We start from the raw sequence: 54,813 nt of genomic DNA, 5'->3' as shown, positions 1-54,813 counted from the left end.
GATGGCCCGTGCGCGATCCCGCGCGCGCTCCATCCACAGGTTGAGCGTATCCAAAGGTTCCATCGGCGAAAGGGTACCCGATGCGGAATGCTCGCAGGATAGCCATACTGGTGGCCACACGACGAGGAGAAGCGGGCACGATGGGCGAGATTCTGGTGCTGTACTACAGCCGGGGCGGTTCGGTGGCACGGCTGGCGCGCCAGATCGCGCGGGGCATCGGCGAAGTGCCGGGCATGACCGCGCGCCTGCGCACGGTGCCGCCGGTGGCTGCGGTGACCCAGACCGCGCAGCCGCCGGTACCCGACGATGGCGCCCCCTACGTGAGCGTGCAGGACCTGGTCGAATGCCAGGGCCTGCTGCTCGGCAGCCCCACCCGCTTCGGCAACATGGCGGCCCCGGTGAAGCACTTCCTCGACGGGCTGGGCGCCGAATGGGTCAACGGCACCCTCTCCGGCAAGCCGGCCGGCGTGTTCACCTCCACCGCCTCGATGCATGGCGGGCAGGAATCGACTCTGCTGTCGATGCAGGTGCCACTGCTGCACCATGGCTGCGTGATCGTCGGCATCCCGTTCACCGAGCCGGCGCTGAGCCACACCACCAGTGGCGGCACGCCCTATGGCGCCAGCCACGTCGCCGGTGCCGCCGACGACCCGCAGCCGACCGACGACGAGGCGGTGTTGGCGCGCGCGCTGGGCCACCGGGTGGCCGACATCGCGCAGCGGCTGGCCCGATGAGCGCCGCGCCGCGCACGGTCCTGCTGCTGGCCCTGATGGGGCTGGCCGCGCTGTTCGCCGGCTGGTTCATCAATGACAAGCACTGGCTGGCCACCCAGCTGGTGTTCACCGCGCCGCCACTGGCACTGGCCATCGCACTGCGCCTGGGCTGGCGCAAGGCCGGTTTCTGGGCCTCGGTGCTGGCCCTGGGCTGGTTCAGCCACGGCGTGATGAGCGCCTGGAGCCACCCGGAGACGCGCTGGCTGGCGCTGATCGAGATCGCGCTGGCCCTGCTGGTGGTCTTCAGCACCAGCCTGCCAGGGCTGCGCGCCCGCTTCGGCAAGCGACGCTGACGCTGCGCCCGCCGGGCCGTATCATCTGTGTTCCTGGCCCCGCGCCGCTGTACCTGTCCTGGTTTCGCGCATGCACATGATGGAAGAGCTCCTGGTCGTCACCACCGGTGGCACGATCGACAAGATCTACTTCGACGACAAGTCGGACTACCAGATCGGCGACCCCCAGATCGGCATGATCCTGCGCGAGCTGGGCGTGACGTTCCGCTTCAACGTGATTCCGATCCTGCGCAAGGATTCGCTGCATATCAACGATGAAGACCGCGAACTGATCCGCGCCACCATCGCCGCGCAGCCGACCCGGCACGTGCTGGTGACCCACGGCACCGATTCGATGGTGCAGACCGGCAAGGTGCTGGCGACGATCCCGGACAAGACCATCGTGATGACCGGCGCGCTGAGCCCGGCGCGTTTCCGCGGTTCGGATGCGGAGTTCAACATCGGCTGCGCGATCGGTGCGGTGCAGTCGTTGCCGACCGGCGTGTACATCGCGATGAACGGGCGGATTTTCGACCCGCAGCACGTGCGCAAGAACGTGGCCGCGAACCGCTTCGAATCGGTTTGAGGAACGGCGTGCCGACCAGGGTCGGCACCCACCACGACGCGGCGGCACGCACCACCGCGCGGCCCCATGCAAAAACGCCCCGGCCTAAGCCGGGGCGTGCCCATGGAGAGGGGCTTGGGCTCAGTACTGGGCGTTGAGGGTCAGGCCCGAGAAGGTGCTGTACGCCTTCACCCGCACATACCAGGTGCCGGCGGCGGGGCTGTTGACGGTGCAGGTTTCAGCATTGCCGCTCAGGTACGGACGGCAGGTGTACACCGTGTCGGTCGGGGCACTGCCCTGGCGCAGATACAGGTCGGCGTCACCGCTGCCGCCACTGATCGCCACGCGCAGCTGGGTGCTGCCGGCCGGAACGTTCACGGTGTAACTCAGCGAAGCGCCGCTGGCAGCGCCCAGGCCGGTCACCGGAACGTTGTTCTGCAGCACGTTGCCACCCGGGTTCGGGCCGCCGCCGTTGATCGCTGCAGCGACCGCCGCGTCGGCGTCGATGATGCCGGCGCCGCAGCCACCCGAGCAGGCGCCCGGCAGCGGGCGTGCGGTGCTCTTGATGATGCTCTCCACCTGCGCCGGGCTCAGCGGGCTTGGGGCTACGGATTGCATCAGCGCGACCACGCCGGCCACATGCGGTGCTGCCATCGAGGTGCCGTTGTACGAAGCGTAGCTGGCACTGCCCGGGGTGGTGGTGCCGCTGTTGAGGGTGGACAGGATGCCCTGGCCCGGTGCCGAGATATCGATGCCGTTGCCATAGTTGGAGAAGCTGGCACGCGCACCGGCCGAGGTGGTGGCCGCCACTGCGATCACGTTCGGGCAGTTGGCCGGCACCGACGAGGACACGTTGGTGTTGCTGTTGCCAGCGGCGACCACCACGGTGGTGCCACGGCCGACAGCGCCATTGATCGCGTTCTGGTAGGTGGTCGAGCAGCTGCCACCGCCGCCCAGCGAGAGGTTGATGACCTCGGCCGGATTGGCATTGGCCGGCACGCCGCTGACGCTGCCGCCGGAGGCCCACACAATCGCGTCGGCGATGTCAGAGGTGTAACCGCCGCATTTGCCGAGCACGCGCACCGGCACGACCTTGGCGTTGAATGCGGTACCTGCCACGCCGGTGCTGTTGTTGGTCACCGCCGCCACCGTACCGGCCACGTGGGTACCGTGCCAGCTGGAGTTCGAGCCCGGGTAGCCCGCCTGGCACTCGTTGTCGCCGTACCAGTCGCCCTCATCGTTCGGGTTGTTGTCGCGGCCGTTGCCGTCGCGCGCCATCGCCGCGTCGCTGATGAAGTCGTAGCCCGGCAGGATGTTGGCATTGAGGTCGGCATGGTTGGTGATGCCGGTGTCGATCACCGCCACGACCACACCGGTGCCGGTGGCCTTGTCCCAGGCCGGCCGGATGTTGATGCCGGCATTGGAGGTGCCGAAGCCCCATTGCTCGCTGAAGCGGGTGTCGTTCGGGGTCAGCGTGGCACGCATGATCTGGTCGACTTCAACGTATTCCACGTTCGGGTCGGCGGCCAACTTGCGCATCAGCTGCTCGGATTCGGCCTGGTCGAGCGGACGATCGGTCTTGACCAGGGTCGGGCCGACGGCCAGCTTGCGGACCTGCTGCAGGCCCAGCGCGCGGCCCTGGCTGCTGGCCAGGCCGGCGGCGGCACTTTTCAGTGAAGAGGCCAGTGCGGTGGTGTTGGCCACCGGCGCGCTGCCGTCGCGGTACTTCACGATGAAGCGCTGGTGGGTCGGCGCGGACTGCAGGCCGCTGAGCTGGACATCACCGGCCAGCGCAGGCGTGGCCAGCAGCAGCGATGACAGAACGGACGCACCAAGGACCACCCACACTCGACGCACACGCGGTTGCGTTACCTGGGACATCGTATTTCCCTTTCTTGTGGTGTGAATGCCGGAATCGGCAGAAGCACCGGCCCGAACCCTGGGCTGGCTTGCATTGGCGAGGTTCGAAGTCCGGCGAGCCAGCGGATCCCCCTTCCGATCCGCCGTGCAGATGACGCTAATGACCAAAACCGGACACCACAAGATTTTCAGCGTCTTTTCAGCAAGATGAAATGTTCGTTCTGAGACTTCCCGGGTCGAGGGTTTGTGAAGGTGAAGGAACTTTCTCGTGCCCTGCACAGACCTGACTGGGTCGTCACGTGTCCCGGAATGACTTTGCCGACATCGGCGTCCGCTGTTTCGGGGCCAGATCCTTTTCCCATGGAAAAGGGATCTGACCCCCAGGCCCATAACGCAGAAAGCCCGTCACAGGGACGGGCTTTCCAGAGGCGCAGTCGAGCATGGCTCGACGCTACGGTTCGGCGTGGGTGATCAGCCCAGCTTGACCAGCCAGTTGTGGCGGTCCGGCAGGCGGCCGTACTGGATGTCGGTCAGTTCCTTGCGCAGCGACATGGTCACTTCGCCGGCCGGGGCATTGATGTCCCCCACCGAGAAGCCCTCGCCCTTCAGCTGGCCGATCGGGGTGACCACCGCCGCGGTGCCGCAGGCGAACACTTCGGCGATCTCGCCGGAGGCAACGCCGTCCTTCCACTCGTCGATGCTGACCTTGCGCTCTTCGACCTTCATGCCGCGGTCGCGGGCCAGCTGCAGGATGCTCTCGCGGGTAATGCCCTCAAGGATGCTGCCCGAGAGCTGCGGGGTGACCAGCGTGCCGTCCTTGTAGACCAGGAACACGTTCATGCCGCCCAGTTCTTCCAGGTACTTGCCTTCCACCGGGTCGAGGAACAACACCTGCGAGCAGCCCTGTGCCTGCGCCTTCTGCTGCGGCAGCAGCGAAGCCGCGTAGTTGCCGCCGCACTTGGCGGCGCCGGTGCCGCCCTTGGCTGCACGCGCGTATTCGGTGGACAGCCAGATCGACACCGGGGCGACGCCCTTGGCGAAGTACGGGCCAGCCGGGCTGGCGATGACGTAGTAGCCGGCCTTGTGCGCGCCACGCACGCCGAGGAAGGCTTCGTCGCCGATCATGAACGGACGGAAGTACAGGCTCGACTCATCGGCCGACGGCACCCAGGCGCTGTCGACGGCGATCAGCTGCTTCAGCGATTCGACGAAGATCTCCACCGGCAGTTCCGGCAGCGCCAGGCGCTGCGCCGAACGCTGCAGGCGACGGCCGTTGGCATCCGGGCGGAAGGTCCAGATCGAACCGTCGGCATGGCGATAGGCCTTGATGCCTTCGAAGATTTCCTGGCCGTAATGCAGCACGGCTGCAGCCGGGTCCAGCTGCAGCGGGCCGTAGGCGCGCACGTTGGCGTTGTGCCAGCCGGTGTCCTTGTCCCAGCGCACTTCCACCATGTGGTCGGTGAAGTGCAGGCCGAAGCCCGGCTTCTCCAGGATCTGGGCGCGCTCTTCAGCGCTGCGCGGGTGGTCCGAACGGGTGACGGCGAAGCTGGGAATGGACTGGGACACCGGAGATTTCCTGTTCTGGTTGCGGGTAATGCCGGGCCCGCGTCACTGCGGGCCGTGGGTCAAAGCATGCCGGTCTCGAGCCGGGCCGCCTCGGACATCATGTGCTGGTTCCACGGCGGGTCGAATACCAGGTCGACGTCGGCCTCGGCCACCGTCGGGATCATTTCGAGCTTGCTGCGCACGTCGTCGACCAGGATCTCGCCCATGCCGCAGCCCGGTGCGGTCAGGGTCATCTTCACGTCGATCTCGCGCTTGCCTTCGTCCAGGTGCTTGATCTCGACTTCGTAGACCAGGCCCAGTTCGACGATGTTCACCGGAATTTCCGGGTCGAAGCAGGTGCGCAGCTGCTGCCATACCAGCTGTTCCACCTGTTCATCGGTGGCATCGGCGGGCAGTTCCAGCGGTGCCGGCGCCTCCTTGCCGATGGCGTCGCCGTCCTTGCCGGCGATGCGGAACAGGTTGCCCTCGACAAACACCGAATAACTGCCGCCCAGTGCCTGGGTGATGTACCCATAGCTGCCGGCAGGCAGGGTCACGGTGTCGCCCTGCGGGACCATCACGGCCTCGCAATCGCGTTCGAAGTGGACAGGTTCGCTGCTACGGGAATACATGGGGACCGATATGGGGCCGTGGCCGGGGCCACGCAAGACGGCATTCTAGCCCAGCCGCCCTGCGGCCGCCGGTGCACTGCGGCAAACCACAGTATCCTGTGGGTGATCTTCAGGGAGCTTCGATGTCCTCCAATGCCGCGCGTGCCAGGACCGTGACCTGGCTCTGGCCCCTCATGCTGTTGCTGGGTCTGGTTGTTGCTCCCCTTGCCTGGATGGTGCTGGCGCTGATGACCGGCCGGCAGGTCGGCTGGATGGCGGTACTGACCGCCCTGGAACTGGTGTTCATGCTGCGCATGGGTACGCTGGGCCCGGGCCGGTTGCGCATCGCGCTGGTCGTGCTGGGCACCCTGCTGGTGGCCGCCGTGGCCAACTGGGCCATCGCCAGCGCCTGGATGGGCGGCTCGATCGGGCTGGATCTGTGGGACGCCACGATGCGGATGGGCCCGCACCTGGCCTGGACCCTGATCACCCTCGCCAATGGCGCGATCGAGTGGCTGTGGCTGGCCCTGGGCGTGGCCGTGGGCGCCTGGCTGGCGCGCTGACCGCGCAGATTCACGCCACGCGTGGATGAGGGTAGCGCCGGGCCATGCCCGGCGAGCGCAGCGGTCCGCACGAAACGCCGCCGGGCATGGCCCGGCGCTACCGGTACGGCCTCAATGCCCGCCGTCGAGCGCCTTCAGTTCGCTCACCAGCGAGGCTGCCGCTTCCGCACCGTCGCCGTACAGCATGCGGGTGTTGTCGGCGTAGAACAGCGCATTCTCGATGCCGGCGAAGCCGGTGCCCTTGCCGCGCTTGATCACCACCACGTTGCGCGCGTTGACCACGTCCAGCACGGGCATGCCGTAGATCGGGCTGGCCGGGTCGGTGCGTGCCACCGGATTGACCACGTCGTTGGCACCGATCACCAGCACCACGTCGGTGTTGGCGAACTCCGGGTTGATGTCGTCCATGTCGGCGATCAGGTCGTAGGGCACGCCCGCTTCGGCCAGCAGCACGTTCATGTGCCCGGGCATGCGTCCGGCCACCGGGTGGATCGCGAACTTCACCTTCACCCCGCGCTGGCCCAGCCGCTGCGCCAGCTCCCATATCTTGTGCTGCGCCTGCGCCACCGCCATGCCGTATCCAGGCACGATCACCACGCGTTCGGCGTAGGCCATCATCGCCGCGACATCCGACGCTTCAATCGGCTTCTGCGCACCCGTGATCGCCTGCGCTTCCCCGCCGGCACCGCCGCCGAAGTTGGAGAACAACACGTTGCGGATCGGCCGGTTCATCGCCTTGGCCATCAGCCGGGTCAGCAGGATGCCCGCCGCGCCGACCATCATGCCGGCGATGATCAATGCCTCGTTGCCCAGCACGTAGCCTTCGAACGACACCGCCAGGCCGGTGAAGGCGTTGTACAGCGAGATCACCACCGGCATGTCGGCGCCGCCGATCGGCAGCGTCATCAGCACGCCCAGTGCCAGCGCCAGCACGAAGAAGGCGACGATCGCCCAGGTGTGGAGCGTGCTCGCGGCGATGATCGCCAGCACCACCACCGCCAGTGCCACCAGCAGGTTCATCACCTGCTGGCCGGGCCAGGTCACGCGCTTGTCCAGGCGCCCATCCAGCTTGGCCCAGGCGATCACCGAGCCGGACAGCGACACCGCACCGATGGCCGCGCCGACCACCGCCAGCAGCAGCACCATGCCCGACGGCTGCCGTGCGGCCAGGTCGGCCAGCGCCTGCGTGCTCCAGTGACTGGTATCGCGGTTGGCCAGGAAGGCGTAGCGCAGCAGTTCCACTGCACCGATGGCCGCCGCCGAGCCACCGCCCATGCCGTTGTACAGCGCCACCATCTGCGGCATGTCGGTGATGGCAACCTTGCCGGCCGACCACCAGGCCAGGCCGGCGCCGAGCAGCAGCGCCACCAGGATCAGCGGCACGTTGTGCAGTTCGGGGAGCAAGAAGGTCGCCACCGTGGCCAGCAGCATGCCCAGCCCGGCCCAGCGGATGCCGCTGCGCGCGGTCAGCGGCGAGGCCATGCGCTGCAGGCCCAGAAGGAACAGCGTGGCGGCAGCGAGGTAACTGGCCTTGACCAGCCAATCGAGCAGTTCGACGGTGCTGATGTTCAAGCCTGCGGCTCCTTCGGTTCGTCCTGGCCCCCCTTGGGCGCGCTCGGCTTGAACATTTCCAGCATGCGCGCGGTGACCACGTAGCCACCGGCGGCGTTGCCGGCACCGAGCACCACGGCGAGGAAGCCCAGGGCTTTCTCCAGCGGCGTCTGCGCATGCCCCAGCACCACCATCGCGCCGATCAGCACGATGCCGTGGATGAAGTTGGAGCCCGACATCAGCGGGGTATGCAGGATCACCGGCACCCGCGAAATGATCACGTGGCCGGCGATGGCCGCCAGCATGAAGATGTACAGCGCCACGAACCCGTCACTCACTGGCAACGCTCCTGCTCTGTCTTCGTCGTCCCATCATAACCATGGGCTGAACCCCGCGTGCACCCGGCGTCAACCGAAGCGGCGCTCACGCGTTGTCGATGGTGACCCCGAGCGAGGAACCGTACCCTGTGCTGGTGAGCAGCCCCGTCCCCCCGAGCGCCGAGACCGATGCCCCGCCGGCATCGCTGGAGGCGTTCCTGGCCAGCGTCGGCCCGCGTGCGTTCCGCTTCGCCGAGGCCGGCCTGCGCCAGCGCGAAGACGCCATGGACGCAGTGCAGGACGCACTGCTGCGCATGCTGGACTACGCCGACAAGCCGGCGGCCGAATGGGCGCCGCTGTTCTGGAGCATCCTGCGCCGGCGCGTGATCGACGCACAGCGCCGGCGCCGCTTCCGCCTGCCGTTCTGGCGCGACAACCAGGACGCCGACGGGGGCGAGATCGACTAGGCCGATCCCGGCCCGGACCCGGCGCAGGCGCACGAACAGCGCCAGCAGTACCAGCAGCTGGTGGACGCGTTGCGCCGCCTGCCCGCCCGCCAGCGCGAAGCCTTCACCCTTCGCGTGCTGCAGGACCTGGACGGGGCCACCACCGCCCGCGCCATGGGCTGCAGCGAAGGCGCGGTAAAAACCCATCTGGCACGCGCCCGCCAGGCGCTGCAGGATTACCTGGAGATCCACCCGTGAACCGCTCCCTGCCTTCCGATGACACCCTGCGCAGCCTGCACGCACAGTCGCTGCACGCGCTGTCGCCGGCAACGCTGGCCCGGCTGCGCCAGGCTCGCCACGGCGCCACGGCCACCCATCGCGGGCGCTGGCGCTGGTGGCTGGCCAGTGCCTGTTCGCTGGTGGTGGCACTGGGTATCGGCCTGCAGTTCAGCGGCCATGGCACGCTGACGGGCCCTGCGCCGGCACCTGTGCTTGCCTCGGTGGAAGACAACAGCGCGCTCTACGACGAAAATCCCGACCTGTACCTGTGGCTGGGCGATACCGACCTGGCGATGGAGTGAACCATGCCCCGATTCAATCACCTGCCGCTGCTGCTGACCCTGTCGCTGCTGCCGGCCCTCCCGGCACTGGCGCAGAGCGCCGCGCCCTCCCCTGCCGCACGCCCCGCGCCGGCCGCGCCGCTGCCGGCCTGGGAACAGTTGAGTGAAGCACAGCGGGAATCCCTGCTGGCACCGCTGCGCGACCGCTGGAACAGCGCCGATGCCGGCCAGCGCCAGCGCATGCTCTCGCATGGCCAGCGCTGGCAGTCGATGAGCCCTGAGGAACGCGACAAGGCCCGACGTGGCCTGCGCCGCTTCGAGCACATGAGCCCGGAACAGCGTGAGCAGGCCCGGGCCCTGTTCGGCCAGATGCGGGATCTGCCGCCCGCGCAGCGCGACGCACTGCGCGAGCGCTGGTCGCAGATGACGCCGCAACAACGCAAGGACTGGGTGCGCGAGAACCCGCCGCCGGCGAAGCCGCGGTAACGCCTCCGCTTCGGTAGCGCCGGGCCATGCCCGGCGGATTTCCGCATACCGCTGCGCTCGCCGGGCATGGCCCGGCGCTACCGACTCACGCCTGCCAGCGCGTCTTCGCCAGCAGCTCGTCGTCCCAGTCGAAACCGAGCTGGCCTTCGCGCACGAACAGCGCGACGAAGTTGAGCAGGTTGCGCGCATACATCTCGCTGGCCTGCGTTGCACCGCGGCTGGCCAGGCCCAGCGGGCCATCGATGGTCACGCCCTGATGCTCGATGCACTGCCCCGGCTGGGTCAGTGCGCAGTTGCCGCCGCTCTCCGCCGCCAGATCCACGATCACGCTGCCGGTGGCCATGCCTTCCACCATTGCGGCAGTCACGATCGTCGGCGCCGGTCGCCCCGGAACCGCAGCGGTGCAGATCACCACATCCACACCACGCAGGTGGTCGGCCAGGCGGCGCTGCTGCTCGGCACGCTCTTCATCGGTCAACGCGCGCGCGTAACCGCCCTCGCCCGCCGCGCTCACCCCGAGGTCGAGAAAGCGCGCGCCCAGCGACTGGATCTGCTCGCGGGTTTCCGGGCGCACGTCGAAGCCTTCCACCTGCGCACCAAGACGCCGGGCAGTGGCAATGGCCTGCAGGCCCGCCACGCCCGCACCGATCACCAGCACCTTGGCCGGTCGCACGGTGCCGGCAGCAGTGGTCAGCATCGGGAAGAAACGGGGCGCGCGTTCGGCCGCGATCAGCGCCGCCTTGTAGCCGGCCATGCCGGCCTGCGAACTGAGCACGTCCATCGCCTGCGCGCGGGTGGTGCGCGGCAGCTGCTGCAGCGGGAACAGCTGCAGGCGGTCGCCAGCGGCCAATGCCGCAAGCGCCGGATCACTGGCCGGGGCCAGCAGGCCAACCACGCTGGCAGCGGGCTTGAGCTGCTCCAGGACCAACGCCGGCGGCGCCTGCACGCACAGCAGGATATCGATCTCGCCCCAACGGCCCGCGTCGAACACACGTGCGCCGGCATCGTCATAGGCCGCATCGGTGAAGCCTGCGGCCAAGCCGGCGCCGGCCTCGTACCAGACGGTAATGCCGAGGGCACCGAGCTTGCGCGCGGTTTCCGGCGTCAACGCCACGCGCCGTTCGCCCGGCGCGGTCTCCTTGATCCCCAGCAACGCCACGGCCATGCAGGTCCCCGCTGATCGGTGAGTTTTCCCGATCCTAGCAGGCAGCCACCGCTCAGTGCAGGGTGGCGCTGCCTGGGTCCAGCCGATCGATCACGCCCTGCATCGCGCTGTCGAAGGCGCCATCGTCGACGTGGGCGCGCAGCCGGCCCAGCCGCACCATCACCGCCAGTTCCTCCGGCGAGGCCACGCAGAAGCGCACGCCGCGGCGGTTGACGAACAGCAGGCGCGAGGAGATCGGGCTGACCCAGGACAGCTTGCCGGCCTGCACCTTGCCGTCCTTGTCGACGAAGTCCAGCCAGTTGCCGATTTCCATGCGGCGGAAGCGGTCGGCGTCGGCGTTGTCGAAATCGTCGGCGTCGATCTGCCCGCCCAGCTCGACCGCGGGCGATTCAGCCACCGGCGGCGCCGGCAAGGCAACCTGCGGCAGTTCCGGCAGCGCGCGCTGCAGTTCCGGGCGCGATTCAGCAATGCCCTGCAGGGTGTCATGCAAGGCGTCGATGGCACCGGTGGCGGCATCGCCGTGCACGCCGACACTGGCAAATACCTTGGCCAGCACCGGCTGCCAGGCCTGCAGCCACGGCTTGCCGACGATCTGGCGGCGGGCCTCGGCCACTTCCTCCAGCAGGCCGTCAGCCAGGCTCAGTGCCTCGGCCACCGACGCGCCCTCCTCGCCCTCGCGCAGCAGCGCCAGGGTCAGGTGGTGCTGCCACGGCTGGCGCAGGAACTCGGCGATGGCCGGCGGCAGGGTGGCATCGCCGATGCGGCGGTCCAGTTCGGCACCGGCACGGCTGCGGGCCATTTCCAGCTTTTCCTGGCCGCGCTGCGTTTCGGCGGCGCGACGCTCGGCGATTTCCACGCGGCGGCGATGCTGCACGAGGAACTCGCGGAATTCTTCTTCCAGGGTCAGGAAGATCGCCAGGTTCTCGTTGAACTCGGCCACCAGCCGTTCGATGATCTCCTCGACCTTGGCCATCAGCATGCGCTCGGCCTGGCTTTCGCCGGTATTGCCTTCGCAGGCTTCGGCCAGCGAGTTGAGCAGCTTGCGTGCCGGGTGGGTCTTCTGCACGAACATGCGGCGGTCGAGCATCGCCACCTTGACGAAGGGCACCACCAGGCGGCCGATCAACTCGCGTGAGCGGCCTTCCAGCTCGCGTTCGTCCAGCATCACGTCGAACAGCATGCCGACCAGATCAATCGCATCCTCGTCCTGCGGGTCCAGCCGGGTCTGGCCGGGATCGACGCCAAGCCGGGTGGCGCTGGACAGCACTTCACTCTTCAATCGCTGCGCCAACGATTCGCCGTCCTCGCCGATGGCCGCACGCAGCGTCGCACTGGGCGTGGCCTGCAGCAGCGACAGCACCGACATCATCTCGCGCTGGCTCAACGGGCGGTGCTGGCCAACCGCGACCTGCGCGGCCGAGGTGGCGTCCTCGCGAACATGGCGGGTCTGCTGCAGCAGCTCATGCAGGGCCTCCAGCAACATCCCCTGCTGGCCGGCATACGCCTCGCCGCTGCCGGCATCCTCGCCCCCGAGGTGCTGCTGCATGTGGCCACGGCGCTCGGACCAGCGCGCGGCGAACCGCTGCGCCCAGGCCGGCGCGGCCTGTTCATCATCGCTGAATTCGGATTCGAAGCCCGCCGCGTGGCGCGGCTCGACCAGATCGTCCGCCCCCGGCGCCATGCGCGGGTCGGGCGCGGCCGACAGCGGACGCCGCGGCGCCCCCATCTGCGACATCACGCCAGCGGCGGCAAGCTGCTCGTCCAGCTTCTCGTAGATGCGGCCCACCGGCGCGCGCAGGTCGCGTTCGCACAGCTTGATCAGCACCAGGTGCACTTCCGGCGCCAGCTCGCAGCCGGCAAAGGCCTCATGGATGGCCACACCCAGGTGCTCGGGGCTGACCGGATTGTGGTCGGCATCCAGCTCGGCGCCGCCGATCAAGCGGCCCAGGCGCCGGTCCAGCCGCGCCAGCACCGGCTTGAAGTCGCGCAGCAGCACGGTGGCGAAATTGCGCACCGCCAGCCTCGACTCCAGTACATGTTCAGCCAGCAGGCTCAGGCCATCCTCGGCCGGTCCGGACAGGGTGGCTTCGGCCGACAGCGGCTCGCCACTGGCCAGTGCATCCCAGGCCCGCTGCAGGTGGCCGGCAAAGGCGGCGGCGATGTCCTCACGGCGGCGGCGCAGCTCGCGCATCGCATCCAGGAACAGCAGCTGCGACGAGCCTGCATTGCCGGCCCGGTCGAACAGTGCATCGTCGAAACGCGCCAGTGCGGCCCCGAAAGCCTGGCACAGCGCCGGCAGGACCATGTCCCGGGCACGCTGAAGCTGGACCGGGTCACGGCCCGGCGATCCCATCGGTGTGGGCGCGCTCATCATTCGGGAAGGCTCCCCACCTTCTCTGATACGACAGACAGCATGGACATCGCGACGACCGGCACACCCCATGTACCGGTACGTCGATGGTAGGCCGGCCAGCCCGTCACGGACAGTGAAACAGTCCTCACTTCAAACCTCATGACCGGCGGCCCGGCAAGATAGATATCGTAAGCCGTGCGAGGCCCACGAGGCGAGAGGAAGCGGTCGTCCCATTCCCGCCAGTGGCATGATGTTCATCACAGTTTGATATTCAGGGGCGAGACGCGACACAGACGGCGTCATTGACCACCCCGACTATAATCAAACACCCGTGATGACCGGTTCAGATTCCATGCCCGACCCCGCTGCCCTGCTTGCCCTGGATGCCCGCCGCTCGGTGCCCTCGCGGCAACTGGGCGAGCCCGGACCGGATCCGGCCACCCTGCAGCGCATGCTGGCCTCGGCCGTGCGCGTGCCCGACCACGGCAAGCGCGTACCGTTCCGCTTCCTGAAGATCGCCGGCGATGCACGTCACACTCTGGGCGACTTCCTGGCCGAGCGCAGCCGCCAGCGCGACCCGCATGCCGGTGAGGCGGTATTCGAAAAGGACCGCCAGCGTTTCAGCCATGCGCCGCTGGTGATCGTGGTGGTGGCCAGTCCGCGTCCGGACCCGAAAGTGCCCGAACAGGAACAGCTGATGACCGCCGGCTGCGTCTGCTTCGCCCTGCTGCAGGCCGCGCAGGCGCTGGGCTTCGGTGCGCAGTGGCTGACCGCATGGATGGCCTTCGACCCGGCCGTGCAGGCCTATCTGGGGCTGTCCGAGGGCGAAGGCATCGCCGGTTTCATCCATATCGGCACGCCGAAGGCCGCCGTCCCCGAACGCGAGCGCCCCGATCCGGCGGCCCTGCTGCGTGACTGGACGCCGCCAGCATGAGCCTGCCGGCAGCGCCGCCCTCGCTGTACCTGGTCGACGCCAGCATCTACGTGTTCCGCGCCTGGCACTCGCTGCCGGACCAGTTCCAGGACGCGCAGGGCTGGCCGACCAACGCGGTGCACGGCTTCGCCCGCTTCCTGCTGGACCTGCTCGAGCGCGAGCGCCCGCGGCACATCGCCATCGCCTTCGACGAAGCACTGGACAGTGGCTTCCGCCACCGCCTGTATCCGGCCTACAAGGCCAACCGCGACCCGGCGCCGGAGGCGCTCAAGCGCCAGTTCGTGCACTGCAAGGCGCTGTGCGCGGCGTTGGGCCTTGCAGTGCTGGCCCACCACGAATACGAGGCCGATGACCTGATCGGCAGCGCGCTGCACGTCCACCGTGGCAGCCACCGCGGGGTGATCATTTCCGCCGACAAGGACCTCTCGCAGCTGCTGCTGGATCACGACGAGCAGTGGGACTACGCACGCAACCAGCGCTGGGACGTGGCCGGGGTGAAGGCACGGCACGGCGTGCACGCTCACCAGATTGCCGACTACCTGGCACTGTGCGGCGATGCGGTGGACAACATTCCCGGCGTCAGTGGTGTCGGCAGCAAGTCCGCCGCCGTGCTGCTGGCCCATTTCGGCAGCATGGATGCGCTGTACGAACGCCTGGACGAAGTGCCGTTCCTGCGCCTGCGCGGTGCCGCGCAGATGGCCGTGCGCCTGCGCGAACAGCGCGAGCACGCCCTGCTCTGGCGCCAGCTGACCACCATCGCGCTGGACGCACCTCTGGAAGGCAGCCAGCCCGGCCTGCTGCGCCAGGCGGCCGACCCGGAGCTGCTCGGTGGCCTGTGCCAGGCCCTGCGCTTCGGCCCGATGACCCGCCGTCGGCTGTTCGATGCCGCCGGCGTACCCGACATTCTTCCCACCCACAGCGAGCCCGCATGAGCCAGCGCAACACCGAAGCCCCGCGTGTCGTCTATGAAGGCAAGTACCAGCGCATGCTGGTGCGAGGCACCTGGGAGTACAGCGAACGCACCCATGCCGGCGGCCTGGCAGCGATCATCATCGCCGTCACCCCCGAGGACAAGGTGCTGTTCGTCGAGCAGTTCCGCGTGCCGCTGCAGGCCCCCACCATCGAGATGCCGGCCGGCCTGGTCGGCGACATCCACGCCGGCGAATCGATCGAAGTCTCGGCCGTACGCGAACTGGAAGAAGAAACCGGCTGGACCGCCGACCACGCCGAAGTGCTGATGATCGGCCCCACTTCCTCCGGCGCGAGCAGCGAGAAGATCGCCTTCGTGCGCGCTACCGGCCTGCGCCGGATCGGCGAAGGTGGCGGCGATGACAGCGAGGACATCACCGTGCACGAGATTCCGCGCAGTGAGGCTGCGGCCTGGCTGGTGCAGAAGATGGGCGAAGGCTACGAGCTGGACGCCAAGCTCTGGGCCGGGCTGTGGATGATCGAGCATCACCTGGACGGACGCCCGCGTGGCTGACGCCGACCTGCATGCGCTGCCGGCGCTGCTGGGCGCCGATGATCCGGCAATCTACGCGATCCACCGGGCGCAGGGCGCGTCGCCGTACCTGCTGCTGGCCGACCATGCCGGCCAGCAGGTGCCGCGTGCGCTGACCGGGCTCGGCCTGGCCCAGGCCGAACTTGACCGCCATATCGGCTGGGACATCGGCATTGCCGGCACCACCCGCGCACTGGCCGAACGGCTGGACGCCTGGGCGATCGAACAGACCTATTCGCGCCTGCTGATCGACTGCAACCGTCCGCTGGCCTCGCCGACGCTGATTCCGGAAGTGAGCGACCACACCGTGGTGCCGGGCAATGCCGGGTTGTCGGCGGCGCAGCGGCAGCAGCGTATCGATGCGATCCATGCGCCCTACCATGCGCGCATCGACGCCGAGCTTGATGCACGCCGTGATGCCGGCCGCCCCACGCTGCTGGTGATGATGCACAGCTTCACCCCGGCGATGAACGGCGCGCAGCGGCCGTGGCATGCTGGCGTGCTGTACCACCAGGACACGCGCTTTGCCCATGCCCTGCTGCAGGCACTACGCGACGAAGGCGACCTGGTGGTGGGTGACAACGAACCGTATTCGGTCAGCAGCACCAGCGACTACGCGGTGCCGGTGCATGGCGAAGGCCGTGGGCTGGTGCACGTGGAACTGGAAATCCGCCAGGACCTGATTGCCGATGTGGCCGGGCAGCAGGCCTGGGCGGAGCGGCTGGCGCGGATCTTCAACGCGTTGCAGCCGCAGTTGCTGGCGTTTGGTTGAACGTCATCCACCCGACCGAAGCTCGGTAGCGCCGGGCCACGCCCGGCGAGCCGCATCGCGGCGGCGCAACGGAATGCCGCCGGGCATGGCCCGGCGCTACCGCAGCGTAGGCGCGTCCATCCACGGGAACGGCTTGAAGCCCTGCACCTGCAGCGTCGCGCCGATGTCGGCGAAGTCATCCTTGATCGCCTGCGCGCGGCGACGATCCAGCGCTTCACCCAGCACCAGCGGCAACGCGCGGCAGCGCGTCAACGCCTCGCCCACCGGAATCTCCAGCAGGCGCGCCACGCACTGGGCTGCGGCTTTGATCTGCCCCTGCGGGCACGCTCCCAGCGTCAGATCGAAGGACGCGAAGATGCCTGTGCCCACACCCGCCTCGCGCGCAGCCACCTGTTCCGCAGCTTCCGCTTCGCCCAGGGCCTCGTCGATACCCTCGACCTGCTGGAACGCGTCGTACTCGGCGTAGTATGCCAGCGCCTGTGCGTAGTCCCGCAGCGACGACAGCGGGCGTTGCCGCTTCTGCACGTCGAGCACATCCGCAAACGTCGCAGGTTCCAGAAACGTGCCCAGGCCCAGCGCGCGCGCTTCAGCCGGGACCTCGCTGTCCTCATCGAAGGCGGCATCCTCATCGGGTGGCAACCAGAAGCGCGCCTGCAGCAGATCGCCCTCGGTGGCGTGCACCCAACCGAAGGAACCGTACACCTCATCATCATCGTTGCAGGCGGCGAAGGCATGCAGGGTCTGTTGCAGGTCCAGCAGTTCGATCATGCGTCGGTGCTCAGGCAGGCGGTCGCTGCCGAGTCTACCGGGGCCGGGCGCAGGCCCAGCGCGATCACCACGCCGAGCGCGGCGAACAGCGCGGCGCCGTACTGTGCATTGACCATGCCCTGCAGGGCATCGGGGCTGGTTGCCGCCTGCGTGCCGCGCCCGGCGTTGGCGATCATCACCAGTACCGCCAATCCCAAGGCGCCGCCGATCTGCTGGGCGGTGGCCGCCATGCCGGACGCAACACCTTGCTGCGGTCCCGGCACGCCCTGCCCGGCCACGATCCACATCGCCGTCCAGCTCATGCCCTGGCCGATGCTGAGCACGACGATGCCCGGCAGCAGCGGCCAGTAGCCGGCGCCATGCGGCATTGCCAGCGCCACCGCGGCGATGCCGATGGCACCGGCGGCGAAGCCCCAGGCCAGCACCTGCCGTGGCGAACGGCGCCGCAGCATGCGTTCGGCAATACGGATGCCGAAGGTGCACACCAGCGTCGGCAGCAGGAACGCCATGCCAGCCTGCAGCGGGCTCCAGCCATAGCCATCCTGGAAGTACAGCGCCAGGAAGTAGTACTGCACGCCGTAGCTGCTCATGAAGGCGAAGGTCAGGCCCAGTGCCGCGCGCAGGCCGGGCAGGCGCAACAGCGAAAACTGCATCAGCGGGTCACGGCTGCGCTTCTCGATCTGCACGAACACGGTCAGCAGTACTGCTGAAAGCAGCAGGCAGATGAGCGTGGCCGGCGCCGTCCAGCCCCACTCCGGCCCTTGCACCAGGGTGGTGACCAGCAGGCTGCCGCCAGCGGTGACGGTGAGGCAGCCGGCCAGGTCGAAGGAGCGCCCCTGCACCCGTGGGCCATCGGCCGGCAACCACGCACCGGCAGCGACCGCACATGCGGTGGCCAGCGGCACGATTACCGCCAGCACCGCCGGCCAGCCGAACGCCTGGGTCAGCACGCCACCGAGCAGCGTGCCCAGCGCCAGGCCCACCGCGCTGGCCATGCTCCAGATCGCCAGCGCGCGGTTGCGCACCGGACCTTCGCTGTACAGCGTGTTGATCAGCGCCAGCGTGGCCGGGAACAGCAACGCCGCACCGACGCCCTGCGCGGCGCGCGCGATGACCAGCAGGGTGGCATTCGGTGACAGCGCGCCGAGCAGCGAAGCCAGCGCGAACAGCAGCATGCCAAGCCGGTAGAAGCGGCGGCGGCCGATCAGGTCGGCGGCGCGCCCGCCCAGCAGCAGGCTGCCGCCAAAGGCCACGGTGTAGGCACTGACCACCCACTGCAGCTGCTGCGCGCTGATCTGCAGCGCGCGGCCCATGTCGTGCAGGGCGACGAAGATGATGGTGGCGTCCAGGGCGATGATCAGCTGGGCAGTGGCCAGCAGGGTCAGCGCCCAGCGCGGGTGCTTGAGGGAAGGCATCGGTGGGTTGGAGCGAGGGGGGGGAACGCAGTCTCATTGATGCGACCGCATCAATAAACCCCTCCGCCTCCATATCTGTCATGATTTTCCGCATGAATGGAGCCTCGATGGACCTCAATGCGGTGCGCATGCTGGTGCAGGTGGCTGAGGCGCGCAGCTTCACGGTGGCTGCCGGCCAGCTCGGCCTGAGCCAATCCGGGCTGTCCCGCGCGATCGGCCGGTTGGAGGCGACGCTGGGGGTGAAGCTGCTGCAGCGGAACACCCGCAACGTGGCGCTGACCCCGGATGGCCGCCAGTTCGTGGAACAGGTGGCACCCCTGCTGGCCGGCCTGGACGATGCCGAGCGGCAACTGGCCGACCGCCCATGCACGCCTTCGGGCACGTTGAAGATCAGCGCGCCGTCGATGTTTGGCCGCAAGGTGCTGGTGCCAATGCTGGCGCCGTTGCTGCAACAGCATCCGCAGTTGCAGGTGGAAGCGGTGCTCAGCGACCGCCTGGTCGATCTGGTTGAAGAAGGTTTCGATGCCGCGCTGCGCACCGGCGTTATCGCCGACCAGCGCATCGTCGCGCGGCCCTTGCGGCCGCTGCGCTGGGTGACGGTGGCCAGCCCCGCCTATCTGGCCCGCTGTGGCGCACCGGGCGATGTAGCCGCGCTGCAGGATCACGCCTGCCTGGCGGTGCGCAACCTGCGCAGTGGCCGGCTGGTGGACTGGCAGTTCCTGCAGGACGGGCAACTGCGTGAGGTCACGCCACCGACGCGGATGGTGTTCGACAGCGGCGATCCGCTGGTGGAAGCGGCCATCGCCGGTATCGGCATCGTGCAGGTGATGGATTTCGCGGTGGCCGATGCGTTGGCCGACGGCCGCCTGCGGCGCGTGCTGCAGCCCTTCGAGGGCCGCAGCCGCGAACTGTCGTTGATCTACCCGCCGTCGCGCCAGCATTCGCCGAAGCTTCAGGTGCTGGCCGACGCGTTGCTGGCCGGGGACTGGTAGCGCCGGCCGCTGGCCGGCGTCTGCGCGATCCAACGCTTTCCCGGTTGCCGGCCAGCGGCCGGCACTACCGATCAGGCAAAGCTATCGGTGGCGCGTACCAGCGCATCCACGTTCTCGGCTTCGAACGCCGAATGGCCCGAAGCCGGGGTGATTTCCAGCTTTGCCTTCGGCCACACCTTGGTCAGGTCCCAGGCATTGGCCAGCGGGCAGACCACGTCGTAGCGGCCGTGCACGATCACGCCGGGAATATCGGCGATGCGGTGCGCGTCGCGCAGCAACTGGTCTTCCACCTCGAAGAAGCCGCCGTTGACGAAGTAGTGGTTCTCGATGCGGGCGAACGCCAGTGCGAAATGCGGATCTTCGTGACTGTTGATGAAGTCATCATCAACATGCAGGAAGCTGGTCGCGCCTTCCCACACCGCCCACGCCTTGGCCGCTTCCAGGCGGGTGGTTTCGTCGTCGCTGGTCAGGCGGCGGTGGAAGGCCGAGATCAGGTCATGACGCTCCACCGACGGGATCGGCTTCAGGTAGTGCTCCCACGCGTCCGGGAACAGGCGGTTGGCGCCTTCCTGGTAGAACCATTCCAGCTCCCAGCGACGCAGCATGAAGATGCCGCGCAGGACCAGTTCGGTCACGCGCTGCGGGTGGGTTTCGGCATAGGCCAGCGCCAGGGTCGAACCCCAGCTGCCGCCGAACACCTGCCAGCGATCGACCTTGAGGTGTTCGCGCAGCTTCTCGATATCGGCAACGAGGTCCCAGGTGGTGTTGTCCACCAGGTCCGCGTGCGGGGTCGAACGGCCGGCACCGCGCTGGTCGAACAGGATGATCCGGTACTTCGACGGGTCGTGGAACTGGCGCATCTTGTCGCTGCAGCCGCCGCCCGGGCCACCGTGCAGCATCACCACCGGCTTGCCGTCCGGGTTGCCGCACTGTTCGAAGTACAGCGTGTGGCGGTCGTCGACCTTCAGGGTGCCGACGTCGTAGGGGGTGATGGCGGGGTACAGCGTACGCATGCTTGCAGCTCCAGGGTGATGCCCTGCCGGGGCAGGAGAACCCCATTCTAGGCCGGACGCCGGCCCAGGGTGATGCGGTCGCGGTGCTCCAGGTCCTGCACGGTCTGCACCTCGGCAAAACCCGCCGCGTCGAACAACGCGCGGATCGCCTCGCCCTGGTCCCAACCGTGCTCGATCAGCAGCCAACCATCGGGCAGCAGGTGGGCCTGGCCACCGTCGACGATGCGGCGGATGTCATCCAGGCCATCCACGCCGGAGGCCAGCGCGGTGGCCGGTTCAAAACGCAGGTCGCCCTGTTCCAGATGCGGGTCGTCGCTGGCGATGTACGGCGGGTTGCTTGCTATCAGGTCGAAACGCGCGCCCTGCAGCGGCGCATACCAGTCGTGCCCGCCCTCGGCGAAGCGCACGTTGCGCAGCTCATGGCGCGCGGCGTTACGCTTGGCCACGGCCAGCGCGCCCGGGCTGGCATCGGTGGCCAGCACCTGCGCCTGCGGCCGCTCGCTGGCCAGCGCCAGCGCGATCGCGCCGCTGCCGGTGCCGAGGTCGGCCACCTGCAGGTCGCGATTGGCCGGCAGGCGCTCGAGCGCCAGTTCCACCAGCAGCTCGGTTTCCGGGCGCGGAATCAGCGTGGCCGGGTCGACCTCCAGGTCCAGCGTCCAGAAACCGCGGCGGCCGGTCAGGTAGGCCACCGGCTCACCGGCCACGCGGCGGGCCAGCAGTGCTTCGAAGGTGGCCTGATCGGTGGACGGCAGCGGGTCGGTGGCGTGCGCGAACAACCAGCTGCGCGGGCGCTCCAGTACGTGCAACAGCAGCAGTTCGGCCTCGTGGCGGGCGTCGATGCCGCCCAGGCGGGCGCTGGCCTCGGCCACGATCTGGCGCAGGGTGGGTTCGGGTTGGAAAGACATCCCTCAATTGTAGAGCCGAGCCGATGCTCGGCTACTTCTGGAACAGCCGAGCGTAAGGCTCTGCTCTACAGGTCCACAGCCGAGCATCGGCTCGGCTTACAGATCCACCGTCGAGCATGGCTCGACGCTACAAAAAGCTGGAATCCGTTCAGGTTTCGCCAGAGGACATAAGGAGGGGCTATCAGCCCTCTCCACACATCCCGGGCGATTTTCCTTGTCACACAAGCAGTTGCAGGATGGGAGCGGCATGGTTCAGTGCTGGCTCATGGCACTTTGATAGACTCCATCTATCAAATAGATGCAATCAATGGATTGTTCTTATCGCGAGCGAATCGGTAACCTAGCTCCTGTCGATTCACCCACTCCCCTTCACCAGAGGAAAAACGATGTCCCTGATCAACACCCAGATCCAGCCGTTCGAAGCCAACGCTTACCACAATGGCGAGTTCATCAAGGTTTCCGACGCCAGCCTGAAGGGCCAGTGGTCCGTCCTGATCTTCATGCCGGCCGCCTTCACCTTCAACTGCCCGACCGAGATCGAGGACGCGGCTGACCATTACGCCGAGTTCAAGAAGGCCGGCGCCGAGGTCTACATCGTCACCACCGATACCCACTTCTCGCACAAGGTGTGGCACGAAACCTCGCCGGCCGTCGGCAAGGCCCAGTTCCCGCTGGTCGGCGACCCGACCCACCAGCTGACCAATGCCTTCGGCGTGCACATTCCGGAAGAAGGCCTGGCCCTGCGCGGCACCTTCATCATCAACCCGGAAGGCGTGATCAAGACCCTGGAGATCCACTCCAACGAGATCGCCCGTGACGTCTCCGAGACCCTGCGCAAGCTGAAGGCTGCCCAGTTCACCGCCGCCAACCCGAACCAGGTCTGCCCGGCCAAGTGGAAGGAAGGCGAGAAGACCCTGACCCCGTCGCTGGACCTGGTCGGCAAGATCTAAAGCAGTACCGGCCTGCCGTGGCCCCACGCCACCGCGCGCCTTTCATCCCCGTGCCGGTCCCCCCGCCGGCGTGGGGGTGAACCCAAGACAGCCAACGCGCGCCAGCCTTGGCCAGCCAGCCCCTTCCACGGTCGCTGTCTTGGGTTCACCCCTACCCCCTGCTGGTCCGCTACCTTCTACAGCGGTGCCACGCCCCCTGTTTGCCTGAAGCCAGGAGATGACCCGATGTTGGACGCCAACCTGCAGTCGCAGCTGAAGACCTATCTGGAGCGCGTGACCCGCCCGATCCAGATCACCGCGCACGCCGACGACGGCGCCAAGTCGCAGGAAATGCTGGAACTGCTGCAGACCCTGGAAAGCCTGTCGGACAAGATCTCGCTGCAGGTGCTGCGTGACGGCCAGGGCCGAGTGCCCTCGTTCGACCTGGGCACGCCGGGCCAGGATATCCACCTGACCTTCGCCGGCCTGCCGATGGGCCACGAGTTCACCTCGCTGGTGCTGGCCCTGCTGCAGGTGGGCGGCCACCCGTCCAAGGCCACCGCCGAGCTGATCGAGCAGGTGCAGAACCTGGAAGGCGAGTACCGGTTCGAAACCTACTTCTCGCTGTCCTGCCAGAACTGCCCGGACGTGGTGCAGGCGCTGAACCTGGCGGCGGTGCTCAACCCGCGCATCCAGCACGTGGCCATCGACGGTGCCCTGTTCCAGGACGAAGTCGAGAAGCGCGAGATCATGTCGGTGCCGACCGTTTACCTCAACGGTGAAGTGTTCGACCAGGGCCGCATGACCCTCGAGCAGATCGTGGCCAAGCTGGACACCAACGCCAGCAAGCGCGATGCCGAGAAGATCGCCGCCAAGGACGCCTTCGACGTGCTGGTGGTGGGCGGTGGCCCGGCTGGTGCGGCAGCAGCGATCTACGCCGCACGCAAGGGCATCCGCACCGGCATCGCCGCCGAGCGTTTCGGTGGCCAGGTGCTGGACACCATGGCGATCGAGAACTTCATTTCGGTGAAGGAGACCGAAGGCCCGAAGCTGGCCACGGCGCTGGAACAGCACGTGCGCGAGTACGAGGTGGACATCATGAACCTGCAGCGCGCCAGTGCGCTGGTGCCGGCCGGCGAAGACGGCCTGGTGCAGGTGCAGCTGGAAAACGGCGCGGTGCTGAAGTCGCGTTCGGTGATCCTGTCCACCGGCGCGCGCTGGCGGCAGATGAACGTGCCGGGCGAGGACCAGTACCGCAACAAGGGCGTGGCCTACTGCCCGCATTGCGATGGCCCGCTGTTCAAGGGCAAGCGCGTGGCGGTGATCGGCGGCGGCAACTCCGGCGTGGAAGCGGCCATCGACCTGGCCGGCATCGTGTCGCATGTGACCCTGCTGGAATTCGATTCCAGCCTGCGCGCCGATGAAGTACTGCAGAAGAAGCTGCGCAGCCTGGCCAACGTCACCGTGCTGACCAGCGCGCAGACCACCGAGGTGCTGGGCGACGGCAGCCGTGTCACCGGCCTGGTCTACAAGGACCGCGTCGGCGGCGACGCCCACCGCGTCGAGCTGGAAGGCATCTTCGTGCAGATCGGCCTGCTGCCCAACACCGAGTGGCTGAAGGACACCGTGGCGCTGTCGCCGCGTGGCGAGGTCGTCATCGACGACCGCGGCCAGACCAACCTGCCGGGTGTGTTCGCTGCTGGCGATTGCACGACGGTACCCTACAAGCAGATCATCATCGCCATGGGCGCCGGTTCGACCGCCGCACTGAGCGCGTTCGACCACCTGATCCGCTCGTCGGTGAGCAGCAGCAGCGGTGCCGTTGCTGAAGCTGCCTGATCCACCGTTCCCAGATCACCGGGAACATTGTCTGCCTGTCGGGTAACCACGCCGTCAGCCGGTCCGTTACCCCTGGGGTGTAAGGATGAACCTACGTGATCTGAAGTACCTGGTAGCCCTGGCCGACCACAAGCATTTCGGCCGGGCTGCCGCCTCCTGCTTCGTCAGCCAGCCCACGCTGTCCACGCAGATCCGCAAGCTGGAAGAAGAGCTGGGCCTGCCGCTGGTGGAACGCGCACCGCGCAAGGTGATGCTGACCCCGGCCGGCCAGGAGGCTGCCGCGCGGGCGCGGGTGATCGTGTCCGAAGTGGAACAGCTGAAGGAAGCGGCGCGACGCAGCCGCGACCCGGAAGCCGGTACGGTGCGCCTGGGGATCTTCCCGACCCTGGGCCCGTACCTGCTGCCGCATGTGATCCCGCGCATCCGCGATCGCTTCCCGGAGCTGGAACTGCTGCTGGTCGAGGAAAAGAGCGATGTGCTGCTCGACCGCCTGCGCGAAGGCAAACTCGATGCTGCGCTGCTGGCCCTGCCGGTGATCGACGACCAGCTGCACGCCGAATTCCTGTTCGAGGAGCCGTTCCTGCTGGCTGTTTCCGGGCGCCACCCGCTGGCCCGTCGCGAACACCTGGACGTGCAGGAACTGGCCACGCAGAAGCTGCTGCTGCTGGAAGACGGGCATTGCCTGCGCGACCAGGCACTGGAAGTCTGCCGCCTGTTCGGTGCCAACGAGAAGTCCGAGTTCCGCGCCACCAGCCTGGAGACGCTGCGGCAGATGGTTGCCGCCGACGTCGGCATCACTCTGCTGCCGAGCCTGTCGGTGCAACCGCCGGTCCCGCGCTCGAACAACATCCGCCTGCTCGATTTCACCGGCGAAGGCCGTCCCAGCCGCCGCATCGCCATGATCTGGCGCCGCAGCTCGGCCATGAACGACTTCCTGATGGAGCTGGCCGACCAGTTCAAGCGCCTGCCGCAGGCGCTGTTCACCCTGGAGGCGGTCAACACCGCCGGCGACACTGCCGCCCTGCCCGGCCCCGCGCTGAACGGCTGAGCCCCCGCAGTACCGGCCTGGAATCGGCAGGAGTCGATTCCGGCCGCATTTGTCCCCACAATACAGACAGGCGGCGCCAGCAGGTGCCGCCTTTTGCATGGCTTTCAACCAAGGAGCTTCACCATGAGTACCGCCAGCGGCCTGCCGCCGTCGATCACCGTTTCCACCTTCGACATGGACCGCCTGGACGCCATGCTCGAATCCCCTGCGCTGAGCCAGACGCCTGCCGCGCTCGCGCTTGCTGAAGAACTCAACCGTGCCACCGTGCTGGCACCGGACCAGATTCCCGAAGGCATCGTCATGATGCATTCGCGCGTGGAGTGCGAAGATGAAGTCTCGGGCGAGAAGCACGTCCTGACCCTGGTCTTCCCCCGCGAAGCCAACGTCGATGAAGGCAAGGTGTCCGTGCTGGCCCCGGTCGGCAGTGCCCTGCTCGGCCTTTCGATCGGCCAGAGCATCGACTGGAATGCGCCCGGCGGCCGCAAGCTGCGCCTGCGCGTGACCGCGGTCCACAACGACCGCCCCTGATTACCGCTGCGCACCGCGCGCGATTCGATCCCCCTGCACCAGGAGCCGTAATGAGTACCCCGTCCAAACTGTCCCAGCTGCGCGAACTGTCCGTGGTCGTTGCCGATACCGGTGACTACGACGCCATCAAGCGCCTGCAGCCGGTGGACTGCACCACCAACCCGACCCTGGTGAAGAAGGCGCTGGACCTGCCGGTCTACGCCGAGCTGATCGAACGCGAACTGGCCTGGGGCCGCCAGCAGAGTGGCGATCGCGAAGCCGTGGTGCATGCCGTGGCCGACCGCCTGACCATCGGCGTCGGCGCGCTGCTGAGCACGCTGGTGCCGGGCCGCGTGTCCACCGAAGTGGATGCCGACCAGGCTTACGACACCGCCGCCACCGTGGCCAAGGCCCGCCAGTTCATCCAGATGTACGCTGATGCAGGCGTGCCGCGCGAGAAGATCCTGATCAAGATCGCCGCGACCTGGGAAGGCGTGGAAGCCGCGCGCATCCTGCAGGCCGAGGGTATCGACTGCAACCTGACCCTGATCTTCAACCCGACCCAGGCGCTGGCCTGCAGCGAAGCCGGCGCGTTCCTGATCTCGCCGTTCGTCGGCCGCATCCTCGATTGGTACGTGGCCAACGGCCAGACCCCGGCCAGCATCGACGAAGACCCGGGCGTGAAGTTCGTGCGTGGCGTGTATGCCGAATTCAAGCGTCGCGGTTCGTCGACGGTGGTGATGGGTGCCTCGTTCCGTTCGACCGCGCAGATCGAAGCGCTGGCCGGCTGCGACCGCCTGACGATTTCGCCGGACCTGCTGGAGAAGCTGGACGCCGACCACGGCGCGCTGCCGCGCAAGCTGGTGGCCGGTGCCGCCGACGGCGTGGCGGTGACCCCGATCGATGCAGCGAAGTTCGCGGCGGATCTGGCGGCCGATCCGATGGCCACCGAGAAGCTGGCGACCGGTATCGAGGCGTTTGCCAAGGATCTGGAAGCGCTGCGTCAGCGGATCCGCGAGGCACTGTGAGGGTTCCGGCCAACGGCTGAGCCCCTCGTGGCGGGTCGCGCAAGGCAGATCGTGGGATTGGCAGGGCGGGTGGGCCATGCAGGGGACGCTGCAAGTACGTCCATGTAAGCTCGGTCGCCGCATCCATGCGGCTCACGCCCCTGCACGACCCACCCGCCCTGCCTTCGACAGTTTCCTGCGGCGGTCCGCCACGGAAGAAAGAAAAGAAGAGCAAAAGCGGGTCGCGCGCTACGCGTGCTCACAAACAAAAAGGACGCGGCGAAGGCCGCGTCCTTTTTGTTTTCCATCAGTTCGTCAGTAACCCAATGCTGTTGCCCACCGTCACCGGGAAACTGTCGAAGGCGGGACGGGTGCAGATGGCGGGACCGTCCACGGCATGGATGCCGTGGCCGAGCCCCCAGGGATGGGTTCACGGCGTGTCCCGCCATCTGTACCCCTCCCGCCAAACCCACAGCAACCCAGAGCCGCTTTGGCTTTGGCTTTGGCCGTTGCTTTCAGCTTCTGCCCGCCGCAGGCGGACCACCGCGCGTCAGCGCGGCACCTCCACATCCAACCCGATCGGGCAGCTCACGCCGGTGCCGCCGATACCGCAGTAACCGTTCGGGTTCTTCGCCAGGTACTGCTGGTGGTAATCCTCGGCGTAGTAATACTCAGGCGCCGGATACACGATCTCCGTGGTGATCGGGCCGTAACCGGCGGCGTCCAGCTGCGCCTGGTAGGCCTCGCGGCTGGCCAGCGCTGCCTTGTACTGCGCCTCGTCGGTGGCGTGGATCGCCGAGCGGTACTGGGTGCCGGTGTCGTTGCCCTGGCGCATGCCCTGGGTCGGGTCGTGGCTCTCCCAGAACAGCTGAAGCAGCCGCTCCAGGCTCACCACCGCCGGGTCGAACACCACCTGCACCACTTCGGTGTGGCCGGTCAGGCCCGAGCAGACCTCTTCATAGGTCGGGTTCGGGGTAATGCCGCCGGCATAGCCGACCGAGGTGCTGTACACGCCCGGTTCGGTCCAGAACTTGCGCTCGGCGCCCCAGAAGCAGCCCAGCGCGAAACGGATCTGCTGCAGGCCGGCGAAACGGTCCTTCAGCGGATGGCTGTTCACGAAGTGCTGGTTGCTGTGCAGCGGCAGCGGTTGGTCACGCCCCGGCAGTGCTTCTTCCGGGCGCGGCAGGCGCTGCTTGAAGGCGCCGATGCCGAGGATGCCCTCGCCAATTCCCAACATGATGCGCTCCTACGCCGGAAGTCCGGCTATGTCGTCTGCATCTGAAATGGGGGCGTCCGGCGCGTGGCCCAAGTCCAGCGCCGCCACGATGTCCTCGGCCTGCGGCCGCGCCGCGTCGGGGATGCCCACCCGCAGCACGCCGAACAGCGGCAGCTCACCCATGCCACCCAGCAGCGACTCGCCGAACACGAAGGCCGGGATGCCGGCATCTTCCAGCGCGTGCTTGACCAGGTGGGCGTCGAACAGGTTGTCGGCCTTGTACACGATGTGCATGCGGCGGCTCCGTGGGACAGGGTTCCAGCATACGCCCGGGGGCTGAATGGTGGTGGTGACGGCGCATGACCATTCCCACGGCCAGCCCTACCGGGCAGCCCTGCCCCGTACGCGCTAGACTGTTGGTCTTTCTGCCTTTCTTTTTCGCCGACTCATGTCCGAGCACACCCCCGCCAGCCCCGAGACCCCCGCCGACAGCCACGAAAAGCGCGATTTCATCCGCCAGATCGTGCGCGAGGACCTGGCCAGCGGAAAGCACCAGGCGATCAAGACCCGCTTCCCGCCGGAGCCGAACGGCTACCTGCACATCGGCCACGCCAAGTCGATCTGCCTGAACTTCGGCATCGCCGGTGAGTTCAGCGGCGTCTGCAACCTGCGCTTCGACGACACCAACCCGGCCAAGGAAGATCCGGAATACGTGGCCGCGATCCAGGACGACGTGCGCTGGCTGGGCTTCAGCTGGAACGAACTGCGCCACGCCTCGGACTACTTCCAGACCTATTACCTGGCCGCCGAGAAGCTGATCGAACAGGGCAAGGCCTATGTCTGCGACCTGTCGGCCGAGGAAGTGCGCGCCTACCGCGGCACCCTGACCGAACCGGGCCGTCCGTCGCCGTGGCGCGACCGCAGCGTCGAGGAGAACCTCGACCTGTTCCGCCGCATGCGTGCCGGTGAATTCCCGGATGGCGCGCGTACCCTGCGCGCCAAGATCGACATGGCCAGCGGCAACATCAACCTGCGCGATCCGGCGCTGTACCGCATCAAGCACGTCGAGCACCAGAACACCGGCAACGCGTGGCCGATCTACCCGATGTACGACTTCGCTCACGCACTGGGTGATTCGATCGAGGGCATCACCCACTCGCTGTGCACGCTGGAGTTCGAAGACCACCGCCCGCTGTACGACTGGTGCGTGGACAACGTCGATTTCGCCCATGACGATGCGCTGACCCAGCCGCTGGTCGACGCCGGCCTGCCGCGCGAAGCGGCCAAGCCGCGCCAGATCGAGTTCTCGCGCCTGAACATCAACTACACGGTGATGAGCAAGCGCAAGCTGATGGCGCTGGTCACCGAGCAGCTGGTGGACGGCTGGGAAGACCCGCGCATGCCGACCCTGCAGGGCCTGCGTCGTCGTGGCTATACCCCGGCCGCGATGCGCCTGTTCGCCGAGCGCGTGGGCATCAGCAAGCAGAATTCGCTGATCGACTTCAGCGTGCTGGAAGGCGCGCTGCGCGAAGACCTGGACAGCGCAGCACCGCGCCGCATGGCGGTGGTCGATCCGGTCAAGCTGGTGCTGACCAACCTGCCGGAAGGCCACGAAGAACAGCTGACCTTCAGCAACCACCCGAAGGACGAGAGCTTCGGCAACCGCCAGGTGCCGTTCGCACGTGAAGTGTGGATCGACCGTGAGGACTTCGCCGAAGTGCCGCCGAAGGGCTGGAAGCGCCTGGTCCCGGGTGGCGAAGTGCGCCTGCGCGGTGCCGGTATCATCCGCTGCGATGAAGTGATCAAGGATGCCGACGGCACCATCACCGAGCTGCGCGGCTGGCTGGATCCGGAATCGCGTCCGGGCATGGAAGGCGCCAACCGCAAGGTCAAGGGCACCATCCACTGGGTCAGCGCCGTGCACGGCGTACCGGCCGAGATCCGCCTGTACGACCGCCTGTTCTCGGTGCCGAACCCGGACGACGAATCGGAAGGCAAGACCTACCGCGATTACCTCAACCCGGAATCGCGCCGCACCGTCACCGGCTATGTCGAGCCGGCCGCGGCCAGCGCCGCGCCGGAGCAGTCGTTCCAGTTCGAGCGTACCGGCTACTTCGTCGCCGACCGCCGCGACCACACCGAGGCCAAGCCGGTGTTCAACCGCAGCGTGACCCTGCGCGACACCTGGTCGGCCTGAGGACCTGCGCGGGCGCCGGGAAGGCGCCCGCACGAACCCGACGATGATCACCGCCCTGTCCGCCCTGCTCTGGTTCATCTCGCAGCATCCGCTGCTGACGTTCTTTTCGGCGATGGTGCTGGCCGGGCTGGTCTCGTGGTGGCGGCGCTTTCCGGGCTACGCCATCGTGGTGTTCCCGCTGGCGATGCTCAACATCTTCCTCGGCCACTTTCTCAACGCCGCCTTCCTCAACGTGGTGGGCGAGCGCGGTGAAGCGGTGATCGTGAAGTCCGAGCGGACCAGCTCGACGATGAACGAGCAGTACATCTGGCGCTACGAAGCGGTACTGCGCACTGCCGAAGGCCGCGATGTGGAAGTGGTGTTCCACACCAACACCGCCTCACTGTGGCCGCTGGAGAATGCCATCCGCATCCCGGCGCCCGACCAGCCATTCGTGGTGAAGTACACGCCGGGTTTCCCGCGCAACTTCGTCATCCTCACCAACGAATCCCCGCACGGCATCGCCCAGGCCCGTGCCACTGCGCGCGAGCGCGTGGAGGTGGCGGCACGCAAGCTGCACTTCAGCCCGGGCAATGCCGGTTTCCGCGCGGACTATCGCCGCGAGCTGGAAACCTGGCTGCGCGACCACGGCAACGATCCGCAGCAGCAGCCCGACGCGCTGCGATATCGCGCCGAACTCGACGCGCTCGACCGCTAGATCCCCAGGCCCTGCCTGGATGTTTCACCCCATCCACCCACAGGCCTGACATGACCACGACCTCCGCCGCCCTCCTCCCGCTGCTGCAGCAGGTCCTGCAGGACGCCGGCATCGCCAGTCGCGTCGACGGCGGCGCGCTGCTGCTGGACAGCGGCCTGCGCCTGACCCCGCATGCAATGGCCGCACACGCGCGCGACAACGGTGGCTGGCAGACCTCCACCGTCATCGAAAGCCAGCATCCGCAGTTGTTCGCCGATGGCCTGTTCGAGTACCAGCACGCAAATGGTGCCGATGAGCAGGCATCGCTGTTGTCCGGCTTCCAGGCCTGGGCCCGAGTGGACCTGGTGACCCTGCAGACCGCGATCGGCGCCCAAGACGCACAGGGCCTGCCGATGATGGGCCTGACCTATCCGGCCGGTGACAATGGCGAGGAACACCAGCGCACCGTGGTGCTGGGGCCGTTGGCGCACTACCGTGCACAGGAAGTGGATGCCTCCACCTGCAGCGAAGACGATCATGGTTCCTGCCCCTGCTGCCTGTTCACCCGCAGCATGGACGCCTTCGACGAGCTGCTGAAAGCCCGCCAGTTCCTGGCCATCCGCCTGTTCGCCTCGCGCGATGCCGATGGCCTGTGCGAGGCCGATTGCCGGGTCAATGGCCACGACTTTGCCGCCGCCCTGCCCCTGCTGCGCGCCTACGCGGCCAGCTGGCCGCAGGCCGGGCTGGAATTCCGCAAGCAGTACGTGGTGATCCGCACCGGCTCGCCGGGCTGACCCGCCGCCACATCCGATACAGGCCGGTGCAGCTACACTGCGCGCCGGTTTCCCAAGCAACCGCACTTTCTTCCATCCCACACGAGGCCCCCCCGCGATGCTGTACGCGCAAGTCCACCTGACCCTTCCCGCCTGGATCCACGACCAGATCGACCTGGATCGTCGATATCCGGGCGATGAGGCCAAGGTCGCGCTGGCGATCGAGCTGTCGCGGCTGAACGTCGAACACGCCAGTGGCGGCCCGTTCGGTGCCGTGGTGTTCGGCCCGGATGACAAGGTCATCGCCGCCGGCGTGAACCGGGTGATGCCGCATGCGACCTCGCTGGCGCATGCCGAGAACATGGCCTACATGCTGGCCCAGCAGCGCCTGCAGACCCCGCGCCTGAACGCGGTGCTGTCGCCTGTCACCCTGGCCACCAGCTCGCAGCCGTGCTGCCAGTGCTACGGCGCCACCGTATGGGCCGGCATCGACCGCCTGCTGATCGGCGCCAACTCGGCCGACGTCGAGGAACTGACCCCGTTCGACGAAGGCCCGCTGCCGGCCGACTGGGTGGGCGAACTCAACAAGCGCGGCATCGAAGTCGTGCAGGGCTTGAACCGCGACGCTGCGCGCAGCGTGCTGCGTGCCTATGGGGAAAGCGATGGCGCCCGTTACTGAAACCGGCATCGGCCTGCTGTGCCTGTGCCGGCAGGGCTTCGAGCCCGAGCTGGCCGGCGAGCTGCAGTTCCGCGCCGGTGAAGCCGGTTTCGCCGGCTACGCGCGCACCCAGCGCAATGACGGCTACGTGCTGTTCATGTGCGACGAGGCGGCTGCGCTGGCACCGCGCCTGCGCTGGCGCGAGCTGATCTTCGCGCGGCAGAAGCTGGTGGTGCTGGCCGAGCTGCCGCAGTTGGACGCGAACGATCGCATCACCCCGATGCTGGAGGTGCTGGCCGATGCGCCGCGCTTCGGTGACCTGTGGGTGGAGCACCCCGATTCGGACGCCGGCAAGCCGCTGTCCGGGTTGGCCCGTGCCTTCGGCAATGCACTGCGCCCGGCGCTGCGCAAGGCCGGCAAGCTGACCGACAAGCCCAATACGCGCCTGCCGCGCCTGCACGTGGTGTTCGTCGACGGTACCCACGCCTTCGTCTGCGTGGCCGACCCGGCCGACAGCGCGCCGTGGGCACTGGGCATCCCGCGCCTGAAGCTGCTGCCCGAAGCGCCTTCGCGTTCGGCGCTGAAGCTGGACGAAGCGCTGCTGACCCTGCTGACGCCGGAAGAGCGCGAAGCGCTGGCCAAGCCCGGCATGCGCGCAGCCGACCTGGGCGCCGCACCGGGCGGCTGGACCTGGGTGCTGACCCGCCAGCACATGCACGTACTGAGCATCGACAACGGTCCGCTGCGCCAGCACGTGCTGGACACCGGCCTGGTCGAGCACCTGCGCGCCGATGGCTTCCATTGGCATCCGGAGCAGCCGCTGGACTGGATGGTCTGCGACATGGTCGAGCAGCCGCGGCGCGTGGCCGAGCGCATGGCCACCTGGTTCCGCGAAGGCTGGTGCCGGCACGCGATCTTCAATCTGAAGCTGCCGATGAAGAAGCGCTGGGACGAAACCCGCTTGTGCCTGGACCTGTTCCAGGACCAGGCCGGCAAGCCGCTGGTGGTGCGCGCCAAGCAGCTGTATCACGATCGGGAAGAAATCACGGTGCTGGCCTCGCCGCTGCGCTGAACCCATTGCATCCGCCGGGCATGGCCCGGCGCTATCGGGGAACGGAACCATGCGCTACCACTCGCTCACCCTGCTGATCACTTTGCTGGCAGCCGCACCGGCCATGGCCCAGCACCTGCCGCACACCCCGGCGCAGAGCCAGCCGCTGGGCCCCACCGGCGGCGCGATCCGCCAGCAACCGCTGGATGCTGGCCGGGTCAGCGGCAGCGTCGAGATTGCACGACCAGCCGGCGAGGCACAGGTGACCGTGCGTTCGCTGGAACCGAGCAGCGTGGTCGGCCAGTACCGCATCCACTTCGCCGCGCTGGATGTGAACGGCGATGGTTTCATCAGCCGCGAGGAAGCACAGGCCAACCCGGCGCTGGCCGATGAGTTCAATGCATTGGACGTGAAGCGTCGCGGCAAGCTGGATCGTGCAGACCTGGCCGGTTGGCTGGTCGACTGAAAAAAGGGACGGAGGGGATCAAGTCGTTTGTGGCACAAACGACTTGATCCCCTCCGTCCCCTTTTTTGTTCACTGATGCCGGAAGCGTCGTGCGGCATGTATTCCGCTTACACCCCAGCGGCGCGCTTCCAGAACGCCTGCACCAGCGGCGGCCATTTGCCGACACAGCCCAGCGCACGACCGCGGGCCAGGGTCAGGTGCATTTCGTCATTGGAGAACAGGCGGTTGATCGCATCGAAGCTGTAGGCGGCGATGTGGTTGTCGCTGCGCCGTTCGCGCGCCCAGCGCTGCAGGCGCTGCGGCGACAGCCGCGGCTGGCCCCGACGCTCGGCGGACGGCGCCAGCCACTGCTGCAGGGCGGCGACATCGCGCAGCCCCAGGTTCACGCCCTGCCCGGCCAGCGGATGCACCACATGTGCGGCATCGCCCAGCGCCAGCACGCGGCCGGCCACATAGTGACGGGCCAGCTGGCGGCGCAGCGGGAACGCCGCACGCGGCGAGGCCAGACGCAGTTCGCCCAGGCGTGCAGCGAAGGCGCGGGTCAGTTCGCGGTTGAAGCTGTCCTCGTCCAACGCCAGCACGCGAGCCGCTTCATCCTCGGGCAGGGTCCAGACGATGGAGCTGCGGCGCTCGGCCACCGGCAGCAGCGCCAGTGGACCGCTCGGCAGGAAACGCTGCCAGGCCGTGGCCTGGTTGGGAAGATCGCTGTCCACGTAGGCCACCACGCCACGCTGGTGGTAGTCATGCTTTTCAACCTCGATCCCGGCCAGCTGGCGCAGGGTCGATTCGGCACCGTCGGCGGCCACCGCCAACGCCGCTTCCAGGCGGCGACCGTCATCCAGGCGCAGGCGCACGCCATCCTCGTCCTGCTCCAGTGCTTCCACCCGTGCCGGGCAGTGCAGCTGCACGCCCGCCGCCGGCAGCGCCGCCCACAGGCGGTCCTGCAGCAGGCCGTTCTCGACGATGTAGCCCAGTTCGCGCCGGCCGAAACGATCAGCGTCGAACAGCAGATCCTCGCCACCGGCCGCGTCCCACACCTGCATGCGCCGGTAGGGCCAGGCGCGGGCCTGCGCGATCGCCGGCCACACGCCCAGGCGGTTCAACAGCTGCACGTTGTCGGCGGCAAAGGCGAACACGCGCAGGTCAGGCTGTGCGGCCTGCCACGGCGCGGGTTCACGGCCTTCCACCAGCGCAACCGACAGGCCGGCATCGGCCAGCGCCAGCGCACACGCGGCACCGACCACGCCACCACCGACGATGGCCACATCAAGACGCGTGCGCCGGCTCATGCGGCTTCTCCACGGCACAGGCGCGGCACGTCGCCACGGAAGCCCATCGCGCCACCGACCAGCATCGACTGCACAGAGGCGCGTTGCGCGGCCACCAGGCCGAGGCTGCGCAGCGGCCGCATCAGCGGCGCCGGGTTGCTGGTCAGGCGTGCCAGCCCGCCGGAGAACGCCACCGTCTGCCGGCGGTCTTCCTCGCGGCGCGCGACGTAGGCCTGCAGCAGTGCATCACTGCCGGCATCCTCATGCGCATCCTCCAGCAGCTCGGCCAGGGTCAGCGCATCGCGCAGGCCCAGGTTGAAGCCCTGTGCACCCAGCGGATGAATGGTCTGCGCGGCATTGCCCAGCAGTACCGTGCGTTCACTGGCCAGCGCGCGCGCCAGTACCTGGATGAGCGGATAAGCACTGCGTGGACCGGATTCGAGCAGGCGGCCGGCACGCCAGCCGATCGCGTTCTGCAGGCGTTGCAGCCACGCCGCATCGTCCAGCGCCATCACCGCATCGGCGTGGTCGCGCGCTACGCCATGCACAGTGCCGAAGTGACGATCGCCACGCGGCAGCAGGGCAGTCGGGCCGGTATCGGTGAACCGCTCCCAGGCCGTGCCGTCCGGCGCGCGCTGGCTGCGCACGCGGGCCACGAACAGGGTCTGCTGGAAATCATGGCGGTCGACCTCGATGCCCAGCGCGCCACGCACGCCGCTGGTGGTGCCATCGGCCCCCACCACCAGACGTGCCAGCAGCACGCGTTCACCCGCCTCGTCAGCCACCCGCACCTGGCGGTAGCCGTCCACCACCTCGCCCAGTCCCAGGAACCGCATCGGCCGGTAACGGCGCAGGCGCGGCAGCTCCTGAAGCCGCGCTTCCAGCGCCTGGCCGAAATCGCGCGCGACCACCACCTGGCCGAACCACGGCCGGTCGTAATCGGCCGCTTCGAGCTGCACACGGCCGAAATCGCCGGCACGACTGACATGGATGCGCCGGATCGGGCCCGGTGCCATCGCCAGCTTCTGCATCACCCCCAGCGCGGTCAGCGCATTGACGGTGGCAGCGGCGAAACTGAGATTGCGCTGGTCGAACACCGCAGGCAGCTCGCCGGCCGGGCTGGCCTCGAGCAGGCCCACGTCGCGGCCCAGGCGGTCCAGGGCAATGGCCAGGCTGGCACCGACCAGGCCACCACCGACGATCAGCACGTCATGTCGTTCACTCATGTGTTCATGATACGCGCTCGTCCCGACTGTACGCCGAACGGGCGGCACCTGCGCCAACCTGCGCGGCGGGCTAGAATGAAACCTGAATCCGCTCCGGGCCCCCGCCATGTCCGATACCGCCAACCGCGCCTTCGTCCTGTCCGTACTCGTACTGCTGCTGGCGGCGACCCGGGTCAACCACTTCGCGGCCATTCCGGATGCCTCCTGGGCCGTGTTCTTCATCGGTGGCTTCTACCTGGCCCGCTGGACGCGCTGGGCGTTCCCGCTGCTGATGGTGTTCGCCGTGCTGGTCGACTGGATCGTGATCCGCAGCAGCGGACTGGATTTCTGGCAGCACTACTGCGTGTCGCCGGGCTACTGGCTGCTGCTGCCGGCCTACTTCTCTTTGTGGGCCGGCGGCATGCTGCTGGGCCGCAACTACCAGAGCGCGCGCTGGCCGGTACTGGCCAAGGGCGCACTGCTGCTGGTCGCCTCGGTGGCGGTCTGCCACCTGCTGGCACAGGGCGGCTTCTACTGGTCCAGCCGCAACGTGGCCGAGCCGACCCTGGCCGGCTGGGCGCAGAACTACGCGCAGTGGTTCGGGCCCTACCTGCGCACCACGGCGATCTATGTAGCGCTGGCCGCCGCCCTGCAGCTGGCCGTGGAGCAGGTGTTGAAGCTCCAGCAGGCCCGCCGCGACATCCGCCACTGAGCCGCGCCATGGGTCATCGCCTCTCGCGCATCTACACCCGCACCGGCGACGACGGCAGTACCGGCCTTGGCGACGGCCAGCGCGTGGCCAAGGATGACGCCCGCGTGGCGTCCTTCGGCACCGTCGACGAGGCCAACGCCGCGCTCGGCCTGCTGCTGGCTGCTCCCCTGCCCGAGGATGTGCGCGCGCTGGTGGTGCATCTGCAGCACCAGCTGTTCGACCTGGGCGCCGAACTGTGCATCCCCGGCCACGCTGCGATCCATGCCGCCGACGTTTCGGCGCTGGAACAGCAGCTGGACCATTACAACGCCGACCTGCCGATGCTGAAGGAATTCATCCTGCCAGCCGGCGGCGAAGCCGCCGCGCGCTGCCATCTGGCCCGCACCATCGTCCGCCGCGCCGAGCGCGAAACGGTCACCCTGGCCCGCCACGAAGCCGTGCGCAGCGAGGCGCTGCAGTACCTCAACCGGCTGTCGGACCTGCTGTTCGTGCTGGCCCGGGTGCTGGCCCGCGCCGATGGCGAGGGCGAAGCGCTGTGGCAACCGCAGCAGCGCCAGCGCTGAGTCGGCACGATGCTGGTCTATACCCACCCGTCCTGCCTGCTGCATGACCCCGGTCCCGGCCATCCCGAATGCCCGCAACGCCTGCAGCATGTGCTGGACGCGCTGCACGCGGCCTTCCCCGGCCAGCTGGACTGGCGCGAAGCGCCGCCGGCCAAGTTCGGCGAACTGACCCGGGTCCACGACAGCGCCCTGCTCGACTTCGTGCTGCAGCCGCAGACCGCGCCGTTGCGCCAGCTGGACATGGACACCTGGACCTCGCCCGGCTCGGCCAGCGCCGCCGTGCACGCCGCCGGTGCCGGTGTGGCCGCAGTCGATGCGGTGATGCTGGGCGAGGACCCGCTGGCCTTCTGCGCGGTGCGCCCGCCGGGCCACCACGCCACCAGCAGCACGGCGATGGGCTTCTGCCTGTTGAACAACATCGCCATCGCCGCCGCCTATGCCCGCGACCGCCATGGCCTGGAGCGGATCGCGGTGGTCGATTTCGACGTGCACCACGGCAATGGCACCCAGGACATCTTCCAGCACGATGCCCGGGTCTCGTACTACAGCACCCACCAGGCTGGGCTGTTTCCCAATTCCGGCCTGCGCCGCGACCGCGGTGCCGGCAACCTGATGAACATCCTGCTGCCGCCGGGCAGCGGCGGCTTCCGCTTCCGCAACGTCTGGGCCGACGAGATGCTGCCGGCCATCGACGACTTCCGCCCGCAGCTGCTGCTGATCTCGGCCGGCTTCGACGCCCACCTGCGTGATCCGCAGGCGGACCTGATGCTGGAGACCGACGATTTCGCCTGGATCACCCGTGAACTGCACGCGCTGGCACGCCGTCACGCGGCCGGCCGGGTGGTCTCGATGCTGGAGGGAGGCTACGACCTGCAGGCCCTGGCCGAGTGCAGCGTGGCCCATGTCCAGGCCCTGATCACCCCCTCTGCGGGTGCCTCCGCCGGATGAACCCGAACCGGCAGGCTCCGGCGCCCTTCATTGCCCCTATGCAAGGGATGGGGCAAGCTACCGTCCGTTTTCGCCCGAATCCGAACCGCGTGCGCCGAGCCCTCCGCCTGCTTCCCCTGCCTCTGAGCATCGCCATCAGCCTGCCGGCGATGGCCGATGATAAGCCGCTCAACTGGGGCCTGTGCCCGGCCACCGACGTCATTCCCGCGTTCACAGACGCCCCCACCCCGGTCCCGGCCCAGGACAAGGCTGCCGCCGCGGCCGCCCGCGAGAACCAGCCGACCGACATCGAAGGCGACCAGCTGCTGGGCACCACCACCGTGCCGCAGTACGAGGGCAACGTGGCGCTGCGCCGCGGTGACCAATTCGTCGGTACCGACAAGCTCAGCTTCGACACCGAGACCGGCAACTACATCGCCGACGGCAATGTCCGCTACCAGGACGGGTCGATCCGGATGGTCGCCAAGCGCGCCGAAGGCAACCAGGAAAGCGACACCCACAAGATCTCCGACATCAAGTACCAGCTGGTGTCGCGCCGGGGCAACGGCGATGCCGAGTCGGTCGACCTGCAGGGCGCGGTCGGCCAGATGCACCGCTCCACCTACACCACCTGCGACCCGTCGCAGCCGGTATGGAAGCTGTCGGCGCCGCAGATCGAAGTGGACAACGACGAAGGCTTCGGCACGGCCCGCAACGCGGTGCTGCGCATCGGCAAGGTGCCGGTGCTGTGGGCGCCCTACTTCAAGTTCCCGATCGATGACCGCCGCAAGACCGGCCTGCTGTTCCCGCAGCTGGGCATGTCCGGCCGCAACGGTTTCGACTACGCGCAGCCGATCTACTTCAATCTGGCGCCGAACTACGATGACACCCTGACCCCGCGCTACATGAGCCGGCGCGGCCTGCTGCTCGACAACGAGTTCCGCTACCTCTACAACGGCGGCCGTGGCGAGGTGCTGACCAGCTACATGCCCAGCGACAAGCTGCGCGACCGCGACCGCGGCCGGGTGATGTTCGACGGCTACCACAACGTGAACAGCCACTGGCAGGCCCGCGCCAACCTGGCCTGGGTGAGCGACGAGCGCTATGTCGAGGACTTCGCCAACCGCCTGGTGGGCGTGACCGCCTCCAACCTGCAGAGCACCATCGGCCTGTACGGCACCGGCCAGAACTGGACGGCCGGCATCATGGCCGACCGCTGGCAGCTGACCGACTACACCCTCGACGAGCGCGCCCTGCCCTACAACCGCGAGCCACGCCTGTTCTTGAACTGGAACAAGCCGGTGCTGCCGTGGCTGGAAACCGGCATCTACACCGAAGCGGTGCGCTTCACCCACGACGACGTCAACTTCAAGTACGGACCGGACCGGGGCACGGATCTGCAGTACACGCGGAACGGCATCCAGCAGACATCCGGTATTGGCATCAGCGGTGGCTCGCGCCTGGACGTGAAGCCGTACGTGTCGTTCCCGATCAGTGGCGCGGCCTGGTACATCACCCCGACCCTGGCCTACCGCTATACGGCCTACCAGCTGGACCGCGGCCTGGTCGACGGCGTCAACGGCATCCAGGCCCAGATCCTGCGCTCGCAGGGCATCGACCCGGCCACGGCCACCCCGGAACAGCTGCGCGGCAATACCTCGCCCAGCCGCAGCCTGCCGATCGGCAGCCTTGATGCCGGCCTGTTCTTCGATCGCGAGACGTCGATCGGTGGCAAGTCATTCCTGCAGACCCTGGAGCCGCGCCTGTTCTACCTGCGCACGCCCTATCGCAACCAGGACGAGCTGCCGATCTTCGACACCCGTGACTTCACCTTCAGCTGGGGCCAGCTGTTCCGCGACTCGCGCTATACCGGCGCCGACCGCCAGAACGATGCCAACCAGCTGACCCTGGCACTGGGCACCCGCTTCATCGACCAGACCACCGGCAAGGAACGCTTCTCGGCCGCGATCGGCCAGATCCAGTACTTCGACGAATCGCGGGTCAGCACCACGCCGGGCGGCGCACCGGTGGAGAAGGGCAAGTCGGCCTGGATCGCCGACGGCAACTACATGATCAACGACCGCTGGACCCTGGGCGCCACCTACCAGTGGGACCCGAAGTACAAGCGCGAGGATCTGGCCAGCGTCCGCGCCCGCTATCTGATGCCCAACGATGGCGTGATCAACCTCAGCTACCGCTACCGCATCAACGCCGGCGCCCCGGCGACCGCCAACAAGCATGACCGGACCCTGCTGGAGCAGGCCGACCTGTCGTTCCTGTACCCGCTGAATGCGCGCTGGAGCCTGGTGGGCCGGTATTACTACTCGCTGCAGGACAAGGAACCGCTGGAGATCATCGCCGGCGTGCAGTGGGACAGCTGCTGCCTGGCGGTCCGTGCGGTGGCCCGCCGCTACGTGCGCAACCGCGAAGGCGACATGAACAACTCCTTCCAGCTGGAGTTCGTGCTCAAGGGCCTCAGCTCCATCGGCCAGGACACGGACCGTACGCTGCGCCGTGCTATCCTCGGCTACAACCGCGACGACCTCTATCTCGTGCCGCCCAGCAACACCGGGGCGACCCGGGATGACTACGATCCGAATCAGATCCCATGACCAAGCGCTTCCCCGTTCTTCTCGCCTCCCTGCTGGCGGTGTCCAGCGTGTCCGCCCCCCTGCAGGTGCTCGCGCAGGAGGCGCAGCCGTTGGACCGCATCGCCGCCGTCGTCGACGAGGACGTGATCCTGCAGAGCGAGCTCCAGCGTGCGATCGCCAACATCAAGGCGCAGTACGCCGGCCGTGAAAACCAGCTGCCGCCGGAAGACGTGCTCAGCCGCCAGGTGCTCGAGCGCCTGGTGCTGGTCAAGCTGCAGGTGGCCCGCGCCCAGGGCAGCGGCATCCGCGTCAGCGACCAGGAGCTGAACCAGGCGATGAATGCCATCGCCCAGCAGAACGGCTCGGACCTGGATGCACTGCGCCAGCGCCTGGCCCACGACGGCATCGATTTCAACGATTTCCGTGCTTCGGTGCGCGATGAAATCACCGTGCAGCGCCTGCGCCAGAGCTTCGCGCAGAGCCGCATCAGCGTCAGCGAGGGTGAAGTGGACGCCGCGCTGAAGCAGCAGGCCACGGTGGGCAACCAGTACCACCTGGCGCACATCCTGATCGCCCTGCCCGACGGCTCCAACGCCGACCAGATCGCCACCGGCCAGAAGAAGGCCGAGGGCGTGAAGGCCCTGCTGGACAAGGGTGAGCTGGACTTCAACGCGGCCGCCGTGCGTTATTCGGACAGCCCGAACGCGCTGGAAGGCGGCGATCTGGGCTGGCGCAGCCTGGATGAAATCCCGCAGGCCTTTGCCCAGCTGATGGAAAAGATGAAACCCGGCGAAGTGGTCGGCCCGATCCGCGGCCCCAGCGGCTTCCAGCTGCTGAAGCTGGTGGAAGTGCGTGATGCCAGCGCCGCCAGCGGTGGCGCGCACACGGTCACCGAATACCACGGCCGCCACATCCTGGTGCGCGTGGACGATCACCAGACCGACGCTGCCGCCAAGGCCAAGATCGATACCCTGCGCGCCCGCATCGCCGGCGGCGCGGATTTCGAGACCGTGGCCAAGGAATCCTCCGAGGACAACAACAGCAAGGGCCAGGGCGGCGATCTGGGCTGGTTCCCGGTCGACGCGTTCGGTCCGGCGTTCGGCCAGCAGGTAGCCGGCATCCAGGACGGCGGCGTCAGCCAGCCGTTCCGCACCGATGCCGGTTGGCACATCGTGCAGCGCGTGGCTACCCGCCAGACCGACGTAACCAACGACAACCAGCGCGCCCAGGTCCGCGAGACCATCGGCCGCCGCAAGCTGGAAGACGAGTACAACCGCTTCCTGCAGGAACTACGTGGCGAAGCCTACGTCAGCTTCCGCAGCGGCGACCGCGCGGAAAACACCGCCACGCCGCCGCAGTCCTGACCGATGCGTCCCGAGCTCGCTCTGGTACCGGGCGAGCCCGCCGGGATCGGCCCGGAGCTGTGTGTCCGCCTCGTCCAGCAGCCGCGTGAAGATTGCCGGCTGCTGGCCTTCGCCGACCCGGATACCCTGCGCGCGGCCGCCGCCGCGCTGAACCTGCCGCTGCAGCTGCTGCCCGAGGACGCCGAAGCACGCGTCCCCGGTGATCTGCGTGTGCGCGTTGTGGCCAATACCGTGCCCAGCCACTTCGGCCAGGCCAACCCGGCCAATGCCGGTGCCGTCATCGCTGCCCTGCTCGGTGCTGGCCAGGCCTGCCTGTCCGGCGAACTGCACGGCGTGGTCACCGGCCCGGTGCACAAGGCGGTCATCAACGAAGGCGGCATCGCCTACAGTGGGACCACCGAACTGCTGGCCGACCAGGCCGGGGTGAAGGTGGTGATGATGCTGGCCAACCACATCGTCCGCGTGGCCCTGGCCACTACCCACCTGCCACTGCGCGAGGTGGCCGACGCGATCACCGCGCCCCGCCTGGAACACACCCTGCGCACCGTGCATGCCGCCCTGCGCCGCGAGTTCGGCCTGCCTGCGCCGCGCATCGCCGTGCTCGGCCTGAATCCGCACGCCGGCGAAGACGGCCATCTGGGTCGTGAGGAGCTGGACCTGATCATTCCGCTGCTGCAGCGCCTGCGCGCCGAGGGCATGGACCTGATCGGGCCGCTGCCGGCCGATACCGCCTTCCTGCCGGCCAAGCTGGCGGGCTTCGACACCGTGCTGGCGATGTACCACGACCAGGGCCTGCCGGTGCTGAAGTATTCGGGCTTCGAGCAGGCGGTGAACCTGACCCTGGGCCTGCCCTACCCGCGCGTGGCGGTGGACCATGGCACGGCACTGGATCTGGCCGGGCGCGGCATTGCCGATCCTTCCAGCCTGCAGGCGGCCACGACGTTGTGTGCGCAGCTTGCGCGGCAACGTACACTGAGCGCATGAATTCCCCGCATTCCCCCTCCGGCCCGGTGTTCACCGCCCCGGCCAAGAAGCAGCTTGGCCAGCATTTCCTGGCCGACCGCCACTACATCGACAAGATCGTGATGGCGGTCAACCCGAAAGACGGTGACCGCCTGGTCGAGATCGGTCCCGGCCAGGGCGCGATCACCCTGCCGCTGCTGCGCGTGCATCCGAAACTGACGGTGATCGAGTTCGACCGCGACCTGATCGCGCCGCTGACCGCCGCCGCCGAGCCGCTGGGCGAGCTGACCATCGTCCACCGCGACGTGCTGCGCGTGGACTTCACCGAACTGGCTGCCGGCCAGCCGATCCGCCTGGTCGGCAACCTGCCCTACAACATCTCCTCGCCGATCCTGTTCCATGCACTGGAACATGCCGCGATGATCCGCGACATGCACTTCATGCTGCAGAAGGAAGTGGTCGACCGCATGGCCGCCGGCCCCGGCAGCAAGGTGTACGGCCGGCTCAGCGTGATGCTGCAGGCCTACTGCCAGGTGACCTCGCTGTTCGTGGTGCCGCCGGGCGCGTTCCGGCCGCCGCCGAAGGTCGATTCGGCCGTGGTGCGGCTGGTGCCGCGTGACCCGGCCACGATCAACATCAACGACCACAAGCGTTTCGCCGAGGTGGTCAAGGCCGCCTTCGGGCAGCGCCGCAAGACCCTGCGCAACGCCCTGAACAACGTGGTGTCCGCCGAACAGTTCGTTGCCGCCGGCGTGCGTCCCGATGCCCGCGCCGAACAGCTGGACGTGGCCGAATTCATCGCCTTGGCCAATGCCTCCTGATTACACTGCCGGTATGGAAGACGCTGACGTTTATGCCATCTCCGTCGAAGTCGCACCGCGCTTCCTCGACGATCAATCCGCGCCGGAAGACGGGCGCTATGCGTTCGCCTACACGATCCGCATCCACAACCAGGGACGTGTTGCCGCGCGCCTGGTCGCACGCCACTGGCGCATCACCGATGCCAACGGCCGCGTCGAGCATGTCGACGGCGACGGGGTGATCGGCGAGCAGCCGCGCCTGCGTCCCGGTGAAGACTTCCATTACACGTCCGGTGTCATGCTGGGGACCGATCACGGGACCATGCAGGGCCACTACGACATGGTCGCCGACGACGGCACCGAATTTGCCGCGCCGGTCGCACCTTTCGTGCTGGCCATCCCGCGTACCCTGCACTGACACGGAGGCCGAACGATGAGTGTGTGGGCGATCGGCGACCTGCAGGGCTGCTATGACGTCACCCAGCGATTGCTGGAAAAGATCCGTTTCGACCCGGCGCAGGACACCCTGTGGTTCTGCGGCGACCTGGTGAACCGGGGTGGCCAGTCGCTGGAAACGCTGCGGCTGGTGCATTCGCTGCGCGATCACAGCGTGGTGGTGCTGGGCAACCATGACCTTTCGCTGCTGGCCGTCGGTGCGCGCACCGAAGAGGAACAGCGCAAGGTCAACCCGGACCTGCTGCGCATCGTGCAGGCCGAGGACCGCGACGAACTGCTGGACTGGCTGCGCCTGCAGAAGCTGGTGCACGTGGACCGCGAGCTGGGCTGGATGATGGTGCATGCCGGCCTGGCGCCGAAGTGGACCACCCAGATGGCCGAAAAACATGCCGCCGAGGTCGAGGTGCAGCTGCATGGCGCCGGTTACCGCAAGCTGTTCCGCAACATGTACGGCGACAAGCCGAGCTGGGCCCCCAACCTGTCCGGCTACGACCGATCGCGCGCGATCATCAACGTGCTCACCCGCATGCGCTACTGCACCCCGCGCGGACGTATCGGCATCGAGGACAAGGGCACGCCGGGCACGCAGGAACAGGGGCTGTATCCCTGGTTCGAAGTGCCGGGCCGGGTCGAGCGCGACCTGAAGGTGGTCTGCGGCCACTGGTCGGCGCTGGGCCTGACCATCACCCAGGGCGTGCACGCCATCGACACCGGCGCGGTCTGGGGCGGCAAGCTCACCGCGATCCAGCTCGATACCGATGAACTGCGCGTGGTGCAGGTGCCAGGCCGCGATGTACCCGCCCCCGTGCCCAACGCCCGTCCGCCCGCGCGCCCGGCGCACGAGCGCCCGGCTGCGTCGGCGCAGGGCAAGGAACAGGGCGGCGGTAACGCTCCGGCCGCCAACCCGGGCAATCGCGGCCCGCGCCGTCGTCGTCGCCGTGGTGGCGGTGGTGGTGGCTCCGCGGGCCCCGGCAACAGTAGTCCCCCGCCGCAGGCATGACGCGGCGCGGCTGGGCACCATGGATGGTGCTGCTGACGCTGGCCCTGGCCAGCGGCTGCCAGCCCACTTCGGCCCCGGCCCCCACCGGCGGCGGAAACGCCGGTCACACGCCATCGCAGCCGCAGGCGCCTTCGCCGCCGCTGGTGGCTGCAGCGCGCGCGCAGATCGGCGTCACCACCCGCTACGACCCTGCCTATCAGGTGCTGGCCTATCCCGGCGGAGACGTCCCGGTTGATCGCGGCGTGTGCACCGACGTGGTGGTGCGCGCGCTGCGCAGCCTGGACGTGGACCTGCAGGCCCGCGTGCATGAGGACATGCGCGGCAACTTCAGTGCCTATCCGGCGATCTGGGGCCTGTCACGACCGGATCGCAACATCGATCATCGCCGCGTACCGAACCTGATGCGCTGGTTCGAACGGCAGGGCTGGCAGCAGCCGATCACGGCCCTCGCCGCCGACTACGCGGCCGGCGACATCGTCGCCTGGAAGCTCAACGGCAACGGCCTGCTGCACGTGGGCATCGTCTCCGACCGCAAGCTGGCCAACGGCACGCCGCTGGTACTGCACAACATCGCGCGCGGCACGCGCGAAGAGAATCTGCTGTTCCAGCACGCCATCATCGGGCATTACCGGATGCCGTAGGCAATCCTGTAGAGCCGAGCCATGCTCGGCTACGGGATGTGTCCGGCAACAGCAGCCGAGCATGGCTCGGCTCTACAGGAAACCATCTTCAGCGGCGCACGTAGTGCACGAAGCGGAACGCGTGGGCATGGCGTTCGTCGGCCGGGTGCGGCTCGCTGCTCACTTCCCGCCAGTCCTGCGCATCCACCTCGGGGAAATGGGTATCGGCGGGGACTTCGGCATCCACCCAGGTCAGGTACAGGTCACTGGCCTGGTCCAGCAGCTGGTGGAAGATCTCGCCGCCGCCGATGATGCACAACTCGCTGGCGCCCTCGCGTTCGGCAATCGTCTTCGCCTCATCCAGCGACGCCACCGCGCGCATGCCCTCGAACGGCACCTGCCCGCTGCGGGTCAGCACCAGGTTGGTCCGCCCCGGCAGTACGCGGCCGATCGACTCGGCCGTCTTGCGCCCCATCAGGATCGGCTTGCCCAGGGTGAGCGCCTTGAAGTGCTTGAAATCATCCGGCAGGTGCCAGGGCATGGCATTGCCCTGGCCGATGCCACGGTTGCGATCCAACGCCACGATCATCGACAGCTTCATTGCTACCACCTCCTCAGCTGGCGTCGATCTGCAGGCGTTCGCAGGCAGCGTTGGCGGCACTGGCGGCCTGCAGCGCCGCCGCCAGCGCAGGACTGGACGTGGACTGCTCATCCAGGCCATCGAGGATCTTCTGCTTCTGCGCCTCTTCGATATCCTTCAGGCCCGGTCCGGACAGGATGTCTGCCGACAACGCAGCAGTGTCGGTGCTGGCACGACGTGCCAGAAATGCCTGCAACTGGTCACTGGAATAGACGGTGGCAAGCTGCTGCTCGAGCGTGCGCTGATAGGCCGGATCCTCGACACCCGCCTTCAGGTGCTCGGTCATCGCCGTGTACATGCCGGTTACCGCCTCACGCATCTGCGCCCGGCAGCCTTCCGGCACATCCTGGGGCATCATCGTGCCGCCGTTGAAGGCCCCGGCGAACGCCTGCACTTCCTCGCGCATGTGCTTGTGCACGATCTGCTCATTGACCTGCCGGGCCAACGACAGCGCATCGGCCGGTCCGGCCTGCACCATGGCCAGCGGCAACATGCCGCACAGCGCCAGCAGGCCGCTGGAAATCAATCGGGGACTCATACCGCCACCGGCGCCTTGATCGCCGGGTGCGGATCGTAGCCGTCGATGCGGATGTCGTCGAACTGGAAGCCGAACAGGTCGGTCACCTCCGGGTTCAACCACAGCGTCGGCAGCGCGCGCGGTTCACGCGACAGCTGCTCGCGCGCCTGCTCGAAGTGGTTCGAATACAGGTGCGCATCGCCCAGCGTATGCACGAAATCACCCACGCCCAGGCCGGTGGCCTGCGCCACCATGTGGGTCAACAGCGCATAGCTGGCGATGTTGAACGGCACGCCGAGGAAGATGTCGCCGCTGCGCTGGTACAGCTGGCAGCTGAGCTTGCCGTCCACCACGTAGAACTGGAACAGGTTGTGGCACGGCATCAGCGCCATCTGCGAAAGCTCGCCCACGTTCCAGGCGCTGACCACCAGCCGGCGCGAATCGGGGTTGCGCTTGATCTCGTCCACCAGCCACTGCATCTGGTCGATCTCGCCGCCATCGGCGGTGGCCCAGCTGCGCCACTGCTTTCCGTAGACCGGGCCGAGGTCGCCGTTCTCGTCGGCCCACTCGTCCCAGATCCGCACCTGGTTGTCCTTCAGGTAGCCGATGTTGGTGTCGCCCTTCAGGAACCACAGCAGCTCATGGATGATCGAGCGCAGGTGCAGTTTCTTGGTGGTGACCAGCGGGAAGCCTTCGGCCAGGTTGAAACGCATCTGCCAGCCGAACACGCTGCGGGTACCGGTGCCGGTGCGGTCGCTCTTCTCGGCGCCGTGCTCGAGCACGTGCGAGAGCAGGTCCAGGTAAGCCTTCATGCCTTGCCCTCGGCAGCCACCGGCAGCTGCGGCTGCAGCACCGGCGCGCGGCGCGACATCACCAGCAGCACCAGGCCGAAGGCGATCAGCGGCAGGCTGAGGATCTGGCCGCGGGTCAGCCAGTCGAAGGCCACGTAGACACCGTTGTCGGGCATGCGCACGAACTCCACGGCGAAGCGGAACAGGCCGTACATCAGCGCGAACAGGCCACCCACCAGGTAGCGGTGGCGCGGCTTGGCCGACACCGCCCACAGCACCACGAACATCACCAGGCCTTCCAGGAACGCTTCATACAGCTGCGAGGGATGCCGTGCGAACTGGTTCAACGCGCCGGTCGCGAACTGCGCCTGCAGGGTCGCGTGGTCGAGCTGGTTCAGCGGCGCCGGCAGGCCGGACGGGAACACCACGCCCCACGTGCCGTCGGTGTACTTGCCCCACAGCTCGGCGCCGATGAAGTTGCCGATGCGGCCGAAGCCCAGGCCCAGCGGCACCAGCGGCGCCATGAAATCCATGGTGTCGAAGAAATGCAGCCTGTGCTTGCGCGACCACCACCAGCAGGCGCCCAGCACACCCAGCAGGCCGCCGTGGAAGCTCATGCCGCCATCCCATACCTTGAACAGCAGCAGCGGGTTGTGCAGGAAATCACCCAGCGCGTAGAACAGCATGTAGCCAACGCGCCCGCCCAGCACCACGCCGAGCATGGCGTAGAACAGCAGGTCGGAGAAGCCGTTGGCATCGACGCCCGGCAGGCGACCGGCGGCGATGCGCTTGCGGCCCAGCAGCCAGGCCGCGGTGAAGCCGAGCAGGTACATGATGCCGTACCAGTGCACCTTGATCGGCCCCAGCGAGAGGGCGATGGGGTCGATGTCGTGGAAATAGATCATGGAAGGTGCCTTGCGGTTGAACGCCTATTCTCGGGCCAGTGCCGCCCCGGCTCAACCAAGGAGCTGGGGCGAGTTCGGCAACGCGTCATCGTTCGACCGCGTCGAGGCCGGAAAGTGCCCTTCGATCAGGCTGGAGACCTCGTCGATGGCATCCTGCAGCGCTTCCACCGGATGGGAACCACGCAGGCCCTCGCGCAGGTGGGTGCAGACCCGCTGCCACTGCGCCGGGCTGACCCGGCCGTGCAGGCCACGGTCGGCGACGATCTCGATGGCGTGGTCGGCCAGCAGCAGGTAGATCAGCACGCCATTGTTGTGGGCGGTATCCCAGGTGCGCAGGCGCGCGAAGGCATGCTCGGCGGCCTGGCGTGGGGTGACCCTGTGCCACAGCGCGGCCAGCGGCAGGTCCGCTTCCACCGCGAACATCACCTGCCCGCCGTGGCGCTGCTCACCGGCCGCGATGGCCTCGGTGATCGCCTGCAGCGTGGCCGGCGGGAACGCGCGCCGTACCGACGGCGAAAACACATGACGACACAGTCGTTGGATCATCACCAGCCCCCCGAAGCACCGCCACCACCGGAGCGGCCACCACCGCCTCCCCAGCCGCCGCCACCGCCAAATCCTCCACCGCCACCGAAGCCGCCGCCCCCGCCCCAGCTGCCACCGCCCCAGCCACCACCACCGGCAAAGCGGCCCGGGTGGCCTGAGAGCATGGCCACGATCAGGCCCACGATGCCCGCCAGGCCACTGGCCAGCAGCGTGGACGTGAACAGGAACGCCGCCAGCGCCGCACCGGCACCGCCGAGCACGCCACGCAGCGGACGCGGCACGCGCGAGAACACGCCGCGCAGGATGCTGCCGGCGAACACACCGATGAACAGCGCCAGGAACCAGGTATCACCGCCACCGCTGGGCTCACGCCCGCGATGGCCGCTGACCGGTGCCGGCAGCGTTTCGCCGTCGATCAACTTGACCAGCACCGCCGTGGCATCGGTGATGCCACCGGCGTAGTCGCCGCTGCGGAAGCGCGGCACCAGGTATTCCTGGATGACCCGGTTGGCGATGGCATCGGGAATCGCACCTTCCAGACCGTAGCCCGGCTCGATGCGCACGCGCCGGTCGTCCTTGGCCACTACCAGCAACACGCCGTCATCCACGCCCTTGCGGCCAATCTGCCACTGGTCGAAGACGCGCGTGGTGTACTGCGCGATGTCTTCCGGCTGGGTGGTGGGCACCACCAGCACCTGCAGCTGGCTGCCCTTGCGCTGCTGCAGTTCCATCGCCTGCTGCACCAGTGCCTGCTTCTGCGTGGCATCCAGCGTGCCGGTGGTATCGACCACCGGCGAATCCAGCGCAGGAATCGGCGCCAGCTGCTGCGCCTGCGAGGCCAGCGGCAGCCACAGCAGCAGGGCCAGCAGCGCAGTGGCAAGGCGCATGGGTCAGTGGCCCGGCTGCGGTGCCGGCTGCTGCTGCGGCGCGTTGCCGAAATCGACCGCCGGCGCGTTGGAGATCTGCGCTTCGTTTTCCACGGTGAAGTTCGGCTTGGTCTTGTAGCCGAAGATCTTGGCGGTGATCACCTGTGGGAACGAGCGGATGTAGGTGTTGTAGTCCTGCACCTGCTGGATGTAACGGCCGCGGGCGACGGTCACCCGGTTCTCGGTACCTTCCAGCTGGGCCTGCAGGTCGCGGAAGTTCTGGTTGGACTTCAGCTCCGGATAGTTCTCGGTGACCACCAGCAGCCGCGACAGCGCGCTGCCGAGTTCGCCCTGGGCCTGCTGGAACTGCTTGAGCGAGGCTTCGTCGTCGGCATTGACGTTGATCTGGCCGACACGCGAACGGGCATTGGTGACTTCGGTCAGCACGCGCTCTTCCTGGCTGGCGAAGCCCTTCACGGTCTGCACCAGGTTGGGCACCAGGTCGGCGCGGCGCTTGTACTGGTTGATGACCTCCGACCAGCTGGCCTTGACCGCTTCATCCTTCTGCTGGATGGCGTTGTAGCCACAGCCGGAGAGCAGGGAGGCCAGCAGCATCAGGGGCAGGACACGGGTGAACAGGCGCATGGCGGAGGTTCCGGGTGGACTGGGCACCGAGCATGCCATGGTTCGGGTGAAAGACCGGCCATCGGGCGCGGCCCCCTCCGCGGTGTGGTCCAGCCAGCTCGGGGATGGGCCGGGAGGGTGGGTCGGCTGGGGGCCGCTGCAAGTACGTCCATGTAAGCTCGGTCGCCGCATCCATGCGGCTCACGCCCCCAGCCGACCCACCCTCCCGGCCATGGACAGTTTTCTGCGCACCGCGGGAAGATCAAAAGAAAAATCAAAAGCAAAAGCCGGTTCTTCAGGCATTCGTGTCGACCAAGGTCGACACCTACCAAAGCAGAACGCCGTTCCGACCGATCGCGGCAATCTGTCGGAGGTGGGGCGGTGTGGGTTGGCAGGACCGTTGGCGCCATGGATGGCGCCATCGAGCCCCCATGGATGGGTTCACGGCGTGTCCTGCCAACCCACACCGCCCCGCCCAACCCTCAGAAAACCAGCGCCGGCTGTTGCGGTTGCTGTTGCTTCGGCGGTTGCCTTCGCCTTTAGCGGGTGCAGGGCTGCAAGCCCTGCCGGAACCCCATATCACTCAGCAGGCTTCAGCCACCGCAGTGCGGGGACGCCCCAGCCATGCCAGCACCAAACCTGATGCCGCCAGCAGGCCACCAGCCACCGGAATCGCCGCATAACCCAGGCCCGAACTGATCACCGCACCGCCCAGCGCGGCACCCACGGCATTGCCCAGGTTGAACGCACCCACGTTGATCGACGACGCCAGGCCCGGCGCCTCGCTGGCCGCCTGCATCACCCGGATCTGCAGCGGCGGCACGATAGCGAAGGTCGCTGCGCCGAACAGCAGCACGCCCAGCGCCGCAGTAGCATGGTGCATGAAGGCCAGTGGCAGCACGAACATGAGTACGGCCAGGACCGCCAGCAGGATGCGCGTGGCGCCATCCAGCGACCAGTCAGCCATGCGCCCGCCGATACCGTTGCCGAGGGTGAAGCCGATGCCGATCAGGGCCAGCGAGATCGCGATGAAGGTATTGGAGGCGCCGGTCAACTCGGTCAGCACCGGCGCCACGTAGGTGTAGAGGGTGAACATCGCGCCCGCGCCGAGGACCGTGGTGCCCATCGCCAGCAACACCTGCGGTTGCAGGATCGCCTTCAGTTCACGGCGCACGTCCGGGCGCGGACCCGGCGCAGACGCCGGCAGCGCGAAGCCCAGCGCAGTGATCGCGACCAGGCCCAGCACCGCAGTCCCGGCGAAGGACAGGCGCCAGCCCAGCTGCTGGCCCACCCAGGTGGCCAGCGGCACGCCACCGATGTTGGCGATGGTCAGGCCCATGAACATGGTGGCCACGGCAGCAGCCTGCTTGTCCTTCGGCACAAGGCTGGCGGCGACCACCGCACCGATGCCGAAGAAGGCACCGTGATTGAGACTGGTGACCAGACGCGACAGCAGCAGCAGGCCGTAGTTCGGGGCCAGTGCCGAGAGCAGGTTGCCCACCACGAAGATCGACATCAGCAGCATCAGCGCTGTGCGCTTGCCGAAACGGCCCATCAGCAGGGTCATCACCGGCGCGCCCAGCATCACGCCCACGGCGTAGGCGGTGATCAGCATGCCGGCGGTGGGAATGCCCACACCCACGCCGTCGGCGATGACTGGCAACAGGCCCATCGGCGCAAACTCGGTGGTTCCGATGGCGAAGGCGCCGACGGCAAGCGCCAGCAAGGCGGCTCTGGAATTCATGGGAGGGTTTCCGGGGGGCGGGAATCGGGAGTGCGTAGCCTGCGCGCTCTGCTGTTCCGGATTAAGCCTCGCCCCGGGAAAACACTGTTGATCCTGGTTCACAAGTGGCGGCAGCAACCCCGCTGCAGATGCAAAAACCGCAGCGCCGGTGTAGAACCGGGCCCCACAACGCAGAACCCCCGGCCAGGCCGGGGGTTCTGAGGGACGCACACGCCAGCGGCGCGCTTACCAGTTACCGGCGCCCGGCACATTGTGTTCGCGGGCGCGGCGGCGCATCAGCAGGTTCAGCCACTCCACCAGCACCGAGAAGCCCATGGCAGCGTAGATGTAGGGCTTGGGAATGTGCACATCCAGGCCATCCAGGATCAGCACCGCACCGATCAGCAGGATGAAGGCCAGCGCCAGCATCTTCACGGTCGGGTTGGCATCGATGAAGCGGCCCAGCGGGTTGGCAGCCAGCAGCATCACCGCCACCGACAGCAGGATCGCGGCGACCATCACCGGCACGTGGTCAGCGATGCCGACCGCGGTGATCACCGAGTCCAGCGAGAACACGATGTCGATGACCGCGATCTGCGCGATCACGTAGCCGAACACGGCCGAGGTCTTGGTCGTGCTCGGATCTTCATCCTCGCCACCGGTGATCATTTCCTTGATCTCCATCCAACCCTTGATGATCAGGAACAGGCCACCAACGATCAGCACCAGATCTCGGATGGAAATGCCCATGCCGGCCACGGTGAACAGGTTCGCCTGCATGTGCGCCAGGTACGCCAGCGATACCAGCAGGCAGATACGGGTGATACAGGCCACCGCGATGCCGAGCCGACGCGCGAACGGGCGGCGGTGCTCTGGCAGCTTGCTGACGGCGATGGAGATGAACACCAGGTTGTCGATGCCGAGCACGATTTCCAGCGCGCTCAACGTGAACAGGGTCAACCAGACATTCGGATCGGCAAGAAACTCAAGGGACATGGGAAGTCTTCAACAAGGGGGAATGAGGGATCAGCCGTAATTGCCGGCCATTGCATGCGGGACCACGACCAGCGCCCAGCACAGAAGCACGTTCATCATCAGCACGAAGACCGCCGCCGAGCCCATGTCCTTGGCGCGGCCGGCCAGCTCATGGATCTCGCTGCCGTAACGTTCGATCACCGCTTCGATGGCCGAGTTGGCCAGTTCCATCGCCAGCACCAGCAGCATCGAGCCGATCAGCAGCGCGCGCTCGACCGGGGTCTGGCCCAGCCAGATCGCGACCGGGGTCAGCAGGATCAGCAGGTAGACCTCCAGCCGGAACGAGGACTCATGCAGCCAGGCGGCGCGCAGGCCCTGCCAGGACCAGCGGGCGGCCTGGAAGATGCGGCGCGGGCCGCGGGGCAGATGGCCGAACTGATCAGCCACGGGTGGCACATCCAGCAACAGGGGCGCGGCGCAGCGACCGCTCAGACGCACGGCAGGGAATCATGGGTGCACAGGGATAGGCAGATGGCCGCCATTTTGCCACAAGGCCGCCAGCCGCATCCCGGCACCGGCCCGGTGAATGGACTGCCAGGGGCAAGCCCCGGCGCGCCCCAGCTTCTATGATGGCTGTTCCCTTCCCTGCTGGAGCGCCTGATGTCCCGTCGCCGTACCTGCCTGCTGATGCTGGGCCTGCTGACCGTCGCCCCCCTGGCCCAGGCGCTGAGCCCGGCCAAGCCGCCGCGCGTGCCCGAGCAGGTCTCCAACGTGGCCTGGGCCGGCGACATGGCCCGCTTCGCCAGCGCCGACCAGGCCAACCCGCCGCCACGGGGCGGCATCGAATTCATCGGCAGCTCCTCGATCCGCATGTGGGAAGGCCTGGCAGCCGACTTCCCCGGCCAGCCGGTGTTCAACCGTGGCTTCGGTGGTTCGGAAGTGCGCGACAGCACCTGGTATGCCGACCGCATCGTGGTGCCGTATGCGCCGTGCAAGGTGTTCTTCTACGCCGGTGACAACGAC

58 protein-coding genes and 2 pseudogenes (2 of these 60 only partly in view) are annotated in these 54,813 nt (G+C 67.8%); 34 read left to right on the top strand and 26 right to left on the bottom strand.

Annotated elements, in window-relative coordinates:
- Positions 1-63, bottom strand: the 5' end (the start) of a protein-coding gene (locus tag AC5P8D_RS18540; RefSeq protein ID WP_010481763.1) for a YihY family inner membrane protein. The gene continues 1,212 nt to the left of window position 1, outside the view; only the first 63 of its 1,275 coding nucleotides appear in the window; its start codon is at positions 61-63; its stop codon lies beyond the left edge, outside the window.
- Between the two features lie 77 nt (positions 64-140).
- On the opposite strand from AC5P8D_RS18540, the gene wrbA reads away from it, so the two are divergent.
- The 3 genes from wrbA (at position 141) to AC5P8D_RS18525 (ending at position 1,631) form a co-directional block, all read left to right on the top strand.
- Positions 141-734 carry an NAD(P)H:quinone oxidoreductase gene (wrbA, locus tag AC5P8D_RS18535; protein ID WP_010481764.1) on the top strand — a complete coding sequence of 198 codons (594 nt, stop codon included), beginning with the start codon at positions 141-143 and terminating at the stop codon, positions 732-734.
- On the top strand, positions 731-1,066 hold the full coding sequence (locus AC5P8D_RS18530; protein ID WP_019338134.1) for a DUF2069 domain-containing protein: 336 nt from the start codon (positions 731-733) through the stop codon (positions 1,064-1,066). Before wrbA ends, AC5P8D_RS18530 begins: the two co-directional genes overlap by 4 nt.
- 79 nt (positions 1,067-1,145) lie before the next feature.
- A complete protein-coding gene (locus AC5P8D_RS18525) occupies positions 1,146-1,631 on the top strand; it encodes an asparaginase domain-containing protein (protein ID WP_040009892.1) in 486 nt (161 codons plus the stop codon).
- A gap of 120 nt (positions 1,632-1,751) precedes the next feature.
- On the opposite strand, the gene AC5P8D_RS18520 is transcribed toward AC5P8D_RS18525, so the two are convergent.
- The 3 genes from AC5P8D_RS18520 to sufT all read right to left on the bottom strand — a co-directional run bounded on the left by AC5P8D_RS18520 (position 1,752) and on the right by sufT (position 5,647).
- Positions 1,752-3,491, bottom strand: a complete 1,740-nt coding sequence (locus tag AC5P8D_RS18520; RefSeq protein WP_019338133.1) for a S8 family peptidase — start codon at positions 3,489-3,491, stop codon at positions 1,752-1,754.
- A gap of 450 nt (positions 3,492-3,941) precedes the next feature.
- On the bottom strand, positions 3,942-5,036 hold the full coding sequence (locus AC5P8D_RS18515) for a branched-chain amino acid aminotransferase (RefSeq protein WP_010481775.1): 1,095 nt from the start codon (positions 5,034-5,036) through the stop codon (positions 3,942-3,944).
- 59 nt (positions 5,037-5,095) lie between these two features.
- Positions 5,096-5,647 carry a putative Fe-S cluster assembly protein SufT gene (gene sufT, locus AC5P8D_RS18510; protein WP_005415385.1) on the bottom strand — a complete coding sequence of 184 codons (552 nt, stop codon included), beginning with the start codon at positions 5,645-5,647 and terminating at the stop codon, positions 5,096-5,098.
- 122 nt (positions 5,648-5,769) lie between these two features.
- Here sufT and AC5P8D_RS18505 point away from each other — a divergent pair, with 122 nt between their 5' ends.
- The gene (locus AC5P8D_RS18505) at positions 5,770-6,189 is read left to right on the top strand and encodes a hypothetical protein (RefSeq protein ID WP_049436454.1); all 420 of its coding nucleotides are present in this window, start codon (positions 5,770-5,772) and stop codon (positions 6,187-6,189) included.
- Between the two features lie 111 nt (positions 6,190-6,300).
- Here AC5P8D_RS18505 and AC5P8D_RS18500 read toward each other — a convergent pair whose 3' ends face one another.
- Together AC5P8D_RS18500 and AC5P8D_RS18495 are read right to left on the bottom strand one after the other, a co-directional pair.
- Positions 6,301-7,761, bottom strand: a complete 1,461-nt coding sequence (locus tag AC5P8D_RS18500) for an NAD(P)(+) transhydrogenase (Re/Si-specific) subunit beta (protein ID WP_159359823.1) — start codon at positions 7,759-7,761, stop codon at positions 6,301-6,303.
- A complete protein-coding gene (locus AC5P8D_RS18495; RefSeq protein WP_019661150.1) occupies positions 7,758-8,078 on the bottom strand; it encodes an NAD(P) transhydrogenase subunit alpha part 2 in 321 nt (106 codons plus the stop codon). Before AC5P8D_RS18495 ends, AC5P8D_RS18500 begins: the two co-directional genes overlap by 4 nt.
- A 98-nt stretch (positions 8,079-8,176) precedes the next feature.
- On the opposite strand from AC5P8D_RS18495, the pseudogene AC5P8D_RS18490 reads away from it, so the two are divergent.
- The 3 genes and pseudogenes from AC5P8D_RS18490 to AC5P8D_RS18480 all read left to right on the top strand — a co-directional run bounded on the left by AC5P8D_RS18490 (position 8,177) and on the right by AC5P8D_RS18480 (position 9,549).
- A pseudogene (locus AC5P8D_RS18490) lies at positions 8,177-8,761 on the top strand (RNA polymerase sigma factor).
- On the top strand, positions 8,758-9,084 hold the full coding sequence (locus tag AC5P8D_RS18485) for a membrane protein (protein WP_049436456.1): 327 nt from the start codon (positions 8,758-8,760) through the stop codon (positions 9,082-9,084). Before AC5P8D_RS18490 ends, AC5P8D_RS18485 begins: the two are co-directional and overlap by 4 nt.
- A 3-nt stretch (positions 9,085-9,087) precedes the next feature.
- Entirely contained in the window at positions 9,088-9,549 is a 462-nt protein-coding gene (locus AC5P8D_RS18480) for a DUF3106 domain-containing protein (RefSeq protein WP_159359821.1), read from the top strand.
- An 85-nt stretch (positions 9,550-9,634) separates the two neighbouring features.
- Here AC5P8D_RS18480 and AC5P8D_RS18475 read toward each other — a convergent pair whose 3' ends face one another.
- Together AC5P8D_RS18475 and pacR are read right to left on the bottom strand one after the other, a co-directional pair.
- A complete protein-coding gene (locus tag AC5P8D_RS18475; protein WP_019338112.1) occupies positions 9,635-10,714 on the bottom strand; it encodes an NAD(P) transhydrogenase subunit alpha in 1,080 nt (359 codons plus the stop codon).
- Positions 10,715-10,766: 52 nt separating this feature from the next.
- The gene (pacR, locus tag AC5P8D_RS18470) at positions 10,767-13,088 is read right to left on the bottom strand and encodes a PacR family protein (protein WP_049453825.1); all 2,322 of its coding nucleotides are present in this window, start codon (positions 13,086-13,088) and stop codon (positions 10,767-10,769) included.
- Between the two features lie 331 nt (positions 13,089-13,419).
- Between pacR and AC5P8D_RS18465 the strand changes: the two genes are divergently transcribed.
- From AC5P8D_RS18465 to AC5P8D_RS18450, 4 genes are read left to right on the top strand one after another with little or no spacing between them, the layout of a single operon-like run.
- Positions 13,420-14,001: a nitroreductase family protein gene (locus AC5P8D_RS18465; protein WP_010481787.1), complete on the top strand. Its 582-nt coding sequence runs from the start codon at positions 13,420-13,422 to the stop codon at positions 13,999-14,001.
- Entirely contained in the window at positions 13,998-14,933 is a 936-nt protein-coding gene (locus tag AC5P8D_RS18460) for a 5'-3' exonuclease (RefSeq protein ID WP_019338109.1), read from the top strand. Before AC5P8D_RS18465 ends, AC5P8D_RS18460 begins: the two co-directional genes overlap by 4 nt.
- Positions 14,930-15,484 carry an NUDIX hydrolase gene (locus AC5P8D_RS18455; RefSeq protein WP_010481791.1) on the top strand — a complete coding sequence of 185 codons (555 nt, stop codon included), beginning with the start codon at positions 14,930-14,932 and terminating at the stop codon, positions 15,482-15,484. The genes AC5P8D_RS18460 and AC5P8D_RS18455 overlap by 4 nt, the downstream gene beginning before the upstream one ends.
- Entirely contained in the window at positions 15,477-16,274 is a 798-nt protein-coding gene (locus AC5P8D_RS18450; protein ID WP_171953878.1) for an N-formylglutamate amidohydrolase, read from the top strand. The genes AC5P8D_RS18455 and AC5P8D_RS18450 overlap by 8 nt, the downstream gene beginning before the upstream one ends.
- A 96-nt stretch (positions 16,275-16,370) precedes the next feature.
- On the opposite strand, the gene AC5P8D_RS18445 is transcribed toward AC5P8D_RS18450, so the two are convergent.
- Positions 16,371-17,042, bottom strand: a complete 672-nt coding sequence (locus AC5P8D_RS18445; RefSeq protein ID WP_171953877.1) for a DUF7716 domain-containing protein — start codon at positions 17,040-17,042, stop codon at positions 16,371-16,373.
- A complete protein-coding gene (locus tag AC5P8D_RS18440; RefSeq protein ID WP_495203562.1) occupies positions 17,039-18,457 on the bottom strand; it encodes an MFS transporter in 1,419 nt (472 codons plus the stop codon). Before AC5P8D_RS18440 ends, AC5P8D_RS18445 begins: the two co-directional genes overlap by 4 nt.
- A 107-nt stretch (positions 18,458-18,564) precedes the next feature.
- On the opposite strand from AC5P8D_RS18440, the gene AC5P8D_RS18435 reads away from it, so the two are divergent.
- Positions 18,565-19,449: a LysR family transcriptional regulator gene (locus AC5P8D_RS18435; RefSeq protein ID WP_495203569.1), complete on the top strand. Its 885-nt coding sequence runs from the start codon at positions 18,565-18,567 to the stop codon at positions 19,447-19,449.
- A gap of 71 nt (positions 19,450-19,520) precedes the next feature.
- Here the strand turns inward: AC5P8D_RS18435 and pip are convergent, their stop codons facing one another.
- Positions 19,521-20,462, bottom strand: a complete 942-nt coding sequence (pip, locus tag AC5P8D_RS18430) for a prolyl aminopeptidase (protein WP_014646006.1) — start codon at positions 20,460-20,462, stop codon at positions 19,521-19,523.
- 47 nt (positions 20,463-20,509) lie between these two features.
- Positions 20,510-21,367, bottom strand: coding sequence for a peptide chain release factor N(5)-glutamine methyltransferase (prmC, locus tag AC5P8D_RS18425; protein WP_054171060.1), 858 nt, complete (start codon positions 21,365-21,367; stop codon positions 20,510-20,512).
- A gap of 386 nt (positions 21,368-21,753) precedes the next feature.
- On the opposite strand from prmC, the gene ahpC reads away from it, so the two are divergent.
- From ahpC to AC5P8D_RS18400, 5 genes are all read left to right on the top strand, one after another.
- Positions 21,754-22,317: an alkyl hydroperoxide reductase subunit C gene (gene ahpC, locus AC5P8D_RS18420; protein ID WP_005408159.1), complete on the top strand. Its 564-nt coding sequence runs from the start codon at positions 21,754-21,756 to the stop codon at positions 22,315-22,317.
- Positions 22,318-22,542: 225 nt separating this feature from the next.
- Complete coding sequence (gene ahpF, locus AC5P8D_RS18415) at positions 22,543-24,135, top strand: alkyl hydroperoxide reductase subunit F (protein WP_043398119.1); 1,593 nt, start codon at positions 22,543-22,545, stop codon at positions 24,133-24,135.
- A gap of 85 nt (positions 24,136-24,220) precedes the next feature.
- Entirely contained in the window at positions 24,221-25,183 is a 963-nt protein-coding gene (locus AC5P8D_RS18410; protein WP_010481807.1) for a LysR substrate-binding domain-containing protein, read from the top strand.
- Positions 25,184-25,306: 123 nt separating this feature from the next.
- The gene (gene rnk / locus AC5P8D_RS18405) at positions 25,307-25,711 is read left to right on the top strand and encodes a nucleoside diphosphate kinase regulator (RefSeq protein WP_005408156.1); all 405 of its coding nucleotides are present in this window, start codon (positions 25,307-25,309) and stop codon (positions 25,709-25,711) included.
- Positions 25,712-25,761: 50 nt separating this feature from the next.
- Positions 25,762-26,718 carry a transaldolase gene (locus tag AC5P8D_RS18400; protein WP_049480221.1) on the top strand — a complete coding sequence of 319 codons (957 nt, stop codon included), beginning with the start codon at positions 25,762-25,764 and terminating at the stop codon, positions 26,716-26,718.
- A gap of 529 nt (positions 26,719-27,247) precedes the next feature.
- Here AC5P8D_RS18400 and msrA read toward each other — a convergent pair.
- Together msrA and AC5P8D_RS18390 are read right to left on the bottom strand one after the other, a co-directional pair.
- A complete protein-coding gene (msrA, locus tag AC5P8D_RS18395) occupies positions 27,248-27,913 on the bottom strand; it encodes a peptide-methionine (S)-S-oxide reductase MsrA (protein WP_043398134.1) in 666 nt (221 codons plus the stop codon).
- A 30-nt stretch (positions 27,914-27,943) separates the two neighbouring features.
- Positions 27,944-28,207, bottom strand: a complete 264-nt coding sequence (locus AC5P8D_RS18390) for a putative signal transducing protein (RefSeq protein ID WP_010481810.1) — start codon at positions 28,205-28,207, stop codon at positions 27,944-27,946.
- A 154-nt stretch (positions 28,208-28,361) separates the two neighbouring features.
- Here AC5P8D_RS18390 and AC5P8D_RS18385 point away from each other — a divergent pair, with 154 nt between their 5' ends.
- From AC5P8D_RS18385 to AC5P8D_RS18360, 6 genes are all read left to right on the top strand, one after another.
- Positions 28,362-30,110, top strand: a complete 1,749-nt coding sequence (locus tag AC5P8D_RS18385) for a glutamine--tRNA ligase/YqeY domain fusion protein (RefSeq protein ID WP_495203561.1) — start codon at positions 28,362-28,364, stop codon at positions 30,108-30,110.
- A 43-nt stretch (positions 30,111-30,153) separates the two neighbouring features.
- A complete protein-coding gene (locus AC5P8D_RS18380; protein WP_010481813.1) occupies positions 30,154-30,807 on the top strand; it encodes a membrane protein in 654 nt (217 codons plus the stop codon).
- Between the two features lie 50 nt (positions 30,808-30,857).
- Positions 30,858-31,580 (top strand): DUF6348 family protein, encoded by a 723-nt coding sequence (locus tag AC5P8D_RS18375; RefSeq protein WP_159359819.1) that lies wholly within the window; start codon positions 30,858-30,860, stop codon positions 31,578-31,580.
- A gap of 97 nt (positions 31,581-31,677) precedes the next feature.
- Entirely contained in the window at positions 31,678-32,238 is a 561-nt protein-coding gene (locus AC5P8D_RS18370) for a nucleoside deaminase (RefSeq protein ID WP_004154307.1), read from the top strand.
- Complete coding sequence (gene rlmM / locus AC5P8D_RS18365; protein ID WP_010481817.1) at positions 32,222-33,289, top strand: 23S rRNA (cytidine(2498)-2'-O)-methyltransferase RlmM; 1,068 nt, start codon at positions 32,222-32,224, stop codon at positions 33,287-33,289. The genes AC5P8D_RS18370 and rlmM overlap by 17 nt, the downstream gene beginning before the upstream one ends.
- Positions 33,290-33,338: 49 nt before the next feature.
- Complete coding sequence (locus tag AC5P8D_RS18360) at positions 33,339-33,734, top strand: EF-hand domain-containing protein (RefSeq protein ID WP_010481819.1); 396 nt, start codon at positions 33,339-33,341, stop codon at positions 33,732-33,734.
- Positions 33,735-33,841: 107 nt separating this feature from the next.
- On the opposite strand, the gene AC5P8D_RS18355 is transcribed toward AC5P8D_RS18360, so the two are convergent.
- Positions 33,842-35,023 carry a UbiH/UbiF family hydroxylase gene (locus AC5P8D_RS18355; RefSeq protein ID WP_043398105.1) on the bottom strand — a complete coding sequence of 394 codons (1,182 nt, stop codon included), beginning with the start codon at positions 35,021-35,023 and terminating at the stop codon, positions 33,842-33,844.
- Positions 35,020-36,228: a 2-octaprenyl-6-methoxyphenyl hydroxylase gene (gene ubiH / locus AC5P8D_RS18350; RefSeq protein WP_043398102.1), complete on the bottom strand. Its 1,209-nt coding sequence runs from the start codon at positions 36,226-36,228 to the stop codon at positions 35,020-35,022. Before ubiH ends, AC5P8D_RS18355 begins: the two co-directional genes overlap by 4 nt.
- Positions 36,229-36,334: 106 nt before the next feature.
- Here ubiH and AC5P8D_RS18345 point away from each other — a divergent pair, with 106 nt between their 5' ends.
- The 10 genes and pseudogenes from AC5P8D_RS18345 (at position 36,335) to AC5P8D_RS18300 (ending at position 46,224) form a co-directional block, all read left to right on the top strand.
- Entirely contained in the window at positions 36,335-36,919 is a 585-nt protein-coding gene (locus AC5P8D_RS18345; RefSeq protein ID WP_019338105.1) for a hypothetical protein, read from the top strand.
- A gap of 8 nt (positions 36,920-36,927) precedes the next feature.
- Entirely contained in the window at positions 36,928-37,482 is a 555-nt protein-coding gene (locus AC5P8D_RS18340) for a cob(I)yrinic acid a,c-diamide adenosyltransferase (protein ID WP_049411657.1), read from the top strand.
- A gap of 9 nt (positions 37,483-37,491) precedes the next feature.
- Positions 37,492-38,430, top strand: a complete 939-nt coding sequence (locus AC5P8D_RS18335) for a histone deacetylase family protein (protein ID WP_010481827.1) — start codon at positions 37,492-37,494, stop codon at positions 38,428-38,430.
- Between the two features lie 89 nt (positions 38,431-38,519).
- Positions 38,520-41,021, top strand: a complete 2,502-nt coding sequence (lptD, locus tag AC5P8D_RS18330; protein ID WP_100050048.1) for an LPS-assembly protein LptD — start codon at positions 38,520-38,522, stop codon at positions 41,019-41,021.
- Positions 41,018-42,349: pseudogene (locus AC5P8D_RS18325) on the top strand (peptidylprolyl isomerase); the annotation flags it as partial. The gene lptD and the pseudogene AC5P8D_RS18325, both read left to right, overlap by 4 nt.
- A gap of 18 nt (positions 42,350-42,367) precedes the next feature.
- Positions 42,368-43,348 (top strand): 4-hydroxythreonine-4-phosphate dehydrogenase PdxA, encoded by a 981-nt coding sequence (pdxA, locus tag AC5P8D_RS18320; protein ID WP_043398088.1) that lies wholly within the window; start codon positions 42,368-42,370, stop codon positions 43,346-43,348.
- Positions 43,345-44,148 carry a 16S rRNA (adenine(1518)-N(6)/adenine(1519)-N(6))-dimethyltransferase RsmA gene (rsmA, locus tag AC5P8D_RS18315; protein ID WP_043398085.1) on the top strand — a complete coding sequence of 268 codons (804 nt, stop codon included), beginning with the start codon at positions 43,345-43,347 and terminating at the stop codon, positions 44,146-44,148. Before pdxA ends, rsmA begins: the two co-directional genes overlap by 4 nt.
- 13 nt (positions 44,149-44,161) lie before the next feature.
- Positions 44,162-44,545, top strand: a complete 384-nt coding sequence (apaG, locus tag AC5P8D_RS18310) for a Co2+/Mg2+ efflux facilitator ApaG/CorD (RefSeq protein ID WP_005412297.1) — start codon at positions 44,162-44,164, stop codon at positions 44,543-44,545.
- Between the two features lie 15 nt (positions 44,546-44,560).
- Positions 44,561-45,583, top strand: a complete 1,023-nt coding sequence (locus tag AC5P8D_RS18305) for a symmetrical bis(5'-nucleosyl)-tetraphosphatase (RefSeq protein ID WP_043398084.1) — start codon at positions 44,561-44,563, stop codon at positions 45,581-45,583.
- Entirely contained in the window at positions 45,580-46,224 is a 645-nt protein-coding gene (locus AC5P8D_RS18300) for a DUF1287 domain-containing protein (RefSeq protein WP_043398083.1), read from the top strand. Before AC5P8D_RS18305 ends, AC5P8D_RS18300 begins: the two co-directional genes overlap by 4 nt.
- Positions 46,225-46,312: 88 nt before the next feature.
- Here the strand turns inward: AC5P8D_RS18300 and AC5P8D_RS18295 are convergent, their stop codons facing one another.
- From AC5P8D_RS18295 to AC5P8D_RS18250, 10 genes are all read right to left on the bottom strand, one after another.
- Positions 46,313-46,804 (bottom strand): dihydrofolate reductase, encoded by a 492-nt coding sequence (locus tag AC5P8D_RS18295; RefSeq protein WP_043398081.1) that lies wholly within the window; start codon positions 46,802-46,804, stop codon positions 46,313-46,315.
- Positions 46,805-46,817: 13 nt separating this feature from the next.
- On the bottom strand, positions 46,818-47,381 hold the full coding sequence (locus AC5P8D_RS18290) for a hypothetical protein (protein ID WP_230080534.1): 564 nt from the start codon (positions 47,379-47,381) through the stop codon (positions 46,818-46,820).
- Positions 47,378-48,172, bottom strand: coding sequence for a thymidylate synthase (locus tag AC5P8D_RS18285; RefSeq protein ID WP_253145621.1), 795 nt, complete (start codon positions 48,170-48,172; stop codon positions 47,378-47,380). Before AC5P8D_RS18285 ends, AC5P8D_RS18290 begins: the two co-directional genes overlap by 4 nt.
- On the bottom strand, positions 48,169-49,056 hold the full coding sequence (gene lgt / locus AC5P8D_RS18280) for a prolipoprotein diacylglyceryl transferase (RefSeq protein WP_495203560.1): 888 nt from the start codon (positions 49,054-49,056) through the stop codon (positions 48,169-48,171). Before lgt ends, AC5P8D_RS18285 begins: the two co-directional genes overlap by 4 nt.
- A 51-nt stretch (positions 49,057-49,107) precedes the next feature.
- Positions 49,108-49,602 (bottom strand): TPM domain-containing protein, encoded by a 495-nt coding sequence (locus AC5P8D_RS18275; protein ID WP_329759565.1) that lies wholly within the window; start codon positions 49,600-49,602, stop codon positions 49,108-49,110.
- The gene (locus AC5P8D_RS18270) at positions 49,602-50,489 is read right to left on the bottom strand and encodes a TPM domain-containing protein (protein ID WP_159359813.1); all 888 of its coding nucleotides are present in this window, start codon (positions 50,487-50,489) and stop codon (positions 49,602-49,604) included. The genes AC5P8D_RS18275 and AC5P8D_RS18270 overlap by 1 nt, the downstream gene beginning before the upstream one ends.
- Before the next feature lie 3 nt (positions 50,490-50,492).
- Positions 50,493-51,113, bottom strand: a complete 621-nt coding sequence (locus tag AC5P8D_RS18265; protein ID WP_043398066.1) for a LemA family protein — start codon at positions 51,111-51,113, stop codon at positions 50,493-50,495.
- A gap of 562 nt (positions 51,114-51,675) precedes the next feature.
- Complete coding sequence (locus AC5P8D_RS18260) at positions 51,676-52,836, bottom strand: MFS transporter (RefSeq protein ID WP_495203559.1); 1,161 nt, start codon at positions 52,834-52,836, stop codon at positions 51,676-51,678.
- 225 nt (positions 52,837-53,061) lie between these two features.
- The gene (locus tag AC5P8D_RS18255) at positions 53,062-53,811 is read right to left on the bottom strand and encodes a TerC family protein (protein WP_010481853.1); all 750 of its coding nucleotides are present in this window, start codon (positions 53,809-53,811) and stop codon (positions 53,062-53,064) included.
- A gap of 30 nt (positions 53,812-53,841) precedes the next feature.
- The gene (locus tag AC5P8D_RS18250) at positions 53,842-54,237 is read right to left on the bottom strand and encodes a diacylglycerol kinase (RefSeq protein ID WP_049435654.1); all 396 of its coding nucleotides are present in this window, start codon (positions 54,235-54,237) and stop codon (positions 53,842-53,844) included.
- Between the two features lie 213 nt (positions 54,238-54,450).
- On the opposite strand from AC5P8D_RS18250, the gene AC5P8D_RS18245 reads away from it, so the two are divergent.
- A protein-coding gene (locus AC5P8D_RS18245) for an SGNH/GDSL hydrolase family protein (RefSeq protein ID WP_164192267.1) crosses the window boundary here: on the top strand, positions 54,451-54,813 show its 5' portion. The gene runs 339 nt beyond the window's last position; the window shows 363 of its 702 coding nt (coding positions 1-363); it begins with the start codon at positions 54,451-54,453; its stop codon lies off the right edge, out of view.

Source organism: Stenotrophomonas sp. YJH_SMC_101-4 (genome assembly GCF_059370395.1).
Note: the sequence above shows the minus strand (reverse complement) of the source record. Positions and strands in the feature narration are given on the sequence as shown.

Bases quoted from the DNA above. Each gene is read 5' to 3' on its own strand.
- wrbA (WP_010481764.1), top strand. From the start codon at position 141: ATGGGCGAGATTCTGGTGCTGTACTACAGCCGGGGCGGTTCGGTGGCA.
- AC5P8D_RS18530 (WP_019338134.1), top strand. From the start codon at position 731: ATGAGCGCCGCGCCGCGCACGGTCCTGCTGCTGGCCCTGATGGGGCTG.
- AC5P8D_RS18525 (WP_040009892.1), top strand. From the start codon at position 1,146: ATGGAAGAGCTCCTGGTCGTCACCACCGGTGGCACGATCGACAAGATC.
- AC5P8D_RS18520 (WP_019338133.1), bottom strand. From the start codon at position 3,491: ATGTCCCAGGTAACGCAACCGCGTGTGCGTCGAGTGTGGGTGGTCCTT.
- sufT (WP_005415385.1), bottom strand. From the start codon at position 5,647: ATGTATTCCCGTAGCAGCGAACCTGTCCACTTCGAACGCGATTGCGAG.
- AC5P8D_RS18505 (WP_049436454.1), top strand. From the start codon at position 5,770: ATGTCCTCCAATGCCGCGCGTGCCAGGACCGTGACCTGGCTCTGGCCC.
- AC5P8D_RS18480 (WP_159359821.1), top strand. From the start codon at position 9,088: ATGCCCCGATTCAATCACCTGCCGCTGCTGCTGACCCTGTCGCTGCTG.
- AC5P8D_RS18475 (WP_019338112.1), bottom strand. From the start codon at position 10,714: ATGGCCGTGGCGTTGCTGGGGATCAAGGAGACCGCGCCGGGCGAACGG.
- pacR (WP_049453825.1), bottom strand. From the start codon at position 13,088: ATGATGAGCGCGCCCACACCGATGGGATCGCCGGGCCGTGACCCGGTC.
- AC5P8D_RS18465 (WP_010481787.1), top strand. From the start codon at position 13,420: ATGCCCGACCCCGCTGCCCTGCTTGCCCTGGATGCCCGCCGCTCGGTG.
- AC5P8D_RS18460 (WP_019338109.1), top strand. From the start codon at position 13,998: ATGAGCCTGCCGGCAGCGCCGCCCTCGCTGTACCTGGTCGACGCCAGC.
- AC5P8D_RS18455 (WP_010481791.1), top strand. From the start codon at position 14,930: ATGAGCCAGCGCAACACCGAAGCCCCGCGTGTCGTCTATGAAGGCAAG.
- AC5P8D_RS18445 (WP_171953877.1), bottom strand. From the start codon at position 17,042: ATGATCGAACTGCTGGACCTGCAACAGACCCTGCATGCCTTCGCCGCC.
- AC5P8D_RS18440 (WP_495203562.1), bottom strand. From the start codon at position 18,457: ATGCCTTCCCTCAAGCACCCGCGCTGGGCGCTGACCCTGCTGGCCACT.
- AC5P8D_RS18435 (WP_495203569.1), top strand. From the start codon at position 18,565: ATGGACCTCAATGCGGTGCGCATGCTGGTGCAGGTGGCTGAGGCGCGC.
- pip (WP_014646006.1), bottom strand. From the start codon at position 20,462: ATGCGTACGCTGTACCCCGCCATCACCCCCTACGACGTCGGCACCCTG.
- prmC (WP_054171060.1), bottom strand. From the start codon at position 21,367: ATGTCTTTCCAACCCGAACCCACCCTGCGCCAGATCGTGGCCGAGGCC.
- ahpC (WP_005408159.1), top strand. From the start codon at position 21,754: ATGTCCCTGATCAACACCCAGATCCAGCCGTTCGAAGCCAACGCTTAC.
- ahpF (WP_043398119.1), top strand. From the start codon at position 22,543: ATGTTGGACGCCAACCTGCAGTCGCAGCTGAAGACCTATCTGGAGCGC.
- AC5P8D_RS18410 (WP_010481807.1), top strand. From the start codon at position 24,221: ATGAACCTACGTGATCTGAAGTACCTGGTAGCCCTGGCCGACCACAAG.
- rnk (WP_005408156.1), top strand. From the start codon at position 25,307: ATGAGTACCGCCAGCGGCCTGCCGCCGTCGATCACCGTTTCCACCTTC.
- AC5P8D_RS18400 (WP_049480221.1), top strand. From the start codon at position 25,762: ATGAGTACCCCGTCCAAACTGTCCCAGCTGCGCGAACTGTCCGTGGTC.
- AC5P8D_RS18390 (WP_010481810.1), bottom strand. From the start codon at position 28,207: ATGCACATCGTGTACAAGGCCGACAACCTGTTCGACGCCCACCTGGTC.
- AC5P8D_RS18385 (WP_495203561.1), top strand. From the start codon at position 28,362: ATGTCCGAGCACACCCCCGCCAGCCCCGAGACCCCCGCCGACAGCCAC.
- AC5P8D_RS18380 (WP_010481813.1), top strand. From the start codon at position 30,154: ATGATCACCGCCCTGTCCGCCCTGCTCTGGTTCATCTCGCAGCATCCG.
- AC5P8D_RS18375 (WP_159359819.1), top strand. From the start codon at position 30,858: ATGACCACGACCTCCGCCGCCCTCCTCCCGCTGCTGCAGCAGGTCCTG.
- AC5P8D_RS18370 (WP_004154307.1), top strand. From the start codon at position 31,678: ATGCTGTACGCGCAAGTCCACCTGACCCTTCCCGCCTGGATCCACGAC.
- rlmM (WP_010481817.1), top strand. From the start codon at position 32,222: ATGGCGCCCGTTACTGAAACCGGCATCGGCCTGCTGTGCCTGTGCCGG.
- AC5P8D_RS18360 (WP_010481819.1), top strand. From the start codon at position 33,339: ATGCGCTACCACTCGCTCACCCTGCTGATCACTTTGCTGGCAGCCGCA.
- AC5P8D_RS18355 (WP_043398105.1), bottom strand. From the start codon at position 35,023: ATGAGCCGGCGCACGCGTCTTGATGTGGCCATCGTCGGTGGTGGCGTG.
- ubiH (WP_043398102.1), bottom strand. From the start codon at position 36,228: ATGAGTGAACGACATGACGTGCTGATCGTCGGTGGTGGCCTGGTCGGT.
- AC5P8D_RS18345 (WP_019338105.1), top strand. From the start codon at position 36,335: ATGTCCGATACCGCCAACCGCGCCTTCGTCCTGTCCGTACTCGTACTG.
- AC5P8D_RS18340 (WP_049411657.1), top strand. From the start codon at position 36,928: ATGGGTCATCGCCTCTCGCGCATCTACACCCGCACCGGCGACGACGGC.
- AC5P8D_RS18335 (WP_010481827.1), top strand. From the start codon at position 37,492: ATGCTGGTCTATACCCACCCGTCCTGCCTGCTGCATGACCCCGGTCCC.
- pdxA (WP_043398088.1), top strand. From the start codon at position 42,368: ATGCGTCCCGAGCTCGCTCTGGTACCGGGCGAGCCCGCCGGGATCGGC.
- rsmA (WP_043398085.1), top strand. From the start codon at position 43,345: ATGAATTCCCCGCATTCCCCCTCCGGCCCGGTGTTCACCGCCCCGGCC.
- apaG (WP_005412297.1), top strand. From the start codon at position 44,162: ATGGAAGACGCTGACGTTTATGCCATCTCCGTCGAAGTCGCACCGCGC.
- AC5P8D_RS18305 (WP_043398084.1), top strand. From the start codon at position 44,561: ATGAGTGTGTGGGCGATCGGCGACCTGCAGGGCTGCTATGACGTCACC.
- AC5P8D_RS18300 (WP_043398083.1), top strand. From the start codon at position 45,580: ATGACGCGGCGCGGCTGGGCACCATGGATGGTGCTGCTGACGCTGGCC.
- AC5P8D_RS18295 (WP_043398081.1), bottom strand. From the start codon at position 46,804: ATGAAGCTGTCGATGATCGTGGCGTTGGATCGCAACCGTGGCATCGGC.
- AC5P8D_RS18290 (WP_230080534.1), bottom strand. From the start codon at position 47,381: ATGAGTCCCCGATTGATTTCCAGCGGCCTGCTGGCGCTGTGCGGCATG.
- AC5P8D_RS18285 (WP_253145621.1), bottom strand. From the start codon at position 48,172: ATGAAGGCTTACCTGGACCTGCTCTCGCACGTGCTCGAGCACGGCGCC.
- lgt (WP_495203560.1), bottom strand. From the start codon at position 49,056: ATGATCTATTTCCACGACATCGACCCCATCGCCCTCTCGCTGGGGCCG.
- AC5P8D_RS18275 (WP_329759565.1), bottom strand. From the start codon at position 49,602: ATGATCCAACGACTGTGTCGTCATGTGTTTTCGCCGTCGGTACGGCGC.
- AC5P8D_RS18270 (WP_159359813.1), bottom strand. From the start codon at position 50,489: ATGCGCCTTGCCACTGCGCTGCTGGCCCTGCTGCTGTGGCTGCCGCTG.
- AC5P8D_RS18265 (WP_043398066.1), bottom strand. From the start codon at position 51,113: ATGCGCCTGTTCACCCGTGTCCTGCCCCTGATGCTGCTGGCCTCCCTG.
- AC5P8D_RS18260 (WP_495203559.1), bottom strand. From the start codon at position 52,836: ATGAATTCCAGAGCCGCCTTGCTGGCGCTTGCCGTCGGCGCCTTCGCC.
- AC5P8D_RS18255 (WP_010481853.1), bottom strand. From the start codon at position 53,811: ATGTCCCTTGAGTTTCTTGCCGATCCGAATGTCTGGTTGACCCTGTTC.